Annotated in this window: 53 protein-coding genes (2 of these 53 running past the window's edge); 24 read left to right on the forward strand and 29 right to left on the reverse strand. The window is 61.7% G+C overall.

What is annotated here, in order from left to right; translation table 11 throughout:
* The 14 genes from asd to ABWV89_RS08400 form a co-directional block, all read right to left on the reverse strand.
* A protein-coding gene (gene asd / locus ABWV89_RS08335) for an aspartate-semialdehyde dehydrogenase (RefSeq protein ID WP_353395777.1) crosses the window boundary here: on the reverse strand, window positions 1–994 show its 5' portion. Its footprint begins 143 nt before the window's first position; the window shows 994 of its 1137 coding nt (coding positions 1–994); its start codon is at window positions 992–994; its stop codon lies off the left edge, out of view.
* A gap of 720 nt (window positions 995–1714) precedes the next feature.
* Window positions 1715–2791, reverse strand: coding sequence for a 3-isopropylmalate dehydrogenase (leuB, locus tag ABWV89_RS08340; protein ID WP_353395779.1), 1077 nt, complete (start codon window positions 2789–2791; stop codon window positions 1715–1717).
* A gap of 103 nt (window positions 2792–2894) precedes the next feature.
* Window positions 2895–3539: a 3-isopropylmalate dehydratase small subunit gene (gene leuD, locus ABWV89_RS08345; protein WP_353395780.1), complete on the reverse strand. Its 645-nt coding sequence runs from the start codon at window positions 3537–3539 to the stop codon at window positions 2895–2897.
* A 37-nt stretch (window positions 3540–3576) separates the two neighbouring features.
* Window positions 3577–4014, reverse strand: a complete 438-nt coding sequence (locus tag ABWV89_RS08350; protein ID WP_353395781.1) for a hypothetical protein — start codon at window positions 4012–4014, stop codon at window positions 3577–3579.
* The gene (locus ABWV89_RS08355; RefSeq protein WP_353395782.1) at window positions 4011–4418 is read right to left on the reverse strand and encodes a hypothetical protein; all 408 of its coding nucleotides are present in this window, start codon (window positions 4416–4418) and stop codon (window positions 4011–4013) included. The genes ABWV89_RS08350 and ABWV89_RS08355 overlap by 4 nt, the downstream gene beginning before the upstream one ends.
* 3 nt (window positions 4419–4421) lie before the next feature.
* Window positions 4422–5843, reverse strand: coding sequence for a 3-isopropylmalate dehydratase large subunit (gene leuC / locus ABWV89_RS08360; protein ID WP_353395784.1), 1422 nt, complete (start codon window positions 5841–5843; stop codon window positions 4422–4424).
* 26 nt (window positions 5844–5869) lie between these two features.
* Window positions 5870–6856, reverse strand: a complete 987-nt coding sequence (locus ABWV89_RS08365; protein ID WP_353395785.1) for a LysR family transcriptional regulator — start codon at window positions 6854–6856, stop codon at window positions 5870–5872.
* Between the two features lie 127 nt (window positions 6857–6983).
* On the reverse strand, window positions 6984–8297 hold the full coding sequence (locus ABWV89_RS08370) for a citrate synthase (RefSeq protein WP_353395786.1): 1314 nt from the start codon (window positions 8295–8297) through the stop codon (window positions 6984–6986).
* Between the two features lie 12 nt (window positions 8298–8309).
* Window positions 8310–8627 carry an FAD assembly factor SdhE gene (locus tag ABWV89_RS08375; protein WP_353395787.1) on the reverse strand — a complete coding sequence of 106 codons (318 nt, stop codon included), beginning with the start codon at window positions 8625–8627 and terminating at the stop codon, window positions 8310–8312.
* Between the two features lie 25 nt (window positions 8628–8652).
* Window positions 8653–9357 (reverse strand): succinate dehydrogenase iron-sulfur subunit, encoded by a 705-nt coding sequence (locus ABWV89_RS08380; RefSeq protein WP_353395788.1) that lies wholly within the window; start codon window positions 9355–9357, stop codon window positions 8653–8655.
* 40 nt (window positions 9358–9397) lie between these two features.
* On the reverse strand, window positions 9398–11200 hold the full coding sequence (gene sdhA / locus ABWV89_RS08385; protein WP_353395790.1) for a succinate dehydrogenase flavoprotein subunit: 1803 nt from the start codon (window positions 11198–11200) through the stop codon (window positions 9398–9400).
* Between the two features lie 3 nt (window positions 11201–11203).
* Window positions 11204–11569 carry a succinate dehydrogenase, hydrophobic membrane anchor protein gene (gene sdhD / locus ABWV89_RS08390; protein ID WP_353395792.1) on the reverse strand — a complete coding sequence of 122 codons (366 nt, stop codon included), beginning with the start codon at window positions 11567–11569 and terminating at the stop codon, window positions 11204–11206.
* A 28-nt stretch (window positions 11570–11597) separates the two neighbouring features.
* Window positions 11598–12029, reverse strand: a complete 432-nt coding sequence (gene sdhC, locus ABWV89_RS08395) for a succinate dehydrogenase, cytochrome b556 subunit (protein ID WP_353395793.1) — start codon at window positions 12027–12029, stop codon at window positions 11598–11600.
* Between the two features lie 172 nt (window positions 12030–12201).
* The gene (locus ABWV89_RS08400) at window positions 12202–13020 is read right to left on the reverse strand and encodes a GntR family transcriptional regulator (protein WP_353395794.1); all 819 of its coding nucleotides are present in this window, start codon (window positions 13018–13020) and stop codon (window positions 12202–12204) included.
* A 245-nt stretch (window positions 13021–13265) separates the two neighbouring features.
* Between ABWV89_RS08400 and ABWV89_RS08405 the strand changes: the two genes are divergently transcribed.
* From ABWV89_RS08405 to ABWV89_RS08420, 4 genes are all read left to right on the forward strand, one after another.
* Window positions 13266–14252 carry a malate dehydrogenase gene (locus ABWV89_RS08405; RefSeq protein ID WP_353395795.1) on the forward strand — a complete coding sequence of 329 codons (987 nt, stop codon included), beginning with the start codon at window positions 13266–13268 and terminating at the stop codon, window positions 14250–14252.
* Window positions 14253–14315: 63 nt separating this feature from the next.
* Window positions 14316–15320 carry an HpcH/HpaI aldolase/citrate lyase family protein gene (locus ABWV89_RS08410; protein ID WP_353395796.1) on the forward strand — a complete coding sequence of 335 codons (1005 nt, stop codon included), beginning with the start codon at window positions 14316–14318 and terminating at the stop codon, window positions 15318–15320.
* A 69-nt stretch (window positions 15321–15389) separates the two neighbouring features.
* Entirely contained in the window at window positions 15390–17990 is a 2601-nt protein-coding gene (gene acnB, locus ABWV89_RS08415; protein WP_353395797.1) for a bifunctional aconitate hydratase 2/2-methylisocitrate dehydratase, read from the forward strand.
* Between the two features lie 247 nt (window positions 17991–18237).
* A complete protein-coding gene (locus ABWV89_RS08420) occupies window positions 18238–20169 on the forward strand; it encodes a DUF3592 domain-containing protein (RefSeq protein WP_353395798.1) in 1932 nt (643 codons plus the stop codon).
* Window positions 20170–20204: 35 nt separating this feature from the next.
* On the opposite strand, the gene ABWV89_RS08425 is transcribed toward ABWV89_RS08420, so the two are convergent.
* Together ABWV89_RS08425 and ABWV89_RS08430 are read right to left on the reverse strand one after the other, a co-directional pair.
* A complete protein-coding gene (locus ABWV89_RS08425; protein WP_353395799.1) occupies window positions 20205–21086 on the reverse strand; it encodes a Rossmann-like domain-containing protein in 882 nt (293 codons plus the stop codon).
* A 78-nt stretch (window positions 21087–21164) separates the two neighbouring features.
* A complete protein-coding gene (locus ABWV89_RS08430; protein WP_353395800.1) occupies window positions 21165–22001 on the reverse strand; it encodes an MmyB family transcriptional regulator in 837 nt (278 codons plus the stop codon).
* A gap of 151 nt (window positions 22002–22152) precedes the next feature.
* Here ABWV89_RS08430 and ABWV89_RS08435 point away from each other — a divergent pair, with 151 nt between their 5' ends.
* Window positions 22153–22551 (forward strand): hypothetical protein, encoded by a 399-nt coding sequence (locus ABWV89_RS08435; RefSeq protein ID WP_353395801.1) that lies wholly within the window; start codon window positions 22153–22155, stop codon window positions 22549–22551.
* Window positions 22552–22569: 18 nt separating this feature from the next.
* Here the strand turns inward: ABWV89_RS08435 and trhP are convergent, their stop codons facing one another.
* Both trhP and ABWV89_RS08445 read right to left on the reverse strand, forming a co-directional pair.
* A complete protein-coding gene (trhP, locus tag ABWV89_RS08440) occupies window positions 22570–23946 on the reverse strand; it encodes a prephenate-dependent tRNA uridine(34) hydroxylase TrhP (RefSeq protein WP_502903175.1) in 1377 nt (458 codons plus the stop codon).
* Window positions 23947–23995: 49 nt separating this feature from the next.
* Entirely contained in the window at window positions 23996–24484 is a 489-nt protein-coding gene (locus ABWV89_RS08445; RefSeq protein WP_353395805.1) for a MarR family winged helix-turn-helix transcriptional regulator, read from the reverse strand.
* A gap of 199 nt (window positions 24485–24683) precedes the next feature.
* On the opposite strand from ABWV89_RS08445, the gene ABWV89_RS08450 reads away from it, so the two are divergent.
* The 10 genes from ABWV89_RS08450 to ABWV89_RS08495 all read left to right on the forward strand — a co-directional run bounded on the left by ABWV89_RS08450 (window position 24684) and on the right by ABWV89_RS08495 (window position 36946).
* Window positions 24684–25721 carry a TRAP transporter substrate-binding protein gene (locus tag ABWV89_RS08450; RefSeq protein WP_353395806.1) on the forward strand — a complete coding sequence of 346 codons (1038 nt, stop codon included), beginning with the start codon at window positions 24684–24686 and terminating at the stop codon, window positions 25719–25721.
* A gap of 298 nt (window positions 25722–26019) precedes the next feature.
* The gene (gene acnA, locus ABWV89_RS08455; protein ID WP_353395807.1) at window positions 26020–28749 is read left to right on the forward strand and encodes an aconitate hydratase AcnA; all 2730 of its coding nucleotides are present in this window, start codon (window positions 26020–26022) and stop codon (window positions 28747–28749) included.
* 158 nt (window positions 28750–28907) lie between these two features.
* Window positions 28908–29825, forward strand: a complete 918-nt coding sequence (locus tag ABWV89_RS08460) for a S1C family serine protease (RefSeq protein WP_353395808.1) — start codon at window positions 28908–28910, stop codon at window positions 29823–29825.
* 52 nt (window positions 29826–29877) lie between these two features.
* Window positions 29878–30882 carry an AAA family ATPase gene (locus ABWV89_RS08465; protein ID WP_353395809.1) on the forward strand — a complete coding sequence of 335 codons (1005 nt, stop codon included), beginning with the start codon at window positions 29878–29880 and terminating at the stop codon, window positions 30880–30882.
* A 23-nt stretch (window positions 30883–30905) separates the two neighbouring features.
* The gene (locus ABWV89_RS08470; protein ID WP_353395810.1) at window positions 30906–31949 is read left to right on the forward strand and encodes a DUF58 domain-containing protein; all 1044 of its coding nucleotides are present in this window, start codon (window positions 30906–30908) and stop codon (window positions 31947–31949) included.
* 17 nt (window positions 31950–31966) lie between these two features.
* Entirely contained in the window at window positions 31967–33025 is a 1059-nt protein-coding gene (locus ABWV89_RS08475; protein WP_353396074.1) for a VWA domain-containing protein, read from the forward strand.
* A 64-nt stretch (window positions 33026–33089) separates the two neighbouring features.
* On the forward strand, window positions 33090–34373 hold the full coding sequence (locus ABWV89_RS08480; protein WP_353395811.1) for an FAD-dependent monooxygenase: 1284 nt from the start codon (window positions 33090–33092) through the stop codon (window positions 34371–34373).
* Window positions 34374–34467: 94 nt separating this feature from the next.
* Window positions 34468–34827, forward strand: coding sequence for a FeoA family protein (locus ABWV89_RS08485; RefSeq protein ID WP_353395812.1), 360 nt, complete (start codon window positions 34468–34470; stop codon window positions 34825–34827).
* A gap of 17 nt (window positions 34828–34844) precedes the next feature.
* Window positions 34845–36725 carry a ferrous iron transporter B gene (feoB, locus tag ABWV89_RS08490; RefSeq protein WP_353395813.1) on the forward strand — a complete coding sequence of 627 codons (1881 nt, stop codon included), beginning with the start codon at window positions 34845–34847 and terminating at the stop codon, window positions 36723–36725.
* Window positions 36722–36946, forward strand: a complete 225-nt coding sequence (locus tag ABWV89_RS08495) for a hypothetical protein (protein WP_353395814.1) — start codon at window positions 36722–36724, stop codon at window positions 36944–36946. Before feoB ends, ABWV89_RS08495 begins: the two co-directional genes overlap by 4 nt.
* A 1-nt stretch (window position 36947) precedes the next feature.
* Here ABWV89_RS08495 and kynA read toward each other — a convergent pair whose 3' ends face one another.
* From kynA to ABWV89_RS08540, 9 genes are all read right to left on the reverse strand, one after another.
* A complete protein-coding gene (kynA, locus tag ABWV89_RS08500; RefSeq protein WP_353395815.1) occupies window positions 36948–37841 on the reverse strand; it encodes a tryptophan 2,3-dioxygenase in 894 nt (297 codons plus the stop codon).
* Window positions 37842–37912: 71 nt separating this feature from the next.
* Window positions 37913–39193, reverse strand: a complete 1281-nt coding sequence (kynU, locus tag ABWV89_RS08505; RefSeq protein ID WP_502903183.1) for a kynureninase — start codon at window positions 39191–39193, stop codon at window positions 37913–37915.
* 223 nt (window positions 39194–39416) lie between these two features.
* Entirely contained in the window at window positions 39417–40220 is an 804-nt protein-coding gene (locus ABWV89_RS08510; protein WP_353395817.1) for a cyclase family protein, read from the reverse strand.
* A gap of 96 nt (window positions 40221–40316) precedes the next feature.
* Window positions 40317–41252, reverse strand: a complete 936-nt coding sequence (locus ABWV89_RS08515) for a class I SAM-dependent methyltransferase (RefSeq protein ID WP_353395818.1) — start codon at window positions 41250–41252, stop codon at window positions 40317–40319.
* A 232-nt stretch (window positions 41253–41484) separates the two neighbouring features.
* On the reverse strand, window positions 41485–41823 hold the full coding sequence (locus ABWV89_RS08520; RefSeq protein ID WP_353395819.1) for a YkgJ family cysteine cluster protein: 339 nt from the start codon (window positions 41821–41823) through the stop codon (window positions 41485–41487).
* Window positions 41820–42137: a YkgJ family cysteine cluster protein gene (locus ABWV89_RS08525; protein ID WP_353395820.1), complete on the reverse strand. Its 318-nt coding sequence runs from the start codon at window positions 42135–42137 to the stop codon at window positions 41820–41822. Before ABWV89_RS08525 ends, ABWV89_RS08520 begins: the two co-directional genes overlap by 4 nt.
* 231 nt (window positions 42138–42368) lie before the next feature.
* Window positions 42369–42950: a DUF2867 domain-containing protein gene (locus ABWV89_RS08530; RefSeq protein ID WP_353395821.1), complete on the reverse strand. Its 582-nt coding sequence runs from the start codon at window positions 42948–42950 to the stop codon at window positions 42369–42371.
* 111 nt (window positions 42951–43061) lie between these two features.
* Entirely contained in the window at window positions 43062–44009 is a 948-nt protein-coding gene (gene argF / locus ABWV89_RS08535; protein ID WP_353395822.1) for an ornithine carbamoyltransferase, read from the reverse strand.
* 75 nt (window positions 44010–44084) lie between these two features.
* Window positions 44085–45290 carry an aspartate aminotransferase family protein gene (locus ABWV89_RS08540; protein ID WP_353395823.1) on the reverse strand — a complete coding sequence of 402 codons (1206 nt, stop codon included), beginning with the start codon at window positions 45288–45290 and terminating at the stop codon, window positions 44085–44087.
* 415 nt (window positions 45291–45705) lie between these two features.
* On the opposite strand from ABWV89_RS08540, the gene ABWV89_RS08545 reads away from it, so the two are divergent.
* The 7 genes from ABWV89_RS08545 to ABWV89_RS08575 all read left to right on the forward strand — a co-directional run bounded on the left by ABWV89_RS08545 (window position 45706) and on the right by ABWV89_RS08575 (window position 52104).
* Window positions 45706–46047 carry a DUF3579 domain-containing protein gene (locus ABWV89_RS08545; protein WP_353395824.1) on the forward strand — a complete coding sequence of 114 codons (342 nt, stop codon included), beginning with the start codon at window positions 45706–45708 and terminating at the stop codon, window positions 46045–46047.
* 369 nt (window positions 46048–46416) lie between these two features.
* Entirely contained in the window at window positions 46417–46938 is a 522-nt protein-coding gene (sodC, locus tag ABWV89_RS08550) for a superoxide dismutase [Cu-Zn] SodC (RefSeq protein ID WP_353395825.1), read from the forward strand.
* Window positions 46939–47086: 148 nt separating this feature from the next.
* Window positions 47087–47908 carry a TIGR00266 family protein gene (locus ABWV89_RS08555; RefSeq protein ID WP_353395826.1) on the forward strand — a complete coding sequence of 274 codons (822 nt, stop codon included), beginning with the start codon at window positions 47087–47089 and terminating at the stop codon, window positions 47906–47908.
* Window positions 47909–48391 carry a hypothetical protein gene (locus tag ABWV89_RS08560; protein WP_353395827.1) on the forward strand — a complete coding sequence of 161 codons (483 nt, stop codon included), beginning with the start codon at window positions 47909–47911 and terminating at the stop codon, window positions 48389–48391.
* A 76-nt stretch (window positions 48392–48467) separates the two neighbouring features.
* The gene (locus ABWV89_RS08565; RefSeq protein WP_353395828.1) at window positions 48468–50231 is read left to right on the forward strand and encodes a bifunctional alpha/beta hydrolase/class I SAM-dependent methyltransferase; all 1764 of its coding nucleotides are present in this window, start codon (window positions 48468–48470) and stop codon (window positions 50229–50231) included.
* Window positions 50186–51625: a phosphatase PAP2/dual specificity phosphatase family protein gene (locus ABWV89_RS08570; RefSeq protein WP_353395829.1), complete on the forward strand. Its 1440-nt coding sequence runs from the start codon at window positions 50186–50188 to the stop codon at window positions 51623–51625. The genes ABWV89_RS08565 and ABWV89_RS08570 overlap by 46 nt, the downstream gene beginning before the upstream one ends.
* Window positions 51626–51651: 26 nt before the next feature.
* Window positions 51652–52104: a hypothetical protein gene (locus tag ABWV89_RS08575; RefSeq protein ID WP_353395830.1), complete on the forward strand. Its 453-nt coding sequence runs from the start codon at window positions 51652–51654 to the stop codon at window positions 52102–52104.
* Between the two features lie 139 nt (window positions 52105–52243).
* On the opposite strand, the gene rpsT is transcribed toward ABWV89_RS08575, so the two are convergent.
* Window positions 52244–52537 (reverse strand): 30S ribosomal protein S20, encoded by a 294-nt coding sequence (gene rpsT, locus ABWV89_RS08580; RefSeq protein ID WP_353395831.1) that lies wholly within the window; start codon window positions 52535–52537, stop codon window positions 52244–52246.
* Between the two features lie 121 nt (window positions 52538–52658).
* Here rpsT and murJ point away from each other — a divergent pair, with 121 nt between their 5' ends.
* Window positions 52659–54224 carry a murein biosynthesis integral membrane protein MurJ gene (murJ, locus tag ABWV89_RS08585; protein WP_353396075.1) on the forward strand — a complete coding sequence of 522 codons (1566 nt, stop codon included), beginning with the start codon at window positions 52659–52661 and terminating at the stop codon, window positions 54222–54224.
* Between the two features lie 39 nt (window positions 54225–54263).
* Window positions 54264–55127: a SirB1 family protein gene (locus ABWV89_RS08590; RefSeq protein ID WP_353395832.1), complete on the forward strand. Its 864-nt coding sequence runs from the start codon at window positions 54264–54266 to the stop codon at window positions 55125–55127.
* A gap of 5 nt (window positions 55128–55132) precedes the next feature.
* Here the strand turns inward: ABWV89_RS08590 and ABWV89_RS08595 are convergent, their stop codons facing one another.
* Window positions 55133–55842 carry the 3' portion of a GlxA family transcriptional regulator gene (locus ABWV89_RS08595; protein WP_353395833.1) on the reverse strand. Its footprint extends 310 nt past the window's final position, so the window shows 710 of its 1020 coding nt (coding positions 311–1020); the start codon falls outside the window, past its right edge; its stop codon occupies window positions 55133–55135.

The raw sequence follows: 55842 nt of genomic DNA on the forward strand, positions 1-55842 counted from the left end.
CAGTGACTGCCACAGGCGTCAGATCCTGCAGGGTGGCTTCCTTGTTGTTGGGAACCACCTTGGCCCATGGGTTGTCAGCGGCGATCATCCCTTCGATTTCGTCGAGCGGCACATCCTTGGTCAGCTTGAAGGTGAGGGCCTGGCTGTGGCAGCGCATGGCACCCACTCGCACGCAGTAGCCGTCAACGGGAATGGCGCTGTTGCCGAAGTCGGGGCCCAGACCCAGAATCTTGTTGGTCTCGGCCATGCCCTTCCATTCTTCCTTGGACATGCCGTCGCCGAGGTCCTTGTCGATCCAGGGGATGAGTGAGCCGCCCAGCGGGACGCCAAAGTTGGCGGTTTCGGCAGCGCTCAGTGAGCGCTGCTTGGCGATGACCTGCCGATCGATCTCCAGGATCGCGCTTTTGGGGTCGTCGAGCAAAGGCTTGACTTCCGCGTAGAGCGTGCCGTATTGGGTCAGCAGTTCGCGCATGTGCTGAGCACCGCCGCCGGACGCGGCCTGATAGGTCTGAGTGTTCATCCACTCCACCAGTCCGGCCTTGTAGAGCGCGCCGACGCCCATGAGCATGCAGCTGACGGTGCAATTGCCACCGACCCAGTTCTTGCCACCCTTGGACATGGCGTCCTTGATGACCGGCATGTTGACCGGATCAAGCACGATCACGGCGTCTTTTTCCATGCGCAAGGCAGATGCAGCATCGATCCAGTGTCCCTGCCAGCCAGCGGCGCGGAGCTTGGGGAAGACTTCATTGGTATAGTCGCCCCCCTGGCAAGTCACGATGATGTCGCAGCGCTTGAGGGCGTCAATATCGTAGGCATCCTGGAGCTTGGTTTCATTCTTCGCCATTGCAGGGGCTGCACCGCCTGCATTGGATGTGGAGAAAAACAGTGGCTCGATCAGGTCGAAGTCCTTTTCTTCGCTCATACGGTCCATCAGGACCGAGCCGACCATGCCGCGCCAGCCGATCAGGCCGACCAACTTGCTGCTACTCATTGCAAACGCCCTTTCTGTTGAGATTCAACAAAGTTCAAAAACAGGTTCAGACCACTTGGAAAGGGCTGACTGTTTGCCCGGCTCGTCTGGCCGGGACAGGGGCGGCGCACGACGAACCAGGCTGAGTCAGCCTTTAATAATGGTGGTCGTGGTCTGGGGGAAGATGGAGTTGTTTGCGCGCGCAGCCACTCCTGTCATGGCGACAGAGGCTGAGGAGGTCAGAAAAGACGCATTGGCGGCAAACATCCTATTAGTATAGCTCACGCGACCTGCCCGAGGAGTGACGGGCTGGACCATTGGCTGGCAAGGCGGCCAATGGAGGATTCAGGATTCCGCTCTCGGTTATCCCGTCGATACACTCTATGTGGATTCTTCGACCAGTGGCTCGCATGCAGGTTTTGACCTGTCGGCGGCGGTGCAGCCCATGGCCAATTCGGCCAGCTTTCATTTGTTGATGGGTGCCATTCTGGTATGGGCCGATCGGCCATGTTGTGTGGGAAGCGCCATTCCGGGGTCCCCGTTTTCATTCCGTTGATCTGTTTCGACAACCGGCAGAAGGTCGTTGATGCCTTTCGTTCCGTTTGAAAAGGGAGTGTGCAGGTGGATTCGACGTTCGACGCTTCTGGCCAGGGTGAGCACGGTGTGTTCTGAGGAGGAAAAAAAGACGGCCTGTGAGGCCGCCCTTCTTTTCTTGTATGGGGGTCAGACTGCGCGAGGCTGTCAGCTCATTGCCTTGACTACCGCATCACCCATCTCGCGGGTTCCGACCTTTGTGGTGCCTTCTTCGCCGGCGAAGATGTCCGGCGTACGCAGTCCTTGTGCCAATACCGACTTGACGGCGTCCTCTATCCGGTCGGCCGCTGCAGCCTGATCCAGCGAGAACCGCAGCATCATGGCCGCACTCAGAATGGTGGCCAGTGGATTGGCAATGCCCTGGCCGGCGATGTCTGGTGCACTGCCATGGCTGGGTTCGTAGAGGCCCTGTTTCTGATCGTTCAGAGAAGCGGAAGGGAGCATGCCGATGGAACCCGTGAGCATGGATGCTTCGTCCGAAAGAATGTCGCCAAACATGTTGCCGGTGACAACCACATCAAACTTCTTGGGCGCTTTGACCAGCTGCATGGCAGCGTTGTCCACGTACATGTGCTCCAGCGTGACGTCCGGGTATTGCTTGTGCACTTCGGTGACCACGTCTTTCCAGAACTGGAAGGTCTCCAGCACGTTGGCTTTGTCCACGGAGGTCACCTTCTTGCCGCGTTTCTGTGCCGCCTGGAAAGCCACATGCGCGATGCGCTCGATCTCTGGTTTGCTGTAGCGCATGGTGTCAAAGGCTTCTTCCGCGCCGGGGAAGTGGCCATCAGAAGCCGTGCGCCGGCCGCGAGGCTGGCCGAAGTAGATGTCGCCGGTGAGTTCGCGGATGATCAGAATGTCCAGGCCGGCGATGAGCTCGGGCTTGAGGCTGGATGCACCGACGAGTTGTTCGTAGCAGATGGCTGGGCGGAAATTGGCGAACAAACCCATCTCCTTGCGCAGACCCAGAATGGCTTGCTCGGGGCGCAGTGGACGGTCAAGCGTGTCGTATTTCCAGTCGCCCACGGCACCGAACAGGATGGCATCGGAAGACTTGGCCAGCTTGAGGGTCGACTCCGGGAGTGGATGGCCGGCCGCCTCATAGGCAGCGCCGCCAACCGGCGCGGTTTCCATGTCAAAGGACAGGTCGAGGGTTTCGAGGACCTTGACGGCTTCGGCAACGATTTCGGGTCCGATGCCATCACCGGGAAGAACTGCGATTTTCATAAGCTAGCTTGATTGGAAATGTTATTGAATCTGGGCGATCTGGAAGCCATGCGTACTCGCAGCGATCCCGGCCAGGGACGCACTGCTGAGCTGAGAGGGCAACTTACATCGTATGGGCCAGCCAGGGCTTGGTGGCCAGACGCTCGGCTTCGTAGGCCTGGATCTTGTCTTTGTGGCGCAGTGTCAGGCCGATATCGTCCAAACCATTCATCAGGCAGTACTTGCGGAAGGCGTTGACTTCGAACGGAATTTCTTCGCCCTGGGGCTTGACGATGACCTGGCGATCCAGATCGATGGTGAGTTCGTAGCCCGGGAATGCGGCCACATCATTGAACAGTTCGTCGACCTGGCGCTCTGGCAACACGATGGGCAGGAGGCCGTTCTTGAAGCAGTTGTTGAAGAATATGTCTGCAAAGCTCGGCGCAATCAAGGCACGGAATCCGTACTGCTCGATGGCCCAGGGTGCATGCTCACGGCTGGAGCCGCAGCCAAAATTCTTGCGGGCAATGAGCACCGATGCTCCCTTGTAGCGCGGCTGATTCAGCACGAAGTCGGGGTTGATTTTGCGCTCTGACTCTGCAATGCCTGGTTGCCCGACATCGAGATAGCGCCACTCGTCGAAAAGGTTCGGACCAAATCCGGTCTTGCGGATGGACTTGAGGAATTGCTTCGGGATGATGGCGTCGGTGTCGACGTTCTCGCGATCCATGGGGGCCACGAGGCCTTTGTGTACGGTGAATTTTTCCATGATGTGCTGTGATTCGTTTTGAAGCGGACTGACCCGCTTACTGGGTTTTCTCTTCGATGGCGTTGCCCGTCTTTTTCAGCGCTTGGCCGGTGGCTTTGCCCGCGCGCTCAATGCCGTGGCCAGTGGCCTTGCCTGCTGTCTCGATGCCATTGGCTGTGGCGTTGCCCGCACGCTGGACGCCGCTGGCGGTTTTGTCAGCCGCTGTGTCAACGCCCCGCTCGACATGACCTGCAACCTTGTTCACGCCGCGAGTGGTGGCTTCGACAGCGCGGTCTGTCCCTCGCCTGGCCGCGGCACTCCCACGCTTGATGCTCTCGTCGATCTGCTGGCCAGCGGTGCCCAACGCGTTGTTGATGCGCTCGATCGTGTCCTGTGCCGCTGCGTGGGGCGTCAAGCCCAGCGACGCGAACAACGCGCCTGCTGTGGCGATTACCCGGGCATTCGCCCCCAGGCCTTGGGGTTGAGGAAGCTTCATTTCGCGTTCTCCCAGGTGCCGCCAGACGTGGAGCAGCTGCCTTGCTGCTTGGCCAGGTTCTTGGCGTTGAGCTTGTAGAAGTGGCGGTCGACGCTGCCAAATGCACCGCGGCAGATGCCCTGCACACCGGACGACTTGCATCTGGGCGCATAGCGCATCGTGGTGGTGCGATCGGTCGCCTGCAGGGACATGGCCTTGAAGCCTTCACAAGCATCACGCAGCTTCTTGGCGTCGACCCCTTTGGAGGCCTGAGCGCACTCCCGCCATTTCTCTGATGAGCCGTCCTTTGCTTCCTTGACGATGTCCATGACGCAGGCCATGTCTTCAGCTTGTGCTGGCGCAACGACAAGTGCAGCGCTGGCGGCGATCAGTCCGGACATGAAGGCAAGGCGCAAAGTAGGCATGGTTCAGGCAATGGTGCGAATGTCGACGAAATGGCCATGAATGGCAGCGGCTGCTGCCATGGCGGGCGAAACCAGGTGGGTGCGACCACCTGCGCCCTGACGACCTTCGAAGTTGCGGTTGCTGGTGGAGGCGCAGCGTTCGCCGGCTTCAAGCCGATCTGCATTCATGGCCAGGCACATGGAGCATCCGGGCTCGCGCCATTCAAAGCCGGCGGCCTTGAAGATCTCGTGCAGGCCTTCCTGTTCGGCCTGTGCCTTGACCAGGCCTGAGCCGGGAACCACCAGTGCCTGCTTCACATTGCGAGAGACCTTCTGGCCGAGCTTCTTGACCACAGCGGCGGCCTCGCGCATGTCTTCGATCCGGCTGTTGGTGCAGGACCCGATGAACACCTTGTCGATGGTGATGTCCTTCATCGGTTTGCCCGGTTCGAGAGCCATGTAGGTCAAGGCTCGCTCCATGGCACCACGCTTGTTGCTGTCCTTTTCCTTTTCAGGGTCGGGAACGCGCAGGTCAACGCCAGTGACCATCTCGGGCGAGGTACCCCAGGTGACTTGCGGCTGGATCTGCGCGGCGTCAAGTTCGATCACGGCGTCAAAAACCGCGTCGCTGTCAGAGTGCAGTGATTTCCAATAGGCCACAGCCTGTTCCCACTCGACCCCGGTGGGGGCGAGAGGTCTGCCCTTGACGTAGTCGATGGTCTTGTCGTCCACGGCCACCATGCCGGCGCGCGCACCGCCTTCGATGGCCATGTTGCAGACCGTCATGCGACCTTCCATTGAGAGGGCTCGGATGGCCGAACCAGCGAATTCAATGGTGTAGCCTGTGCCGCCGGCGGTGCCGATCTTGCCGATGATGGCCAGCACGATGTCCTTGGCTCCGCAACCTTTGGGCAGCTGACCTTCCACTTTGATCAGCATGTTCTTGGCCTTTTTGGCCAGCAAGGTCTGGGTGGCCAGCACGTGTTCCACTTCGGACGTGCCGATGCCATGCGCCAGTGCGCCGAAGGCACCATGGGTGGAAGTGTGGCTGTCGCCACAAACCACGGTCATGCCGGGCAGGGTGGCGCCGTTCTCAGGGCCGATCACGTGGACGATGCCTTGACGCTTGGACATGAAAGGGAAGAACGCGGCAGCACCGAATTCCTCGATGTTGCTGTCCAGCGTGGTGATCTGCTCTTTGCTGATGGGGTCGGCAATGCCGTCGTAGCCCTTTTCCCAGCCGGTGGTGGGTGTGTTGTGGTCTGCCGTGGCAACGACTGAGCTCACGCGCCAGACCTTGCGGTTTGCCTGGCGCAGGCCTTCAAATGCCTGCGGACTGGTGACCTCATGGACCAGGTGACGGTCGATGTAGAGCACGGCGGTGCCGTCTTCTTCGGTGTGGACGACGTGTTCGTCCCAGATCTTGTCGTAGAGAGTGCGTCCCATGGGGCTTTTCCTTTGAAAGGGGAATTTTAGGTCTTGGTCATGTCGCTGACCACTGGGCTCAGGTGTTCGACCAGGAGTTTTGCAGACACAGGCAGAGATTCGAAGTCGCGGGCCACCAGTTCGATACTGCGGGTAGCCCATTTGTCGGTGAGGGCAACCCCCGCCAGGTGGCCCACGCCGTGCATCAGCTCGAATGCCCGGCGCGGCATCAGGCCAATGCCCAGGCCGTTGTGGATCATCCGGCACATGGCGTCCAGACCGGTCACGCGGATGCGCAAGCGGATCGCTCGGTCGGCGGCCTGGGCGGCGCTGTGCATGGCTTGGTAGATCGAGCTCTTGGCATCCAGGCCAACGTGGTCCCAGTCGAGGGTGTCGACAAAAGCAATCGAGGTTTGTCGGGCCAGGAGATGCTGGCGCGGAACCACCAGAACCAGGTGGTCGATTTTGTAGTTCCGGGCTTGCAGGTTCTGGCTGGCTGCCCGCGCGCCGGTGTGGCAGATGCCAAGGTCGGCAGCGCCTTCTTGTACGGCACGCATGACCTCGGCCGAGAGATGCTCTTCCAGGTCGATCTTGATGGTGGGGTGTTGGTCAACGAAGCGCCCCAGGTCGTCCGGCAGGTACTGGACGATCGCTGAGATATTGGCGTGCACCCGCACATGCCCGCGAATCCCTTCTGCGTATTCGGAGAGCTCGCTCTGCATCTTCTCCAAACTGAAGAGCACAGCATGGGCGTGGTGCAAAAGACTTTCGCCAGCCGGGGTGGGACGCACGCCTCTGGCATGGCGCTCCAACAAGGGCGTGCCGATCGCGGCCTCAAGCTCGGAAAGCCGCTTGCTGACGGCCGAGGCAGCGACGTATTCCTGCGTCGCTGCGCGCGCAATGCTGCCTCTCTCACAAACGGCAATGAACAATTGCAGCGTGGTGAGGTCGATGCGGCGAGCAAAGCTTCGATCGAGTACCTGGACCATGTAGGAGCGAGGGATAGGGGTGACAGATGGGGTATGACATCGCATATTGCGATGGAAATTCCATTTTCTACTTAAATTATGGTCATAGCCATCGCGAAATGCGATGGGTGTGTGCAGAAACAGAAAAGCCCGCCGAAGCGGGCCATTCTGTCGTTGCTGTTGACGCAGCAGATCAGCGCTGGAAGCTGGCTGGCACGTCGCGGCGGGTGGCGCCGGTGAACAGCTGGCGTGGGCGGCCGATCTTGTACTCTGGGTCGGCCAGCATTTCGTTGAGCTGGGCAATCCAGCCAACGGTACGGGCCAGTGCAAAGATACCGGTGAACAGGCTGACCGGGATGCCGATCGCGCGCTGAACGATGCCAGAGTAGAAGTCGACGTTCGGGTAGAGCTTGCGCTGCACGAAGTAATCGTCTTCCAGTGCGATCTTCTCCAGCTCCTTGGCCAGGGCAAACAGAGGATCTTTCTCCAGCCCCAGCTCGGCCAGCACTTCGTTGCAGGTTTCCTGCATGAGCTTGGCGCGAGGGTCGTAGTTCTTGTACACGCGGTGACCAAAGCCCATCAGCTTCACGCCGGAGTTCTTGTCCTTGACCTGCTCCATGAACTCGCCGACCTTGGCCACGCCACCGCTGGCCTGGATCTGCTCGAGCATGTTCAGGCAGGCCTCGTTGGCGCCGCCGTGCGAAGGGCCCCACAGGCAGGCCACACCAGCGGAGATGGCTGCGAACGGGTTGGTGCCGGAGGAACCGCACAAACGGACCGTAGACGTGGACGCGTTCTGCTCGTGGTCAGCGTGCAGGATGAAGATGCGGTCCATGGCCTTTTCGATGACCGGGTTCACCTTGTACTCTTCGCAAGGCGTGCCGAACATCATGCGCAGGAAGTTGCCTGCGTAGCTCAGCTCGTTGCGCGGGTACATGTAAGGCTGGCCCAGACCGTACTTGTATGCCATCGACACCAGGGTGGGCAGCTTGGCAATCAGTCGGATGGCCGCGATTTCGCGGTGCTCGGGGTTCGCGATGTCGGTGCTGTCGTGGTAGAAGGCAGACATGCCGCCCACCAGGCCGGTCAGGACCGCCATGGGGTGGGCATTGCGGCGGAAGCCGCGCAGGAAGAACTGCATCTGCTCGTTGACCATGGTGTGGTTGATCACGAGCTTGTGAAAGTCCTCGCGCTCTTTCTCGTTGGGCAGTTCGCCCTTGAGCAGCAGGTAGCAGGTATCGAGGAAGTCACACTGGGTGGCCAGTTGCTCGATGGGGTAGCCACGGTAGAGCAGCTCGCCCTTGTCGCCGTCGATGTAGGTGATGGCCGACTGGCAAGCTGCGGTGGACAGGAAGCCGGGGTCGTAGGTGAACATTCCGGTCTGGCCGTACAGCTTGCGGATGTCGATCACGTCAGGGCCGATCGACCCGGCGTACACCGGCAGCTCGACGCTCGGGCTGCCGTTGGAGAACGACAGGGTAGCCTTGTTGTTGTCTACGAGTTTCATGCAGTTTCCTTTTTAGGGGCTAACGTTGGAGGGGGCCTCGCGCAGCAGACCCAGCACTTGTGTGACGGACTCGTCACGTGCCAGATCGCCTTCAGGTGCCTTGCGCCCAAGCAACAGATCCAGAAGGTCGTTGTCGGACAGATCCATGAGCACGCCGAGGGCCTCTGCCTGCCGGACGGTCAGGCTCGATTCATATCTGGCGAAGAAACGCTCGATGAACAAATCGTTCTCGAGCAGACCACGCCGGCAGCGCCACTTGAGCTTGCTCAGTGCGCGCTCGCCAATCAGCGCATCTGCGCTGTTGGGGTTTGTGGTGCTGGCTTCCGGCATGGCAGACGATGGTTCGTATGGAGCCTTAAACGGCGCGACGAACCATGAGTTCCTTGATCTTGCCGATCGCCTTGGTGGGGTTCAGACCCTTGGGGCAGACATCGACACAGTTCATGATGGTGTGGCAGCGGAAGAGCCGGTATGGGTCTTCCAGGTTGTCCAGGCGCTCAGATGTGGCCTCATCGCGGCTGTCGGCGATGAAGCGGTATGCCTGCAGCAGACCAGCGGGTCCGACGAACTTGTCGGGGTTCCACCAGAAGCTGGGGCAGCTGGTCGAGCAGCTGGCGCACAGAATGCACTCGTACAGGCCGTTGAGCTCTTCGCGCTCTTCAGGGCTTTGCAGGCGCTCTGTCTCGGGCGCTTGCTGTTCGTTGATCAGGTAAGGCTTGACGCTGTGGTACTGCTTGAAGAACAGCGTCATGTCGACGATCAGGTCGCGAACCACTGGCAGGCCTGGCAGCGGCTTGAGGACGATATCGCCCTTCAGCGTGTTCAGGTTGGTCAGGCAGGCCAGACCGTTCTTGCCGTTGATGTTCATGGCATCAGAGCCACAAACACCTTCGCGGCAAGAGCGGCGGAACGAGATGGTGGGGTCGACGGCCTTGAGCTTGATCAGGGCGTCAAGCAGCATGCGCTCGCTGCCGTCGAGTTCGACCTCGACGGACTGCATGTACGGCTTGGCATCCTTGTCCGGGTCGTAGCGATAGATCTTGAAAGTGCGTTTTGCCATTTTGTGGGGCTCCTGGGCTTTTTCTCGATGCGGACAGCGATCAGAAGGTGCGGACCTTGGGTGGCACGGTCTCGGCGGTCAGAGGCTTGGTGCGCACGGGCTTGTAGGCCAGGCGGTTGCCGTCCTTGTACCAGAGGGTGTGCTTCATCCAGTTGGCGTCATCGCGGCCAAGTGGAGCAGTCGGGTGATCTTCGTCATGCTCGTAGTCGCGAACAAGGTGAGCACCCCGGCACTCGGTACGTGCGGCCGCGCTCTCGATGGTGGCCTGGGCGGCTTCCATCAGGTTCTCGACTTCCAGCGCCTCGACACGCGCGGTGTTGAAGACCTTGGACTTGTCCTTGAGTCCGATGTTCTCCACTCGGGCGCGGATCTCGGCGATCTTCTTCACGCCTTCGTTCATGACTTCCTGGCTGCGGAACACGCCGGCGTGCGCCTGCATGATCTGCCGGATGTCGTTGGCAACGTCCTGGGCATATTCGCCCTTGTCGTTCGACTCCAGCTTGGCCAGGCGAGCCAGGGTGAAATCGGCGGCGTCAGCGGGCAGCGCCTTGTGTTCCTTGTTCTTGTCGTTGAATTCGACAATGTGATTGCCGGCGGCGCGGCCGAAGACCAGCAGGTCGAGCAGGGAGTTGGTGCCCAGGCGGTTGGCGCCGTGCACCGATACGCAAGAGCATTCGCCCACAGCGTAGAGGCCGTTGATTGGAACGTCCTGGCCGTCGCGCTGTTCCACCACCTGACCGTGGATGTTGGTGGGGATGCCACCCATCTGGTAGTGGATGGTCGGCACCACAGGGATCGGCTCCTTGGTGATGTCGACGTTGGCGAAGTTGTGGCCGATTTCTTCCACCGAAGGCAGGCGCTTGCGGATGGTCTCGGCGCCCAGGTGGTCGAGCTTGAGCAGGATGTAGTCCTTGTTAGGACCGCAACCACGGCCTTCCAGGATTTCCTGACCCATGCAACGGGAGACGAAGTCACGCGGCGCCAGATCCTTCAGCGTGGGTGCGTAGCGCTCCATGAAGCGCTCGCCTTCGCTGTTGAGGAGAATGGCACCCTCGCCACGGCAGCCTTCGGTCAGCAGCACGCCAGCACCGGCCACGCCGGTCGGGTGGAACTGCCAGAACTCCATGTCCTGCAAGGCAATGCCCGCACGGGACGCCATGCCCAGGCCGTCGCCGGTGTTGATGAAGGCGTTGGTGGAAGCCTGGTAGATGCGACCTGCGCCACCGGTGGCCAGCAGCACCGTCTTGGCTTGCAGCACGTAGGTTTCGCCGGTCTCCATCTCCAGCGCCGTCACGCCCACCACATCGCCGTCGGCGTCGCGGATCAGGTCCAGTGCCATCCACTCCACGAAGAAGGTGGTGCGTGCCGACACGTTGGCCTGGTAGAGGGTGTGCAGCATGGCGTGGCCGGTGCGGTCAGCGGCAGCGCAGGCGCGCTGAACAGGCTTTTCGCCGAAGTTGGCGGTGTGACCGCCGAACGGACGCTGGTAGATGGTGCCGTCAGGGTTGCGGTCAAATGGCATGCCCATGTGCTCCAGGTCGTAGACGACCTTCGGCGCCTCACGGCACATGAATTCGATCGCGTCCTGGTCTCCGAGCCAGTCGGAACCCTTGACGGTGTCGTAGAAGTGGTATTCCCAGTTGTCTTCGCTCATGTTGCCCAGCGATGCCGAGACGCCACCCTGGGCTGCCACGGTGTGGGAGCGGGTCGGGAAGACCTTGGAGAGCACGGCGACCTTGAGGCCGGCGCGCGCCAGTTGCAGCGATGCACGCATGCCGGAGCCGCCAGCTCCGACGATGACCACGTCAAACTTGCGCTTGGGGAGGGATGCAGTGGTGGTCATGGATCAGAGTCTCCAGAGAACTTGAATGGCCCAGCCCAGGCAGCCCACGAGCCAGACGATGGTGAATACATGCAGGGCCACGCGGATACCTGCGGGTTTGACGTAGTCCATCCAGATATCGCGCATGCCGATCCAGATGTGATAAGCGATGGCCAGGAAGGCGGCGAAGGTCAGGGCCTTCATCCACTGAGGGGCAAAGATGGATGCCCAGCCTTCATAGCCCAGTGGGCCTTTGTGGAAAAGCACGCTGGCCAGGACGATGATGGTCAGGATGGCGAAAAGGGCGCCAGTCACGCGCTGGGCCAGCCAGTCTCGCAAGCCATAGTGGGCGCCGGTGACGACGCGCTTTGAACCGTAGTTGACGGACATGGGGATTTACCTCTTGTGGGTCTTGGGGTCAGTACAGGCCAAACAGCTTGGCGCCCAGAACCAAGGTCAAGGCGATGCTCAGCACCAGGGTGACCATGGCAGAAGACTTGCCGAACTCCTTGGTCACAGAGTGCGTCATGTCCATGTACAGGTGACGCACACCTGCGATAAGGTGGTGCAGGTAGGCCCAGATAACTCCGAGCACGACAAGCTTGAGCAGCCAGCCGGGCACGAAGCCCAGTCCGGAAGCAAACGCTGCCTGGAATCGTTCGTGGGAAATTTCAGATGACACGGAGGTGTCGAACAGCCAGACGATCAGTGGCAGCAGCAGGAACATCAGGGCGCCGCTGACGCGATGCAGGATCGAGACCCAGCCGGCGGCGGGGAGCCGGTAGGTGGTCAAATCCTTAAGGGCGTTGATGTTGCGGAACTCTGGCCGCTTCTGGGTCACATCAGACATGGTGGGCTTTCTTCCTTAGGGGATCGAACGTGGGTGAAACCGCTTTGTAACTGACAGGTAACTCACCCTGAAAGACCGCAAATTCTATTGCAATGCACCATACCCGAGGCTGACACTCGGCTGTTGCAGACATAAAAAATGCGGTTCGTGGGTGGCATGGGGAATTGTCGGATCAGCTCAATTCGTTGTGGTAATGCCGGGCGTCGGTACGGTAGAGTCCGCGCCGCAGCTCCATGGGCACATCGTTATAAGTGAAGGCCAGGCGCTCGACACTCAGCAGGGGGTGGCCATTTTCGACCCCCAGCAATCCTGCTATTTCGTCATCAGCGCTGACCGCCTTGAGTTTTTCTGTGGCGCGCACCATGCGCACGCCGAACTGGGCTTCGAACAAGGCATACATGGGGCCCTTGTCCTCGGCCAGGGTTTCCTGGGTGAGCCCCTTGAACGCCACACCGGGCAGCCACAGGTCTTCCAGAATGGTGGGAATGCCGCCGAAAGCCAGCACCCGGCGAACCTGCAGCACCGGGTCACCCGTGCGAAGGCTGAGCTGACGGGCAACTTCGGCGGGCGCGCGCAGCCGCTTGCATTCAATGATATGCCGTTCAGCCGGTCCCTGGCTGTCCGGCTGACCTGTGTCCGGTAACAGGCGCAGGAAACGATACTGGATGTGCTGCTCGGAGTGAGTGGCCACAAACGTGCCCTTGCCCTGCCGGCGGACAAGCAGGTTGTCAGTGGCCAGCTCGTCGATGGCCTTTCGCACGGTGCCCTGGCTGACCTTGAAACGCGCAGCGAGGTCGAATTCGCTGGGAATCATGTCGCCCGGCTTCCACTCGCCGGCCTGCAGGCTTTGCAGGATCAGTGCCTTGATCTGCTGGTACAGCGGGCTGAATGCAGGCGCGCCCATCCCGCCAGCCGCGTCTGGCGGGGCAGTGGCCGGTTCGGGCCCGCGTGGGGCGTCCGAATCGTTGCTGGATGGGCTGTTGGTGGACATGTGGTGTCGCGTCAGGTCGTCGTCAGGGCCAGTCGTATGCTTCGCTGGCGAATGTCCAATCATATCTTATATAAGACATAAGACAAATTGACGTTTGCGTGCTTGCAAGAGTAAACTTGCAGGCTGACTTGTTCGCGTCATCAGGGTTTACCCCGTGTGAATAATGGCGCACTCTTGAGCTGGCGGACGCCCAAAAGGCCCGCCCACGCCTTTTTTCTAGAACCTCTCTATTGGAGTTTTCATTCATGAGCAAAAAGCCTGTTCGCGTTGCCGTTACTGGTGCCGCTGGCCAAATTGGTTACGCCCTGCTGTTCCGTATTGCTTCTGGCGAGATGCTGGGCAAGGATCAGCCCGTGATCCTGCAATTGCTGGAGATTCCGAATGAGAAAGCCCAGAGCGCCCTCAAAGGCGTGATGATGGAGTTGGAAGACTGCGCCTTCCCTCTGCTGGCTGGCATGGAAGCCCACAGCGATCCGATGACGGCGTTCAAGGACACCGACTACGCACTGCTCGTCGGCGCTCGCCCTCGTGGACCTGGCATGGAGCGCGCCGATCTGCTGGCCGCCAACGCCCAGATCTTCACGGCCCAGGGCAAGGCCCTGAACGCTGTGGCTTCCCGCGACGTCAAGGTGCTGGTGGTTGGCAACCCTGCCAACACCAATGCCTACATCGCCATGAAGTCTGCGCCGGACCTCAAGCCCGGTAACTTCACCGCCATGCTGCGCCTGGATCACAACCGCGCCGCTTCCCAACTCGCTGCCAAGACGGGCAAGCCAGTGGCAGCCATCAAGAAGCTGGCTGTCTGGGGCAACCACTCTCCTACCATGTATGCCGACTACCGCTTTGCCACCATTGAAGGTGCATCGGTCAAGGACATGATCAACGATCAGGAATGGAACAAGAACGTGTTCCTGCCAACCGTGGGCAAGCGTGGAGCCGCCATCATCGAGGCGCGTGGCCTGTCTTCCGCTGCCTCTGCTGCCAACGCGGCCATCGATCACATGCGTGACTGGGCCCTGGGCACCAAAGGCGAGTGGGTCACCATGGGCATTCCATCCAAGGGCTGGTACGGCATTCCTGAAGACGTGATGTTCGGTTTCCCTGTCACTTGCGAGAACGGCGAGTACAAGGTTGTGGAAGGTCTGGAAATCGATGCTTTCTCTCAAGAGTGCATCGACAAGACCCTGGCCGAACTGCAAGGCGAGCAAGACGGCGTCAAGCACCTGCTCTGATGCCGTCAAGAGCGGTTGCATGACACGAATTCGTCATGTAACCGCTTGGTAACCCAGCCAGCCATGCCACATCCAAACGACGTTTTACTGGGGTCTCAGGCCAGTGCTTTCGCGCTGCCGGTCTGCGATCACTACAGCGGCGTCGAGTCACGGATGGTCAAGAGCCTGAAGCTTCAGGCCGAGTTCACCGAAGAATTTGGCGCCTGCGTTTTTGATGTCACGCTCGATTGCGAGGACGGGGCACCTGTGGGTGGCGAGGCCGAGCATGCCGAGCTGGTCACCTCGCTGGCGCTGAGTGCGCCCCCAGGCAGCCGTGTGGCTGCCCGGGTCCATCCGGTGGATCACGGCAGCTTTGAGGCCGATGTGGCCACCATTGCTGGCAAGGCTGGTCATCGCCTGGTGCACCTGATGGTGCCCAAGGTGGAGACGCTGGCCGATGTCGAGCGGGCAGTCAGGTCGGTGGATGCCGCCGGCGCAACAGCGCTTCCCCTGCACGTGCTCGTTGAATCATCGGGCGCTGTGCATCGGGTCTTCGACATCGCGAGCCATCCACGTGTACAGAGCTTGAGCTTCGGTCTGATGGACTTCGTTTCATCCCACGGCGGCGCCATTTCGGCCGACGGCATGGGTGTGAAAGGACAGTTCAGTCATCCGCTTGTCGTGCGGGCCAAGGTGGAAATCGCCGCAGCCTGTCATGCGCATGGCAAAGTGCCTTCGCACAATGTCGTGACAGAGTTCAAGGATCAGGATGCCTTGGCGCATGCTGCGCACAAGGCGGCGGCCGAGCTGGGTTACACGCGCATGTGGAGCATTCACCCGGACCAGATCCGGACCATCATCGCTGCGTTCTCGCCATCACAGGCCGAGATCGATGTGGCGGTGGACATCATTGAGCGGGCTGCGGCGGCCGATTGGGCGCCAGTGCAGCACGATGGCCGTCTGCACGACAGGGCCAGCTACCGCTACTACTGGCAACTGATTGAGCGCGCCTGGCGCACGGGTCTGCAGTTGCCTGAATCAGTCAGGCAGTGGTTTGCCACTGCCGATGCGCCGTCGCATGGCGTCTGATTCGATCGACCCGAAAACGATTTAAAAATTTCAAGTTTCGATTCCCACGTTCAACTCTCGGAGAACACCATGTCCAACTTCCTCGCTGACTACCGCGCCCACGTTGCCGAACGTGAAGCGCTGGGCATCCCGGCCCTGCCGCTGGACGCCAAGCAAGTGTCTGACCTGATCGAGCTCATCAAGAACCCGCCCGCTGGCGAGGAAGCTTTCCTGATGGACCTGCTGACCAACCGCGTGCCACCTGGCGTGGATGACGCGGCCAAGGTCAAGGCCAGCTTCCTGGCTGCCGTGGCACATGGCGACGAAAAAGTCGGCCTGGTGTCCAAGGCCAAGGCTGCCGAGTTGCTCGGCACCATGGTCGGTGGCTACAACGTGCACACCCTGATCGAGTTGCTTGAAGACGCCGAGGTGGCCGATATCGCCGCTGAAGGTCTGAAGAAGACCCTGCTGATGTTCGACTTCTTCAATGACGTCGCTGAAAAAGCCAAGGCCGGCAACGCCAAGGCCAAGGAAGTCATGCAGTCGTGGGCCGACGCCGAGTGGTTCACCAGCCGCCCTGAAGTCGAGAAGAAGATCACTGTCACCGTGTTCAAGGTGCCCGGCGAGACCAACACCGACGATCTGTCGCCCGCACCTGATGCCTGGAGCCGTCCGGACATCCCGATGCACTACCTGGCGATGCTCAAGAACACCCGTCCTGACGCTGCTTTCAAGCCGGAAGAAGACGGGAAGCGCGGCCCGATGCAGTTCATCGAAGACCTCAAGGCCAAGGGCCATACCGTCGCCTATGTTGGCGACGTGGTGGGCACCGGTTCTTCGCGCAAGTCCGCCACGAACAGTGTGATCTGGGCCACCGGTCAGGACATCCCGTTCGTGCCGAACAAGCGTTTTGGTGGCGTGACCCTGGGCGGCAAGATCGCTCCGATCTTCTTCAACACCCAGGAAGATTCCGGCGCGCTGCCGATCGAAGTGGACGTCACCAGCCTGGAGATGGGCGACGTGATCGACATCTACCCCTACGAGGGCAAGATCGAGAAGAACGGTGCCAAGGTTGCCGACTTCGAACTCAAGAGCCAGGTGTTGCTGGACGAAGTCCGCGCCGGTGGCCGTATCAACCTGATCATCGGCCGCTCGCTCACCGCGAAGGCACGTGAGGCACTGGGTCTGCCTGCTTCGACCGAGTTCCGTCTGCCGGTTGCCCCTGTCGATACCGGCAAGGGCTTCACGCTGGCCCAGAAGATGGTTGGCCGCGCTTGTGGTTTGCCAGAAGGTCAGGGCATCCGCCCCGGCACTTACTGCGAGCCCAAGATGACCACCGTCGGTTCACAGGACACCACTGGCCCGATGACCCGCGACGAGCTGAAAGATCTGGCTTGCCTGGGCTTCTCTGCCGACCTCGTGATGCAGTCTTTCTGCCACACCGCAGCCTATCCCAAGCCGGTCGATGCCAAGATGCACCGCGAGCTGCCTGCCTTCATCTCCAACCGTGGTGGTGTTGCCCTGCGCCCAGGCGACGGTGTGATCCACAGCTGGCTCAACCGTCTGCTGCTGCCTGATACCGTGGGTACTGGTGGTGACTCGCATACCCGTTTCCCGATCGGCATTTCCTTCCCGGCCGGTTCCGGTCTGGTGGCCTTCGGCGCCGCCACCGGTGTGATGCCACTGGACATGCCTGAGTCTGTCCTGGTGCGCTTCAAGGGCAAGATGCAGCCAGGCGTGACCTTGCGTGATCTGGTGCATGCCATCCCGCTGTACGCGATCAAGGCCGGTCTGCTGACCGTGGCCAAGGCTGGCAAGAAGAACATCTTCTCCGGTCGCGTGCTGGAAATCGAAGGTCTGCCAGACCTGAAGGTCGAGCAGGCGTTCGAGCTGTCCGACGCATCTGCTGAGCGCTCTGCGGCCGGCTGCACGATCAAGCTCAACAAGGAGCCGATCGTCGAGTACCTGAAGTCGAACATTGTTCTGATGAAGAACATGATCGCCGACGGCTACGAAGACGCCAAGACCCTGGCTCGCCGTATCGAGAAAGTGGAAGAGTGGCTGGCCAAGCCAGATCTGCTGGAAGCCGACGCCGACGCCGAGTATGCCGCTGTGATCGAGATCGATCTGGCCGACATCAAAGAGCCAATCGTCTGCTGCCCGAACGACCCCGACGATGCCAAGACCCTGTCCGACGTGGCCGGCACCAAGATAGACGAAGCCTTCATCGGTTCTTGCATGACCAACATCGGTCACTTCCGTGCGGCAGCGACGGTGCTGGGTGGCGCGCGTGACATCCCGGTCAAGCTGTGGGTGGCACCCCCGACCAAGATGGACGAGAGCGAGCTGATGAAGGAAGGCCACTACGCCGCCTTCGGCACGGCCGGTGCCCGCACCGAAATGCCAGGCTGCTCGCTGTGCATGGGTAACCAGGCGCAGGTGAGGGAGGGCGCTACTGTCATCTCGACTTCCACTCGCAACTTCCCGAACCGCCTCGGCAAGAACACGCAAGTGTTCCTGGGTTCGGCCGAACTGGCTGCAGTGGCTTCCAAATTGGGTAAGCTGCCTTCCAAGGAAGAGTACCTGGCAGCCACCGGCGTCATCACTGAGAAGGCCGACCAGATCTACAAGTACATGAACTTCGACCAGATCGAAGAGTACGTGGAAACGGCCAAGGACGTGACGGCCTGAGCCTTGCGCGAGCCTCATGGCAAATGAGAAACGGCCCCTGACGGGGCCGTTTTTTTTGCACCCCTGAGATGTGTCGCGTGCCTGCACGCCAGGCACGGGCGGTGGCCACGACATCCGACACCTCTTGGACTTCAAGCTTGGCGCGTTTGGCCGGTGACCGGGCTGTGAGGCCCGTTGATCGGTATCTGGGTGGTGCTGCGGTCCGGGGTGCTTGGCGGAGCAGTGTGCCTTCGCTATGCTCGCTGCGGTGAGACGCAATTCCAGAAACCTGAAATCGATCAAGCTGGGGGCTGGCGGCCGTTTGGGTGCCATGCTGTTTGCCGCTGTGTTTGCGCTGGGGTTTGGCGCGGGAGGCATATGGGGCGGCCTGCTTCCTCTCTACGATACCTTTCGTGCCAAAGTGGCTGTACAGGGGTGGCATCAGGTGCCGGCGCAAATCCTGGAGAGTCAGCTGTCGTCTCGCCGAAGCGACGACAGCACCGTGTACCGGGCCGATATCCGCTACCAGTACACCTTCAACGGGCAGAGCTATGAAAGCCGGCGCGTCGGTCTGGCGACGGTCATGGGCTCGGACAATATTGGCGACTGGCATCAGCAGTGGGTTAGCCGTGCCGAGCGGGCCAGGTCGCAAGGGCAGAGCCTCACCGCTTGGGTCGATCCGCAGTCGCCGGGTCAGGCACTGCTGGATCCGGACATCCGGTGGCCCAAGATGGCATTGCACTTGCCATTTGCAATTGTGTTCACGGGTGTCGGTCTGGGTGCAGGCTGGGTCTTCTTCTCGCTGGCGGCCAGGCGGGATGAAAAGCTCGTGGCAGCGGCAGGTGCACGCTCGGTGCAACCATCGGCAAAGAAGAGCTCGGCGAGCAAGCAGCTTGCCGGCGCGTGGATCATGGCCGTGTTCTGGTGCGGTTTGAGCTTTCCTGTCGCTGCGGTTTTCTGGATGACCGGTGCGCCCTGGCTGGTGCGATTGATGTTGCTGGGTTTTGTGGCCATTGGCATCGGCCTGCTGGTTTTTGCCTTCCGGCAAACACGTAAAGCCAGGCGCTATTCGGCGGCCAATTTCCTGCTCGATCCCGCCAGTCCAAAGGCAGGGCAGCGGTTTGAAGTGTCGTTGAGCACGCCGGTTGAAGAGGAGGGGGCCGCATTGACCACCGGGCTGAAGCCGATGAAGATGCGACTGTCACACTGGCGAGTCAATGATGCGGGATCGGGCACCAGTCAGCGGCGTGTGGAGACCATGGAAGCTGAGGCCGCTGGCATTCCCGACATGCAAGGCAGCATTCGGTGGATGGCCCACTTCGAGCTGCCAGAAGACGCGCCGACGTTCGGAGCGCGTCGCTCTGGAGAGCGGGTGGAGTGGCGGCTGGAGTTGTTGAAGCAGGATGGTTCGCTGGATGTGAGTTTTGATGTGCCGGTAGAAGGCAGTGCATCCGTTGCCCATCAGCCAGACCGGTTTGCGGAGAACCTTGACTTTCGAACGGAGCACGCCCTGGACGCCAGTGAGTCCGGGTTTGCAACAGAGGCTAGCAGGCCCTCCATGCCACCTCAGGTCAGCGTAGCGGAGATGCCGGACGAATGGGTGCTGAAGTTCAGGCAGAAGCCGTGGCGAATTGCTGCTCTGGTGAGTCTGGTCCCATTGGCGACCTTGCTCGTCATCTGGTGGAACCAGGTGCCTGCACAAGCTGATGCCTGGGATTTCTACCTGCGGTGGCCCGCGTTCTGGGCGGCTGTCGTTTGGCTGTTTACTTTGCATGCAGCCACGCGCAGCTGGGCACTGGGTGTTACCGACCAGTCATTGGTGGTGAGAAGAGGTTCGTGGGTCTGGCGTCGCAAGGATGTACTGCCCGCCGAGGCGGCGGAACGCATGTTCTTCAAGCTGCTGTTCTCCTCGGGTGGCAATGCGTCGCATCCGCGGAAGAACTATTTCGGGCTTTATGCCCGGCCGAAAGAGGGAGCAAAGCCCGTCTTGTTGACGACGGGCCTGCCTGAAAAGGCCGGTGCAGAAGCCGTAGGCGAAGCCATTCGGCGAGCGAAGGCCCACCGGGAAGGGCGTTTCTCGCCTGGGGCAGAGCCGGACAATGCGGCGTCTGCGCGAGGTGCTGGCTGGGGCCTCATTCTGTGGGCCGCATTTCTGGCCGCGCTGTATCTCGCACGATCTCAATGGACGGGGCTTTTCTGAGGCCGGCGAGCTCGGCTCAGATTTCAAAAACTGGTTCAGTGGGTACCTGCCAGCAAGCCTCGCCAACCTGGCCAGCTTTCTCTGGCGACTGCAAACTTGCGGGTGGCATGGCTCCAGGACTCGCCGTTGGCCATGGCATTGCGGAAACCGTTGGCGTCGACAATCCTGGTGCCGCCCATCAAAGTGACGCCGCGCTCGAACAGTTCGTCTGGCCATAAGCCGGCAGATGGACCGATCAGAGCGAACCGCCCGGCTTTGGGCGCTGCACCGAGCATTTCGTCCAGTGTGTCGTTGAGCAGCATGGTGGAGGTGCCGACGACCACATTGCAGTCGCGCAAGACGTCTCTGTCGGTGGTGATGGTGACGTTGGGGAAACGCTCTTGTTGCAGGTGGACAATCTCTTCGCTCATCTCCACCACCGACAGGCGACCACCCACAGCATCGATGCGCCTGACCAGCGGAGGGAAGAAACCGATCATGCCGAGGTGATCGTCCGGTCCGAGAACAATGTCGCCCAGCGAATTGCCGGCGGATGGCGGCTCATAGCCACAGCGCCGCCAAACCGAGTCCGTCAGTGCATTGGCCGCAGCCAGGGCCACTGCCCGTTTCACCGGGTCGCTGCTGGTGAGTTGACAGGCGAGCCCCATGGCATCGGCACCAGCCAGCGGTGTTTTTCCACCATGGGTACGGAGGATGTTCTCCAGTGTGTCGCCCAGCAGAATGTACGACAGGCCGAATGCGCCGTCTTCGAGCTCGATGGCACAGAACTCGGCATCGTGCTCACCTGCTGCCTCCACCCTCCTGGGCACATGGAGGCATCGGACAGCTGGTGACGGAAAGCGGTTGGCGATGGTCTGCAGCTGCTCCAGTATGGCGGTCGCCACTGGCTGGCGCGCTGGTGGTTGGACATGGCTCATGGCTTCATGTTAGTGCCAAACCATCGAGATGCGAACGCCAGAGTGCTTCAGGCAGAGACTTCCGTGCGCTGCGGGCCGTCAAGGCATGGCTGGCAATGAAGCCGCCATGGCTTGCAACATGGTGGAACTCGCATCGTCGCCGGGGAAGAATGTCTCCAGTGCGAGTTCCTGCAAGGTGATGTCCGTGGGCGAACCAAATACGGTGGTGGTGCTGATGAGGTGGAGCAGACCTGCCTCGGTTCGCAGCAGGAAAGGCATGAGCACACCCGGGTGTTCACCCTCCAGCGCAGGTGGCGCAGGCTCAGGAGAGCCTGGGTAGGCTTGCAGCTCGGAGAGCAGAGCAGCCAGCCCGTCGTCGCCGGTGGCCTGAATCTGCAGTCTCAGGCGTTCGAACAAATGCTCGCGCCATTGGTCCAGATTCAGGATGCGCGGGGCCAACCCTTTGGGGTGCAAGCTGATGCGCAACAGGTTGAGTGGGCCGTCGAGCAGCGAAGGGTCGATGCCGGTGAGGAAGGCCTGTGCCATCCGGTTGGACAACACCATGTTCCAGTGTCGGTCAAACGCCACTGCTGGCCAGGGCTCGTGTCGGTCGAGCAAGTGCTGAACGGCTTTTCGGGCCGCTTGCATGCTGGGGTCGTCGAGGCTGAGTGACTTGTACATCGGCGCGTAGCCGGCCGAGGTGAGCCAGCGGTTGCGCTCACGAAGCGGAACGTTGAGCCGGTCACACAGGCGAATCACCAGTTCGCGGCTGGCATTGGCCCGACCGGTCTCAACGCAACTGAGGTGGCGCGTGGACATGTCTGCTTCGCTGGCCAGCTCGAGTTGGCTCAGGCGCCGCAACCGCCGCCAATGGCGCAGATGATCGCCCAGGCTGGCCAGGCGGGCTGATGAGCGAATCTTGTTTGGGGTGTCCATGTCGCCATGCTAGCGCGGTCTGGCGCGAGCTTCATGACCTCCGAGGTCATGGACCTGATGTTCGCTGGGCTGGACGATGAATGGAAGGTCATCGACTGGCCTGGCTTCCCATTCCAAGCTCCCTTTTCACATTTGTCCAGGAGAACTCATCATGAACGTGTCTACCCAAACCCTTCGCACAGTGTTGCTGATCGACAGCGTGGCCGGCCTGGCCATGGCGACCTCGCATGGTCTCGCAGCGGATCCCCTGTCTGTCTGGACGGGTATTCCGTCTGAGTGGCTGGTGGCGGCCGCCGTCGTTGTGTTCGCAGCGGCGAGCGTGGCGGGCTTGCTGGGGTTGCGCTCCGTACCGCCCGGCGGGATGGTGCGGATGCTGGCCGCAGGCAACTTTGCCTGGGTGGTGGCCAGTCTGTGGCTGGCTTTTGTGGCACCCATCGAGATCACGGCCATTGGCGTGATCTGGGTGATTGCTCAGGCCGTGTTCGTGTTTGTTCTGGCCGAAATGGAATGGATGGGCGCCAGCAACAGCGCCCGCCTTTCCATGGCTTGATTCAATCGCAACAGAACTTTAGAGCAAGCGGGCGAGCAGGGCGCCTTCGCTGGGTGTCTCAAGCGGCACCCAGACGTGGACAGGGCTGCCCTGAGCCACGTCGATGGGCTGGCCGTCGAGGTTCTGCATGGCACCCAACTCCACCACGCGGTTGCCCGAGGGGTGGATCACTTCCAGACGGTCGCCAACGGAGAAGCGGTTTTTCGTTTCCACTTCCGCCCAGCCGTCGGCACGGATGCGCAAGACTTCGCCGACAAATTGCGAACGCTGGCCCTGTGAACTGCCGGTGATGTAGTTCTGATAGTCCTGGCTGGGGCGGCGCTCCAGCAAACCACCGGTGTAGCCGCGGTTGGAGAGGCCCTCAAGCTCAAGCAGCAGCTCAGGGTTGAAGGGTTTGCCAGCCACGGCGTCGTCGATGGCGCGGCGGTAGACCTGAGCGGTGCGGGCCACGTAGTAGTGGCTCTTGGTCCGGCCTTCGATCTTGAGCGAGTCAATGCCGATCTGGGCCAGCTTGGCCACGTGCTCGACAGCGCGCAAGTCTTTGCTGTTCATGATGTAGGTGCCGTGCTCATCTTCCATGATGGGCATCAACTCGCCGGGACGGCCCTTTTCTTCGATCAACCACACCTTGTTCGCTTCAGGGTGACGCTGGCCGCCGCCGCAGGTGGAGAACTCGCCGGCAGCGTTTTCTTCTTCCTGGGCGAAATTGAACCCATCCAGCGTTTGCGTGGGCACCGCTTCACCGGTGTCGGTGTCGGTGGTGGCGTCGTGGGTTTTGTATTCCCAGCGGCAAGCGTTGGTGCAGGTGCCCTGGTTCGGGTCGCGGCGGTTGAAGTAGCCTGAGAGCAGGCAGCGGCCGGAGTAGGCAATGCACAGCGCGCCGTGCACGAAGACTTCCAGCTCGATGTCGGGGCAATCGTTTCGGATAGCTTCGATCTCGGCCAGGCTAAGCTCGCGCGAGAGGATGATGCGGCTGACACCCTGCTTGTGCCAGAACTTCACTGCGGCGCTGTTGGTGGTGTTGGCCTGCACCGACAGGTGAATCGGGACCTCGGGCCACAAGCCTTTTTCCATCTGCTCTCGCACCATCATGATCAGGCCTGCGTCGGCCATGATGAGCGCGTCCGGCTTGAGCTCCACCACGGGCTGCAGGTCGCGCAAGTAGGTGCGCAGCTTGTCGTTGTGGGCGATCAGGTTGCTGGTGACGAAGAACTTCTTGCCGCGCTGATGTGCCTCGTTGATGCCTTCGGCAATCTGCTCCAGCCGGAACTCGTTGTTGCGGGCGCGCAGCGAGTAGCGTGGCTGGCCGGCATAGACGGCATCGGCGCCAAAGTTGTAGGCAGCGCGCATGCGGTGCAGCGAGCCGGCGGGCAGGAGCAGTTCGGGTGATTTCATGACCCGCCAATTGTCCCGCAACTGTGCAGGCTTGTGCAGCCGGGAGCCTTCAGCCCCTGGGCTTTCGTGGGCTCTTGGCCTCCGGGCTGACAGACGGTTGCTTTCTGGACACTTCTTCGTCGGTCCAGGCCATGTCGAGCACTTCTTTGACCAGGGCCAGGCGCTTCGCGCCAATCCGCCCCGCGATTCTGGCCTCCAGCTCAGTCATGGTATCGGTGGCCGAAGCCGCCATGGCGCGCCCTTTGTCGGTGAAGCGCAAGAGCTTGACCCGGGCGTCTTCCTCGCTCTCCACCAGCTCAACGTAGCCCTGCCGTATGCCTTCCTGGGCCATTTTGTGGACGGCCTGGCGCGAAATGGCCAGCCGGCGTCCGAGATCGGAAAGCGATCGGGCGCCCGAGCCCAAGTTGGCGTAGAGCCGGCTCATTCCGGCCGTGATGTCGCCATAGCCGTTTTGCGCAGCTTTTTCGAACACGCGTTCTTCCATCCATTGCGAACGGGAGAGCAGGAGGTGGCGCAGGTAGCGAGGGCTGGTGGGCATGGCAACTCGGGGCGTGGGTGGCAGGTCGCTGGGGCAGATCACCAGAGTGACAGGTCAGTTCAAATTGTAGGGTTCTCCCCATTATGTCAACCAAGGTTGACAAATATATTGATGGTGCATAACCAATTCCGCCAGCGCAAACCCTTGCCTTTGCAGCTCGGTATCCCGGTGGCAAGAGACAAGAGACAGGAGACATGTCATGAAGTTGTTGAAATCCGGCCTGCTGGCCGTGGCCATTTCGTCTATCACGGCGGGTAACGCCTGGGCAGAAGAAGTGACGCTGCGCTTGCACCACTTCCTGCCCGCCCAGGCGGCCATTCCCTCCAAAGTGATCGAGCCGTGGGCTCGAAAGCTGGAAGCGGACTCGAACGGCCGAATCAAGGTCCAGATCTTTCCTGCCATGCAGATGGGCGGATCTCCAGTGCAGCTATTCGATCAGGCGCGCGATGGGGTGGTGGACATCAGTTGGGCGATTCTGGGCTACATGCCCGGCCGATTTGTGAAGTCCGATGTGTTTGAGCTTCCCTTTCTGGCAGGTCGATCAGCAGAACAGTCGTCCAAGGCGCTGTGGGAATTCTCGAACCTTCAGGCAGCAGACGAATTCAAGGAAGTGAAATTGCTGGCCACCTTCACTCAGGGACCGGGTGTGTTTCACTCACGCCAACCCATCCATGCCATGGCTGACATCAAGGGTATGAAGGTGCGCGGTGGTACCCGCATCATCAACCAGATGCTCAGCCGCGTGGGCGCAACACCTGTGCCAGTGCCCGTACCGCAAACTGCTGAAGCCCTGTCCAAAGGGGTGGTGGAAGCCACCACTTTGTCGTGGGAGGTGGCGCCACCACTGAAGGTGATCGAAATGGTCAAGCACCACACCGACTTCTCGGGGGACAAGGGTTTGTACACAGCCGGCATGGTCATCGTCATGAACAAGGAAAGCTATGCCAAATTGCCCGAGGATCTGAAAAAGGTGGTCGACAGCAACTCGGGCGCGGCATTCTCTGCGCGTTTTGGTCAGGTGATGGACGAGGGTGACCGGGCTGCCAAGGCGCTGGCAGTGAAGAAAGGCAACGAGGTGGTGATGCTCGACGCCGCCGAAACCCAGCGTTGGCGCGAGGCTGCACAACCCGTGCGCGCGGAATGGATCAAGGAGCTCAAGGGCAAAGGCATCGATGGACAGAAGCTCATCGATGACGTTGAAGCTCTTCTGGTCAAGCACGCGCCCAAGGGCCAGTAAGCGGGATACAGGTCGTTGCAGACCACTTCCTGAAGGTTCCCGGCACGGTCGCAACAGCAGCTCCGTGGCGTTCTGGTCAGTCAGCAATGGCTGACCTTTTTTGTTGCCTTTTTCGGGCCTGGGTGCAGGCTGGGGTCGTTCGGTCGACAGTGTGACTCGCTTTTGACGTCGATTCGGAAACCACGCTGTCAGCGCGGAATCTGACGCCTGCCCATAATGAACTGGAATATCTGCCCAAACCGCCGGCCACCGTGCGCTGGCGCCTTTGGGCGGCGGGATTCCTCAAGGAGAGCTCCACATGCCCAAGTCTCGCGACTTCAAGCATTCCTATTGCGACATCGTCAAGACCTTCACTACGCGGGCTGGCAAATCTGGCCGCCTCTATTCACTGCCGGCCCTGGCTAGGCGGTTTCCCAACGTGTCACGTCTTCCGGTGTCTTTGCGTGTGGTGCTGGAGAGCGTGCTGCGCCATTGCGATGGGGAGAAGGTAACAACTGCCCATGTGGAAGCGCTGGCCAACTGGAAACCCAGGGCGGTGCGCAAGAGCGAAATTCCGTTCACCGTCGCGCGCGTGGTGTTGCAGGACTTTACCGGCGTACCATTGTTGGCCGATCTGGCGGCCATGCGCAGCGCAGCGGTGCGTGTCGGGGCTGATCCGGCCAAGGTGGAGCCACTCGTGCCGGTGGACCTGGTGGTGGATCACTCGGTCATGGTGGACTACTACGGCCGCAAGGATGCGCTGGACCTGAACATGAAGCTGGAGTTCAAGCGCAACCTGGAGCGCTACCAGTTTGTCAAATGGGGTATGCAGGCCTTTGACACCTTTGGCGTGGTGCCGCCGGGTTTCGGTATCGTCCATCAGGTCAACCTGGAATACCTGGCGCGCGGCGTGCACATGAAAGGTGGCATGTACTACCCGGACACCCTGGTGGGAACGGACAGCCACACCACCATGATCAATGGCATTGGCGTTGTTGGCTGGGGTGTCGGTGGCATTGAGGCGGAAGCCGCCATGCTGGGCCAGCCCGTGTATTTCCTGACGCCGGATGTGGTGGGGTTTGAGCTCACGGGGCAATTGCGCGAAGGCGTGACAGCGACCGACCTGGTGCTCACGGTCACCGAGATTCTGCGCAAGCACAAGGTGGTGGGCAAGTTCGTCGAGTTCTTCGGCGAAGGGACCGAGTCGCTTTCCCTGCCTGACCGGGCCACGATTGCCAACATGGCACCCGAGTATGGTGCGACCATGGGCTTCTTTCCGGTGGATGACAAGACGCTGGAGTACTTCCGCGGCACGGGCAGAACGCCGGCAGAGATCGACGCTTTTGAAGCCTACTACCGCGCCCAGGACATGTTCGGCATTCCCAAGGCGGGCGACATCGATTACACCAGTGTCGTCAAGCTTGATCTGGGCAAGGTGGCACCCAGCCTGGCCGGGCCGAAGCGTCCCCAGGACCGGATTGAAATTGGCAAGGTGGCGGACACGTTTGCCGACCTGTTCTCCAGGCCAATGGCCGACAGCGGATTCAACGAAGCGCCCGAAAATTTGGGCAAGACGTTCAAAACAGTCAATGGCATCGAAGTGCGCAATGGCGATGTGCTGATTGCAGCCATCACCAGTTGCACCAATACATCCAACCCCAGTGTCCTGCTGGCGGCAGGATTGCTGGCCAAGAAGGCGGTCAAAGCGGGCTTGTCGGTCAAGCCGCATGTGAAAACCTCGTTGGCGCCGGGCTCGCGCATCGTGACCGAGTACCTGACCTCCACCGGCCTGCTGCCTTATCTGGAGAAGCTGGGATTTGCGCTGGCCGGATACGGGTGCACGACCTGCATTGGGAACGCGGGTGACCTGACGCCCGAGCTCAACAAGGTGATCACCGACAACGACATGGTGTGCGCTGCTGTGCTCTCGGGCAACCGGAACTTTGAAGCCCGCATTCATCCCAACCTTCGCGCGAATTTCCTGGCAAGCCCCCCGCTGGTGGTGGCTTATGCTCTCGCGGGCAACATCACGGTTGACCTGATGACGCAGCCCGTAGGCACTGGCAAGAACGGAAAGCCGGTTTACCTGGGCGATATCTGGCCGAGCAGTGACGAAATCCATGCGCTGATCAAGAAGGCCATGAATGGCAAGGCCTATCGCAACAACTACGCCCAGGTCAAGACAGACCCGGGCGAGCTCTGGGAGCAGATCGAAGGCGTGACAGGCACAACCTACAACTGGCCGGAGAGCACCTATATCGCAGAGCCGCCCTTCTTTGACGGGTTCACGGTCGAGGGAGGTGGTGACGGGGGCAATGCATCGGTGCGAGGTGCGAAGGTCATGGCCCTGTTTGGCGACTCCATCACGACAGACCACATTTCTCCGGCAGGCAGTATCAAGGAGAGCTCACCGGCAGGGGAGTGGCTGAAGGCGCACAAAGTGCTCAAGCCCGACTTCAACAGCTATGGTGCCCGACGAGGCAATCATGATGTGATGATGCGCGGCACGTTTGCTAACGTGCGCATCAAGAACCTGATGCTGCCGCCGCTGGCAGATGGCTCGCGTGAAGAAGGTGGCTATACCCTGTATCAGCCCACAGGTGAGAAGCTCCCGATTTTCGACGCCGCCACGCGCTACATGGCGCAAGGCCTTCCGTCGGTCATCTTTGCCGGCGAGGAATATGGCACCGGCTCAAGCCGTGACTGGGCGGCCAAGGGAACGCAGCTGCTGGGCATCAAGGCCGTGATTGCCAAGAGCTTTGAGCGAATCCACCGCTCCAATCTGGTGGGCATGGGTGTCTTGCCGCTTCAATTCGATGCCCGGGACTCATGGCAGTCGCTGGGGCTGAGGGGTGATGAAACCGTTGACATTGAGCTGCCCGACCACCTGGTGCCACAGGGCAAGGCCAGGCTCGTTGTCGTCAGGGCCAATGGTGAACGCATCGAGCGGCCGCTGACTCTTCGTATTGATACGCCGGTAGAGGTGGCCTACTACCATGCCGGCGGCATTTTGCCTTACGTCTTGCGACAGCTCGTTGGCACTGCGTGACGGAAACTATGTGCCCGGGTTGAGGCCTTTGGGTTGACACTTGAGCTCAAGCGAACAACGGGGCATCATGTATTGACGCGTCGACCGGTCGAACCTGACATCTGAGCAGGTGCGTCTGGCCGATTTTGCAGCCATGCTGAGGCAGGAGGCTTTTCGCCATGCGTCCACCCGCCCCGTTGGTCAGCCGCTCACCTCGTGGACAGCCGAGGTTGCGAGCCGCTGCGCCTGCTCCGGCCGATGGTGGGGCGCCAGCCCGGAAGTCGCGCCCCGACCATCCAACGCCTGCACCTCGCTCCATTCGCCGGTGGTGGCCACTGTTGTTCTTGCCTTTGCTGCTGGGCGCCCTGGCCTGGTGGCAGTGGAGCGCTGTCAATCAATGGATGGCGCCACGCCTGACGACGGCTGAGGTCAACAAGGCGATAGCCAAGGCACTGGAGGAGCGGGACAAGGTCGCCCCCACTGCGCGCGCCATCAACAGGCTGGCTCCGTCCGTGGTGAGGGTGGAGTCCTATGAGCGCAAGAGTGACGAGCGTCTGGTAGACAGTGGCGTTGGAACTGGGGTCGTTATCAACCGTCAGGGCATGATTCTGACCAGCCTCCATGTGGTCGCCGGTGTCGACAAGATTGAAGTGTCATTCGCAGATGGTTCGCGAAGCGAGGCCACGATCATGTCGGTCCGACCAGAACAGGATCTGGCGGTGTTGCGCGCCGAAGTGATGCCCGAAGCCATCCCGCCAGCGGTGCTGAAGGCCTCCAGTGCCTTGCATGCTGGCCAGCCGGTGGTGGCCATAGGGTTCCCGTTTGGGGTGGGGCCGTCAGCGTCTGCTGGTGTGGTATCGGGGCTGGAGCGCTCTTTCTATTCTCCGGAAGGGAAGTACGAAATCAAGAACCTGATCCAGTTCGATGCGGCCGCCAATCCCGGAAATTCGGGCGGGCCGCTGGCGACGCTGGACGGAGAAGTGGTGGGTATCGTGGCGGGCATCCTCAACCCGACGCGACACCGTACCTTTGTGGGCATCGGCTTTGCGGTGCCCATCGAAACGGCAGCCACGGCGGCAGGGCTGCCGCCCTTCTGACCCGCCGGGACATGCCGGCAGGAAAAGTGTCAACCGAGACAGGAGACGATGCATGAGCGATACAGGACATCATCAATCGGGACAACTGGTCGAGCAAATCTTGTATGAAGTCAAGCGCGTGGTGGTGGGTCAGGACCGGTTCCTGGAACGGGTGATGGTCGCGCTTGTTGCGCAGGGCCATTTGCTGGTTGAAGGGGTCCCCGGTCTGGCCAAGACCCTGACGGTCAAGACACTGGCACAAGTGGTGCAGGGGCGGTTTCGCCGCATCCAGTTCACGCCAGACCTGGTGCCGGCTGATCTGGTGGGTACGCGCCTTTACAACCAGAAGAGCGGGGACTTCAGTACCTCGCTCGGGCCGGTGTTTGCCAACCTGGTGCTGGCTGACGAAATCAACCGCGCGCCGGCCAAGGTTCAGAGCGCCCTGCTGGAAGTGATGCAGGAGCGGCAGGTCACCATTGCTGGAGAGACGCACAAAGTGCCTGACCCTTTTCTGGTCATGGCCACGCAGAACCCGATCGAGACCGAAGGCACATACCCACTGCCCGAGGCCCAGGTGGACCGTTTCATGATGAAGGTGGTGATGGGGTACCCCACGGACGAGGAGGAGTACGCCATTGTCGAGCGGGTGACAGGGCCTGCTTCGGCACCACGGGAAGCGGCCACGACCGAAGAGCTTGCCGCCTTGCAGGCGCTTTGCAAAGGTGTCTACGTTGACCCTTCGCTGGTTCACTACGCGGTGGGGCTGGTGTCTGCCACGCGCGATCCGCAACGTCACGGTCTGGCGGACCTTGCCTCGCAACTCGCCTATGGCGTCAGCCCGCGGGCGACCATTTCACTGGTGGAAGCTTCAAGGGCGATGGCGCTCATTCGTGGCCGGGGTTATGTGCTCCCGGAGGACATGGTGGATCTGGTGCCTGATGTGTTTCGTCATCGGCTGATTCTGTCGTACGAAGCGCTGGCTGAAGGCGTGGATACCGATGCCGTCGTGGAGCGGATCATGGGTGCCGTGCTGCCTCCTGCCAAGGTACTTTCGCCAGAGCAGCAAAAGGCTGCCTGAGCTGAAAGGAATTGGTGGCGCGAATGAAGTCCGGTATCTGGCAATGGTTTTCAGCACGCAGGCAACCGGCCAACGATGATGCTTCGTCGATGGCGGCAGGCCGGGCTGGCGATGTCGAGTCTCCGGACGCGTGGCTGCGGCGACTCGAATGGCAGGCGCTTCGACCATTGCAGGGCTGGTGGCAAGGTGAGCACCGCAGTCTTCAGCGTGGCCGGGGACTGGATCTGGTGGATCTGCGTGCCTACCAGCCGCACGATGATGTGCGCCACATTGACTGGAACGTGACTGCACGCATGCAGCAACCGCATGTGAGGGTGTTTGCCGAAGAGCGGGATGTGGCGGTCTGGTTTTTGATCGACGCAACGGCATCGCTGGCTTTTGGATCGGGACACAAAGGCAAACATCGGGTCGCAGCGGATCTGGTCGGTGTCCTGGCGCGATTGTTCAACCTTCGTGGGCACCGCGTGGGTGCGGTGGTGTATCGAGGGGAGAGCGCCGCTGCCGGGCAGCCCAACCTGGAATATCTGCCACCCGCGGGTGGCAGAAAGCAAGTGTTGCGTTTGCTGCAAGCCATGTCCGTTGCCAATCAGAAGTCACCTGCACAAACCCGGCTCGATAGCCTGCTGCGGTCGGCAGAGAAGCTCATCCGCCAGCGCAGCGCTGTCATTGTGGTCTCTGATTTTTTCAGCGAAGAGGGGTGGTCATCGCCTTTGCTCCGCCTGGCCATGCGTCACGATGCGCTGGCTGTTCGAGTCATGGACCCGTTGGAGCAATCCTTGCCGGTACTGGGACTGATCAGCCTGCAGGATGCGGAGACAGGCGAATGCGTCGATGTCGATACCCATGATCCGGTGTTCCGGCAGCGCTATGCCGTTTTGGCCGAGCAGCGTGAATCGCGTCTGCGGGCCGAGATGGCCAGGGCAGGTGTGGACAGTCTGGAATTGAGCACGGACGATGACTTGCAGGCGTCCGTGCTGCGCTACCTGCGCCTGAGGCAGCAGCGCCAACGCGTGGGTGCGCGGCAAATGCCGAACAGGCAAGCGATGATGAAAGGAGCGCAGGCATGACAATGGCAGATTGGCCGGTGCAGTTCATCTGGCCGGAACTGTTGTGGAGTCTCCTGCTGTTGCCGGTGGTGATGTTGTCATACGTCTGGATACTGCGCCGTCGCCGCAAGATGGCGGTTCAGTTCGCCAGCCTCAGCCTGGTTCGGCAGGCCATGGCAGGGCGGGTGCAATGGCGACGCCACGTGCCGCCTGTTCTGATGCTGCTCGCCTTGGTGTCCTTGCTGCTGGCGGCTGCTCGTCCGGTGGCCATGCTCACTTTGCCCACGCGCGACCAGACCATCATCCTGGCCATGGATGTGTCGGGCAGCATGCGGGCGACAGACGTCAAGCCCAGCCGGCTCGAGGCCTCGCAAGAGGCTGCCAAGTCCTTCATCAAAGGGCTGCCGCCTTATGTCAAGGTTGGCATTGTGGCTTTTGCCGGTACGGCGCAGGTGGTACAGCCGGCCACACTGCGAAGGCAGGACCTGTACGCTGCAATTGACAAGTTCCAGTTGCAACGCGCCACCGCCACTGGCAGTGCACTGGTGGTGGCGCTGGCCGAACTGTTCCCTGATCACGGCATTGATCTGGGGCAGCTCAGCTTTCAGGCCGCCGGCATCGAGGACCCTTTGCAGAGCTCGCGTGATGCGGATCGTGAAGCAGAAACCCTGGCCAAGCCGCACACGCCTGTGGAGCCAGGGTCGTACGGTTCAGCAGCGATTATCTTGCTCACGGATGGTCAGCGCACCACCGGCTTCGACACGGAGGCAGCGGCAGAGATGGCTGCGGAGAGGGGTGTCCGGGTCTACACAGTAGGCGTGGGGACGGTGGAGGGCGAAGTCATCGGGTTTGACGGCTGGACCATGCGTGTGCGGCTGGATGAAGACAGCCTCAAACAGATGTCTGATGCGACCCGCGGCGAGTACTTCCATGCAGGGACGGCCGACAACCTGCGGCAGGTCTACGAGTCGCTCGGCACCCGGCTGACAGTGGAGACCAAGGAAACCGAGGTGTCGGCCGTGCTGGCACTGCTCGGTGCCATGCTCATGCTCATGGCCGCGGCGCTGTCCATGTGGTGGCATAACCGCCTGGCCTGAGCTGCGCCGGCCTGGCATGACCTGGGTCAAGCCCTTGCCGGCTTGAAAGGGCACAATCAGCGGCATGACTGTTCAGACCGCTGCCAAGCCTTTCGCCCCTGTTGCCGCTTCTGCAGAGGCACCTGTCCTCATTGCAGGCGGTGGTATCGGTGGCATGGCCGCCGCTTTGTCGCTGGCACGTCAGGGCGTCGAAGTACACCTGTTTGAACAAGCCCCCGAGTTGTCGGAGGTGGGCGCGGGTATCCAGTTGGGGCCCAATGCGGTTCGGGTGCTGGAAGACTGGGGCCTGGGCGATGCCTTGCGGGCGGTGGCAGCTTTTCCTGAAGCGCTTCAGGTTCGCGACTCGGCAGGTGGCGGCATGCTGGGGGTTTTGCCGCTCGGCGAGCGCACGCGACGCCTGTACCGGCAACCCTATGCCTGCATTCACAGGGTCGATCTGCTGGCGCTCCTGACCGAAGCTGTCGCAGGCTGGCGTGAGGCGACCCTTCATCTGGGCCAGCGCATCACCGGTTATGAACTCACCGGGTCGGGCGGCGTCTGCGTGCACACCCAACACGAGGAGCGTTGCCGCGAGGGCGCAGCGCTGGTGGGCGCTGACGGCTTGTGGAGTGCCGTGCGTGGGCAGATGCTGGGCAAGGCGCCTCCCCGTTTCTCCGGCCACCTCGCGTATCGGGGAACCGTGCCGGCTGCTGCACTACCGGAGCGTTTGCGTGCGCCTCGTGTGACCGCCTGGTTTGGCGAGCGGCTGCATGTTGTGCATTACCCGGTGCGCAGTGGCAATGTGTTCAACGTGGTGGCCGTGATTGAAGGCGAGTTGGGCAAAGGTCACGGCCTCGAGCCAGACGGTGACCCGCGGAACTGGTCGCACGAAGCCAGAGCGGTGGATTTGCTGCGAGCGCTCAAGCCAGCCCACAAGGACCTGCTTGATGTGATTGACGCTGTCCAGCACTGGCAGTTGTGGGCTTTGCACGACCGTGCGCCGGTGGCGAGTGCTGCAGAGCACGCCGAAGGGCCAGTGGCCTTGTTGGGCGACGCTGCCCACCCCTTGCGCCCCTACCTGGCGCAAGGCGCAGCCATGGCGCTGGAAGATGCCTGGACGCTCGGTCGTATGGTGCATACGGGCGCGAAGACGCCGGACTGGCCGGTTTTGATGAAAGCATATGCCCAGACACGGTGGGCACGGAATGCGCGTGTCCAGGCGCGCTCTGCCCGAAACGGCACTATCTTTCATGCAGGCGGATTACTGCGCTGGGGACGGAACCTGGCCATGAGTGCGCTGGGTGAGAAGCTGATGGACGTGCCGTGGCTCTACCAAGGGCCGCCCGAGCCTCGACGAATTGCTCATTGAGCAGCTTTTTTTGATGTCCGTCAAATGCGAATTAGTCGCAATCGTGGTAGATTTCCGCATCATTTTCTACAGGACGAGTTGACTGAGCACGACCATGGACGCTCACATTGCCCAAACGGTGGCTGGCTTCACGGTCTGCACCATGCCTGCTGAAAAAGACAGTGCCATACCTGAGACAGCGCGAGTTTCTGCTGGCGCAAGTGTTGCGCTCAACAACATTGATGTGCACACGGAATCTGTGATTCTGGGTTATGCGGCCCCGAGCAATGCTGAAGATGTTCGCCGTCAGCGACGTCTGGCCGAGTTGGGCTTCCTGCCAGGAGAGCGTGTTCGCGTGGTGTCTCGCGGCTGGTTCAAGCGCAGTCCAGTGGCTGTGCGCGTGGCTGACTCCACCTTTGCATTGCGCGACGACGAAGCAGCGCTGGTGCTGGTGCAGGTTCTCTCCCAATCCTGACCCGGTTCTGATCCATCATGAGCGCAGACATCGCCATGCCGCGACTGGCATTGCTCGGCAATCCCAATTGCGGCAAGACGGCACTGTTCAATTTGCTGACTGGCACGCGTCAGAAGGTGGCGAACTATGCTGGCGTGACGGTTGAGCGCAAAGAAGGGTGGTTGACAACCCCCAATGGCGTCAAGGCGCAGATTCTCGATTTGCCCGGCACGTACAGCCTGGAGCCCATGTCGGAGGACGAGTCCATCACGCGTGATGTGATTGCAGGTCACAGGTCGACTGAATCCAGGCCGGATTTGCTCGTGTGTGTGGTGGATGCCACCCATTTGCACCTGAACCTGCGCCTGGTGCTCGAAGCCAAGACGCAGGGCCTGCCCATGGTCCTGGTGCTCAACATGTTCGATGTGGCCGAAGAGCAGGGGATTCGCATCGAAGTGGGTTCTCTGGCCTCCATGCTGGGCATGCCCGTCACATCGGCGGTCGGCATCCACCGCGATGGTGCGAATGCAGTGCTCCAGACGCTGGACAACGTGCTGGCCCAAGGCCTGCCGCCCGCCGCCAAAGCCAGCCCGATTCAAGCCGTCATCGATCCGGTTCGATTGAACGAGCAAGTGCATTCCATTCTGGATGCCACTGTATCTGGTCGCGGTCAGCGCTGGACCATGAGCGACCGGCTGGACCGCTGGGTGCTGCATCCCGTGTGGGGCTATGTGTTGCTCTCCGCGGTGTTGATGCTGGTGTTTCAGGCCGTGTTTGCGTGGGCCGCCTGGCCCATGGATCTCATTGACGAGAGTGTGGCGTCGCTGGGCGAGTGGCTGGGCACCCACATGAGCGATGGCCCCTTGCGCAGCCTGCTGGTCGACGGTGTGATTGCCGGCGTCGGTGGTGTGCTGGTTTTCTTGCCGCAGATCCTGATTCTGTTTCTCTTCATCTTCCTGCTGGAAGATTCCGGCTACCTGCCGCGTGCCGCGTTCTTGATGGACAAGCTCATGAGCAGCGTGGGCTTGTCAGGGCGCTCCTTCATTCCCTTGCTCTCCAGCTTTGCCTGCGCGGTACCCGGCATCATGGCCACGCGCACCATCAGCCATTGGCGCGACCGCTGGCTCACCATCATGGTGGCGCCATTGATGACTTGCTCGGCTCGTCTGCCGGTATACGCCTTGCTCATTGCAGCCTTCATTTCGCAGCGCACAGTGGGCGGCATCTTCAATCTGCAAGGCCTGGTGCTGTTTGCGCTCTTTGCCGCGGGCATTGTCAGCGCCATGCTCGTCGCGTGGGTGGCGTCGCGGCGCGATGGCAAGGCGTCGGCCACGCCACTCATCATGGAGCTTCCCACCTACCGGCTGCCCAGCGTCTGGAACGTGGCGCGGGGACTGTGGGAGCGGGCGGCCATCTTCATGCGCCGTGTGGGCTCCATCATTCTCTCGCTCATGATCGTGTTGTGGTTCCTCTCCAGCTACCCAGCACCGCCGGACGGGGCCACCGGCGCGGCCATCGAGTATTCGTTCGCAGGCATGCTGGGTCATGTGTTGCAGCCGCTGTTCCAGCCTCTGGGGTTTGACTGGCGCATTGTCGTCGCCCTGATTCCCGCCATGGCCGCTCGTGAGGTAGTGGTGGCGGCCCTGGGCACGGTGTATGCCCTTTCGGCTCAGGGTGATGAAGTTGCCACTGCGCTCGAGCCCGTCATCGGCAAGGAATGGTCGCTGGCGACGGCGCTGGCTTTGATGGTGTGGTTTGTGTACGCGCCGCAGTGCGTGGCCACCCTGGCGGCCGTCAAGCGCGAGACGGGGCAATGGCGCTACGCTGGCATCATGGCAGCCTACTTGTTTGCACTGGCCTACCTGGCTGCGTGGGCGACTTATCGAATCACGTTGGCATTGACGGGAAGTGTTGCATGAACTGGCAGGAAGTCATCGTTTTGGTGGTGGTGCTGTTGGCACTGGCCTATGTGGTTCGGGCCGCCATGGTTAGCGTGAAGTCATTCAAAGCTTCCGCGCGTTCAGGTGGCAGCACGAGTGGCAGCGCCTGCGGCAGTTGCAATGGTTGCAGTGCGGCCGCTGCGAGACGCCCGTCGGCCCAGTCAGCCGGTGGTACGTCTGCAGGCAGCTCTTGCCACTGACTCACAACTGGGTGCGCAGGCTCCAGATTTCCGGGAACAGCACCACGTCGAGCATCTTGCGCAGATAGCTCACGCCGCCGGTGCCGCCGGTACCACGCTTGAAGCCGATGACGCGTTCCACGGTGGTCAGGTGCCGGAAGCGCCAGAGGCGGAAGGCGTCCTCCAGATCGGTCAACTCTTCGCCCAGCTGATACAGATCCCAATGAGCGGAAGGGTTGCGGTAGACCTGCAGCCACGCCTGCTCCACGCCTTCGCTGGCTTCATAGGGCTTGGTCCAGTCTCGCTCCAAATGGGTTTGTGGCACCTCAATGCCACGTCGCGCCATCAGCCTCAAGGCCTCGTCATACAACGATGGTGCTTCGTGAGCGGCCTTGACCATCGCCAGCAAATCGGCGCGGTGTTCGTGGGGCTTGAGCATCGCTGCGTTCTTGTTGCCCATGGCGAACTCGATGCAGCGGTACTGGTAGCTCTGGAATCCACTCGAGTGCCCCAGGTAGGGGCGAATGGCGCTGTACTCGGGTGGCGTCATGGTGGCCAGCACGTCCCACGCATGTACAAGCTGCTCCATGATCTTGCTCACACGCGCCAGCATCTTGAATGCCTCAGGCAATGCATCGTTGGCAATGTTCTGCTTGGCCGCCAGCAATTCCTGCAATGCCAGCTTCATCCACAACTCGCTCGTCTGGTGCTGCACGATGAACAGCATCTCATTGTGGTCGGGCGAAAGAGGCTTTTGGGCGCTCAGGATGGTGTCGAGCTGCAGGTAGTCGCCGTAGCTCATGTCGCCGCTGAAATCGAGCTGCGCCTTTTCGTCGTGGACGATGGCTTCTGTGGCGGATGGTGTGGTGGTCGACGATGGTGTTGACGAAGCGTCGTCATGGTAGGGGCAGGTCATGAGGCGTCCTTCCGCGAAATCATGGGGTGGTGTTGTCTGTCAGTCCGGGTACGGCTTGAGGCAAGACGTGCTCAAGTGACTGCTTGCGTCTTGTTGAAGTCAGGCCGCTTCCACTCTTTGCCATCCAGCACTTGTTTGAGATGCTCCACCGCATCCCAAACGTCGGCATATCCCAGGTACAGCGGTGTGAACCCGAAGCGAAGGATGTCTGGGTGGCGGCTGCCATCACCAGCGCGGAAGTCGCCAATCACGCCTCGGGCGATCAGGGCCTGCACGATGGCATAAGCGCCGGTCACGCCCTCGCTCGCTCCACGCGACAGACACACTTGCGAGCCGCGCCGGGCATGTTCGCGCGGTGTCACCAGTGCGAGCCCGTGACCTCCACAGCGCTCTTCTACCAAGCTGATGAACAGGTCGGTCAGGGACAGTGACTTGCTGCGCAAGGCCTCCATGCCGCCCAGTGGTTCCGCCGCCAGGACGGTGTCGATGCCGCATTCCAGAGCAGACAGGCTGATGATGGGCTGGGTACCGCACTGATAGCGGGTGATGCCGGCGGCGGGCTGGTAGTCGGGCGTGAAAGCAAAGGGCGCAGCATGGCCCCACCACCCCGAGAGGGGTTGCCAGAAGCGGTCGACGTGCTGCGGATGCACCCACACGAAGGCCGGCGCTCCCGGGCCGCCATTGAGGTACTTGTAGCCACAACCGACCGCGAAGTCGGCTTCCGCTGCATGGAGGTCCACCGGCACTGCCCCTGCGCTGTGCGCCAGGTCCCACACCACCAGAATGCCTTTGGCATGGGCTGCTGCTGTGGTGGCCGCCATGTCGTGCATGGCGCCGGTGCGGTAGTTCACGTGGGTGAGCATGAGCACGGCAACGTCGTCGGTCAGCGCGTCGTTGAGTTCTTCAGGCTCTATCAACACCAGCTCGAAGCCATGCTGGCGGCAAAGGCCCTCGGCAATGTAGAGGTCCGTCGGGAAGTTGCTGCGCTCACTGACGATGCGGGTGCGAGGAGAAGTCGCATCCGGCGTGGAGGTATCTGAACGCACCAGGGTCAGTGCCGCACTCAACACCTTGAACAGGTTGACGGAAGTGCTGTCGGTGGCCACCACTTCTCCGGGCTGTGCGCCGATCACTTTGGCGATCTTGTCGCCAACACGGCCCGGCAGGTCAAACCAGCTGGCGGTGTTCCAGCTCTTGATCAAATCGGTTCCCCATTCCTGCGTTACCACTTCGGCCACGCGGGCGGGAGCGGACGCAGGCATCACACCCAGCGAGTTGCCATCCAGATAGATGACGCCGGGCGGCAGGATGAACAAGTCGCGCAGCGAGCGCAAAGGGTCTTTGGCGTCCATGGCCTCGCAGGCCTGGCGGGACAAAGGCGTTGGCGACGTGGCGTTGGAGGGGGCGGCGGAGAAGGTGCTCATGACTTTGTTATCGGACCGACCGATGGAGTGAAGAGTGAGATGGCCAAAACGGCTGTGTGAAGAAGCAAAGTGCGGTCGAGCAGCACCCATGTGTCGTGCATGAGCGTTCGGCATTCGCCGGCGGTGTTGCCGGCGACGTTGGGGCCGTGGCCTAAAACGGCCGGAGAATGGCGCGAACGGGGCTGGCGTCGGCCTGCATCAGCTTGAGCGGCAAGGCAATGAGCTCGAAGTCGCCCTCAGGCACGTCGTCGAGCACCAGGTTCTCGAGCACGCGCATGCCACGTTGGCGAATCACCTGATGGCTGTCCAGCGTCTTGCTGTTCGCCGGGTCGATGCTGGCGGTGTCGATGCCAATGAGGATCACACCCTGATCGGCCAGCCATGTGACCGTTTCCGGGGCGAACGCGGGGAGCGCTTCGTCAAACCGGTCTTGCGGCATGCGCTCGTAGACGCGCACCAGAATTCGGGGTGGAAGTGGCCCCCACGCTCCGCCGCTGCGCGGGTCGCTGCCCCCCGAGGGGGCTGATTCGCCTCGGGAGCGGCCCTGCGGCAAGTCTGTAGGCCCCCGCGCTCCGCCGCTGTGCGGGTCGCTGCCCCCCGAGGGGGCTGATTCGCCTCGGGAGCGGCCCTGCGGCGAATCGGTTGTCATGGCATGCGACAGGTGTTCCACCCGGATCAGGGGCCCACAGCCAATCGCATGGATCACGCGGCAGTGCCCGATGAACGGTTCCAGAGGCACCTGACCAATGGCTTGTCCTTCGGGGTCGTAGTGCAAAGGCGCGTCGGCATGCGCGCCCACATGCGGCGACAGTGTCACGGCGCTCACGTTGACGGGGCAGCCCGGGCCGAGGCTCGCCACCCATTCCTGCGAATAGGGCGTGTCGCCGGGAAACACGGGGGAGCCGTGCTGCACCGGTGGCGAAATGTCAAAGATCTGACGCGACGACTGGTCCATGGGCGGCAAAGTTATCACCGCGTTTGCGGGTGTGGTGTCGGTTATTTCCAACGCCTGCCCACTTTTTGCGCCTGATGCCAGCCAGGCGCCAGTACGTCACGCGGGCAGCGTCGCGACGATCACTTTCAGCGCCCGGTCGTTCGACACGTCGGCGAAGGCTGGCGGGTTGGATAAGCGTTCTTCAACCACCATCGTGGGCGCCTCTGTGCGCAGCAAGTCGTGCAGAAATGACTCCGGAATCTCCGGTGCGTTCAGGCACAGCAGTGCTTTGCCGCCCGGCAACAGCAGCTCGGGCAGGCGGCGCACCAGACGCGCGTAGTCTTTGTTCGCAACGAAGCTGCCCTTCTGGTAGCTCGGCGGGTCCATGATGATCAAGTCGTAAGGGCCCATGCGCTTGAGCTTGCCCCAGGACTTGAACAGGTCGTGCACCAGAAACTTGGCTCTGCGCTCCAGCGGTGTCCCAGCAAAGTTCAGCCGGTGGTTGTCCCGGCCCGTGGCCATGGGGCCAGAAGCCATGTCCAGGTTGATCACCTCGGCCGCGTCGCCTTGAAGGGCCGCCACAGAAAACGCGCAGGTGTAGGCAAACAGATTGAGCACCTGACCATGCCTGGCGTTCTCGCGTACCCAACGCCGCCCTTCGGCCATGTCCAGAAACAGCCCCCGGTTCTGGCCCGCCAGCACGTTCACGCGGTATTGCGCGCCGTTCTCCGTCACCACGTGTGGCTCGGGCACGCTGCCGGCCATCAACTCGGTCACCGGCCGGCTCACCGGGCCATCCGGTTTGCGGCGCTGGAACACCCAGTTCAAAGGCTGACCGTTGCCAATGCTGGCCCAACGCAAGGCCAGCGCATCACCGATCGCCTGAACTTCTTCCTCGGTCGACTCGCCGAACTTGGTCACCACCCACACAGGGCTGTACCAATCCAGCGTCCAGTCTTCACAACCAGGATAAAGGCCTCCACGGCCATGAAAAATGCGGCTGGCGTCAGAACCAGGCGTGGCGAGATGAGTGGCTTCAATCAATGCGTTCATAAGGTCGAACGAGTCTAACCAAATCCATCACGAGAACAGGTCACTCCAACCCCCAGGCTCCCGAAGATCCGGCTCCGCCGGTCCAAGGGAGCGTCCCCCTCCCGCCGATGGCGAGAGATAGGGGCTGAGGGCCGCGGCTCCAGACATGCCTGCGCATGTCTGGACGTGCCCGAAGAGCCCCCGCCTCTGGCGGGGGTGCGGAGGCGCAAAGCGCCGCAGGGGGTGACTCCAACTAAACCCCCAGCCATTCCCCCAACGGCATCAGCCCATGTCGCACCCGCGCCTTGTTGCAACCGTAGGTGCCTTCTTGCAACTCCGCGCACGGGCGTGATCGGTTTTCGTAAATCGTGCAGGTCACCAGTTCGCCCACATTGCCTGCCAGGGCCTCGCAGCGTATCGGCACCTCTCCCGTGCCCTTCATGCGGCAGGTGCTGCCATTGACCACTTCGGTCATGGCCTCGGGCACCGTGCCGCCCATCACATCCAGTTCGTAAACCGAGAACTCCACCCGATAACTCTGGCAGCAAGCGCCGCAGGTCAGGCAGGCGGGCAGGGTAGGCGCTTGCGTCATACCGGCACCACGTCCACTGGCAGCAGACCATGGCGTCGCCGTGCTTGCGCGCAAGCGTCACTGCCCTCCGCAAACTCTTGACAAGGGTTCGGGCGCCATTCGTAAATGCCGCAGCTCACCTTGTCGCCGATGGCGCCGTACAAGGCGGTGCAGCGGGGCGGGTTGTGGTCGGTTCCGCGCAAGCGGCAGAGGGTATCTGTCAGTTCGGTGGCCAGCCCGGCAGGCACGCGCCCCCCATGGTCTTGCGACTCATGGATGGAGAAATCCACCCGAAAGCTGGCGCAGCACGCACCACAGGCTTGACATTGGCTCACGGCAAGTCCGAATAAAAGGCAACAAAGAAGACGACGAAGACCGGAAGGGAAGAAAATCCGATACGCGAGTGGTGTGTGCACCCGGCTGAAGCCGAGTGAAACCGAAGTGCTCACGTCCTCACATCGGTTGGCGCTGCGGGCTGCGTGTGCTGTTCATGTATACGAGAGCAGGAACGGCGGCAGTGCTGGCGCTGGGTGGCGAGATTATGCCGGGATCTCAGGCTGGCTGGATCAACTTGTTTGTGCCAGTCTCGCGGCCGCCACAATCTTGCCCAACATGCGGCGTCGAATCCCGCCACTGACTGGCCGAATGAGATACCAGTAGGGGGTGAACTGGCGCTTGGACTCAGGCGTGGGGCAATGGATTCGGGTGCGGGTTTCCAGCCGCGTCCCTCCCTGCCGGTCAGGAATGGCTCGCACGTCCAGAGCGAGCTTGGGTTGATCGGTAATGGCCATGTAGGCGTCGAGGTTGGCCACATCGAGCAGGCCATAGTCGAGCCTCCAGAATTTGCCTGCCAGTCCATACAGCCGCTCAGGCAAGGCGTCCTGATCGGGCGTCAAACGCGTGAAGCTGTGCAGGCCGAAGGGCTCATTCGGAAGGGCAACAGACGCATGGCCCAGACGTCGGGCGATGCGCCCCGGCAGCTCCCTCAAGCCGATGGCCAACGCAAACCAGCGGTCCGGCGCACGCAAAGCCGGGTCGATGTGCGGTGCAATGGTTTCAGGTGACAAGTCTGGCACCTGCAGCGAGTGGGTTTCGGCGAAATCCCATTGCGGCAGCACTTGTTCGAGCGTTGGACTGTTCGGGGTCATGTTGACGCGGCATCTTCAATGTTGGCGACGGCCGCTGCGCTTAACTTTGCTGCGCAAAGTGAGCCTGCGCCGAAACAGCCTGCGCCGCTTCGCAGCCGGCCACTTGGCGCTTTACGCCAAGCGTCCGAGCAAAAGGAGCTCCATGAGCGCCTTTTGCACATGCATTCTGTTTTCTGCTTCGTCCCAGACGACGGATTGGGGGCCGTCGATGACTTCGGAGGTGACTTCTTCGCCGCGGTGGGCGGGCAGGCAGTGCATGAACAGCGCGTCAGGCTTGGCCACGGCCATCATGTCTTCATCAACGCACCAGTCGGCGAAGGCCTTGCGGCGGGCTTCGTTTTCGGCCTCGTAGCCCATGCTGGTCCACACGTCGGTGGTGACCAGGTCGGCGCCTTTGCAGGCTTCCTTCGGGTCTTTGAAGACCTTGAAGCAGCTCTTGTCGCCAATGCCGGCGAGCTTGGCATCGACTTCGTAGCCACTGGGCGTGCTCACGTGCACGGTGAAGTCGAGCATTTCGGCTGCCTGCAGCCAGGTGTTGGCCATGTTGTTGCCGTCGCCCACCCAGGTCACGACCTTGCCTTTGATCGCGTCGAGCGGGTTGCCCGAGGCGGCGGGGCGGTGCTCCACCATGGTGAACAGGTCGGCCAGGATCTGGCAGGGGTGGAATTCGTTGGTCAGACCGTTGATGACGGGCACGCGAGAAAACTCGGCGAAGCGCTCGATCTTGGTCTGCTCGTAGGTTCGGATCATCACCAGGTCGACCATGCGGCTGATCACGCGTGCGCTGTCTTCGATGGGCTCGGCGCGGCCGAGCTGGCTGTCGCCTGTGGTCAGGTGCACGACAGAGCCGCCCATCTGGTACATGCCGGCCTCGAAGCTCACGCGGGTGCGGGTGCTGGCCTTCTCGAAGATCAGGGCCAGTGTCCGGTCAGGGTCGGCGAAAGGCTGGTACTTCTCGACGGCCTTGAACTTTTGCTTGATGAAAGCCGCACGCTGGAAGAGGTAGCCGGTCTCGTCGGCTGTGAGGTCCTTGAATTGCAGATAGTGACGGATGCTCATGGGAACGGACAGAGTGATGTCTGACGGAAATGGGGTGGACAACTGACTGGGTGGGTCAGGGCGCGCTGGCCTTGTTTACTCAGCCAGGAAAGCTTCGATCAGCGGCACCAGAATGCCAATGATCTCGTCGGCTTCCGCGCCGCTGATGACCAGCGGAGGCACGAGACGAATCACGGAATCTGCCGTAACGGAGAGCAGCAAACCGGCTTGCGCAGCGCGTTGCGCAAGCACGCCACAGGGGCGGTCCAGTTCAATGCCGATCATCAAGCCCTGGCCGCGCACCTCTTTCACGCCCTTGGTGTTCATCAGTCGGGTGTTCAGCTGCGTGAGCAGCAGCTCGCCCATCTTGGCGGCGTTCTCCAGCAGGCCTTCTTCCTCCATGATCTTGATGGTGGCCACGCCGGCGCGCATGGCCAGCGGGTTGCCGCCAAACGTGGTGCCGTGGTTGCCCGGCTGGAAGATGTTGGCTGCCTTGGGGCCTGCCACGACGGCGCCGATCGGCACGCCGGAGCCCAGGCCTTTGGCCAGCGGCATCACGTCTGGCGTGATGCCGGCCCACTGGTGGGCAAACCATTTGCCGGTGCGGCCCATACCGCACTGCACTTCGTCGATCATGAGCAACCAGTCCTTGGCGTCGCACATGGCGCGAACCTGCTGCAGATATTCGACACGCATCGGGTTGATGCCACCTTCGCCCTGGATGGTCTCGAAAAACACGGCCACCACGTCCGGGTCGTTCTCGGTTGCGGTGCGCAAGGCTTCGATGTCGTTCACCGGCACGCGGATGAAGCCCTCCACCAATGGGCCGAAACCTGCCTGGATCTTGGGGTTGCCGGTGGCGCTCAGCGTGGCGATGGATCGGCCATGGAAAGCCTTTTCGTAGACCACGATCTTGGGCTTGGCAATGCCTTTGTCATGGCCGTACTTGCGTGCCATTTTCAAAGCTGCCTCATTGGCCTCCAGGCCAGTGCTGCAGAAGAACACGTTGGTCATGCCAGAGCGCTCCACCAGCATCTGTGCCAAGGCTTCCTGGCCAGGCACGTGGTAGTAGTTGCAGCAGTGGATCAACTGGCCCACTTGCTCCTGCAATGCCTTGACCAGCTTCGGATGAGCGTGTCCCAGGGTGTTGACCGCGATGCCCGCCAGACCGTCCAGGTATTCCTTTCCGTCCACGTCCCACATGCGGCAGCCTTTGCCATGGCTCATGGCAATCGGCAGTCGACCGTACGTGTTCATCACGTGCGGGGACGTCGGGATGGTAGGGGCAGCATTGGCACTCATGTTCAGAAACTCCGTGCAGTCGTCAGGCAAGACCGGTCTGGTCCGGGTGGAACGGCAAAAAACAAAGCGGCTCAACGAAAGTTGAGCCGTTGAATGCCGATTCTAGAGGCATGCGAGGCATTGTGTTGTTGCCAATTGATCATCACAGCCATGCGCCGGGTGCTGCCCGTCCAGAGCCTGCCGGCAAGGATCGGGGCCTTTTGCCTCTCAAGTCTTATATAAGATATAATTCTCATTGTCCGGATGCATGTTTCACAAAATGAAATTCAAGCGATCCTTGAGCTGTTGTGTGGAGCGCTGGACAATGAGTGAGTGGCTTGTTCGTCAGCACCCCGACAGAACAGGCGTTTCCAATCTCACAGGCGCGTCAAACGCGCGTCTGTGAGTTATCTTCAGGATCCAACCTCCCACCAACATGGCCACCAGCCCCACCAGCAAGCAAGTCTTCATCCAGGGTGTCACCCTGGACGGTCGACGTTTTCGTCCCAGCGACTGGGCCGAGCGCTTGGCGGGGGTGATGAGCCAGTTTCGCCCGGGCGGCAGCCTTGCCCGCCATGGTCACCACCACATCCAGTACTCGCCCTGGTGCATTCCCACCGTCATGAATGGTGTGAAAGTGGTCATCGTCCACACTGATCTGCGCGAAGAAGAACCCATGGCCTGGGAGTTCGTCATGAACTTTGCCAAGGACAATCAGCTGCAGGTCGCCGAGGGCTGTGTGCTGCCGGACGAGCCGCCGGCAAAGAAAACCGACTGACGCCTCCCGTAGGGTGGTGCACCGCTTTCACCTGCGAGTTGATGCTGCCGTTTGATGCAGCAGCTGGCTCCTGTGGAGTTTCAGTCATTGCATCAAGGGTTGCTTCAGCCCCTGATTCGTGGCCAGAGCCTGGCAACATCGTGTAAAGCCGGCTTACAGAGCCAGAAGGGCCAATGGCCCTGTAAGGCATTGCTGGCGGCGCTTCGCGCCAAGGCGCTCAACCTTCATTTGTTTCAGCACAGATCTGTCATCTCCCAAACAGAGGGAAATCCGCGAATCCGGGCGCACCGCAACCGCTAAGGTGGCGTCCCTTGCACAGCCCCGGTGGCTGCGTGAATTTCCTCTTCCCCCTATCAGGAGTTGCCTATCATGAACTGCAAGCCATTGATTGCCACCTTCGCCCTGTCCGTTCTGTGCACTGCCGCCATGGCACAGGTCAGCGTGCCCATGAAGCTGCTGGACGCAAAAGGCGCCACCAAGGACGCAGGAGCCGTCACCGCAGAGGAGACCGAATACGGCGTGGTGTTCACCCCTCAACTCACAGGGCTCACGCCGGGCCTGCACGGCTTCCATGTGCACCAGAACCCCGATTGCGGCCCAGCCGAAAAGGAAGGAAAAACCGTGCCAGGCGGGGCGGCAGGCGGCCATTTCGACCCGGACAATGCCAAGGCGCATGGGACACCTTGGGGCAAGGGGCACCTTGGCGATCTGCCACCGCTGTTTGTGACTGCCGACGGGTCTGCCACGCAGCCTGTTCTGGCGCCTCGCCTGAAGCTGGCTGACCTCAAAGGTCGATCCTTGATGATTCACGCCGGTGGCGACAACCATTCGGATCATCCCGCGGCCCTGGGTGGCGGTGGCGCACGCATGGCCTGTGGCGTCACACCCTGAGCCTGACGCTCACTCGCCTTGATCGAGCAAACGGGCGCCCTCCAAGGCGCCCGTTTTTTTGCCTCGCGACGGCGCCTTGTGAGCATGGGATATGCTGTCTGGCTTGAGATCCCCCCATTGAACAACCAACAGCTGGAGTCAGGACATCATGGCCATGGACGAAGTGGACTTCTATTTGCACGGCGACGACATGCAGTTCGTCGAAATCGAACTCGACCCGGGAGAGGCCGCCGTGGGCGAAGCTGGTTCCATGATGTACATGGAAGACGGCATCCAGATGGAGACGGTCTTTGGTGACGGATCTGCGCAGCAAGGGGGCGTCTTTGGCAAGCTGCTGGGGGCCGGCAAGCGGCTGATCACAGGTGAGTCGCTGTTCACCACGGTTTACACCAATGAAGGCCAGGGCAAGAAAAAGGTTGCGTTTGCCGCGCCCTACACCGGCAAGATCATTCCGTTCGATCTGTCGAAGTACGGCGGCACCATGATTTGCCAGCGAGATGCGTTTCTTTGCGCTGCCAAAGGTGTGGCCCTGGGCATCGCGTTTCAGAAGAAGATCGGCACCGGCTTCTTTGGCGGCGAAGGCTTCATCATGCAAAAGCTCGAAGGCAATGGTCTGGCTTTTGCCCACTCAGGCGGCACCGTCATCCAGCGGCAGTTGCAGCCAGGTGAGGTTTTGCGAGTGGACACGGGCTGCGTGGTGGCCTACACGCCCGATGTCGATTTCGACATCCAGTTTGTCGGTGGCGTGAAAACGGCGCTGTTTGGCGGCGAAGGCCTGTTCTTCGCCGTGCTGCGCGGCCCGGGTACCGTCTGGCTGCAATCCTTGCCCTTCTCGCGACTTGCCTCGCGCATCTTTGCTGCGGCACCCCGCATGCAAGGTGGCGGAGGTCGTGGCGGCGAGCAGGGTGGCCTGGTCGGCGGCATTCTCGGTGGCACCATGCTCGGCGGTGTGCTGGGTGGAGATGACTGAATGACAGTGGGTTTGGCAAGCAGTGCAAGAGCGTCCCATGCGCTGGTTCTGACGGCGGTGACCGCTACCCTCACGCTCGGTGGGTGCGCAGCCTACAAGGTTGAAGCGGTCGGGCCACAGGCCAGTGCACCGGTGAAGTCTTCAGCGCCTGCAGGCAAGCCGGGAAAGGCTCTGAAAACCGGAGTGGCACCCGCACTCAAGGTGGTCCCGGACCGGGCGTCCCACATTGAAGGTCGTGGCTTTCAATGTCACGAGCCCTTGCTGTACGTGCTGTCGCTGGGTCTCATCCCTGCGGTGTGCGTCAAAGGCTATGAGTTGCGTTCCAACGAAGAAGTGCTGGGGCGCTACGAGGTCAGCATGATGATGGGCTGGGCCGCCATGTTTGCCGCCATGTCACCGGGCTGGTCGCTCGGATCAGGTGACGAGCGCGCTGAGACTCAGATCCGCCGACAATCGGGCGCATTGCGTTCAGGCGCCCGGTAACTGGAACTCGGGCGCGGCTGGCCTCCAGGGGCAGGCAACAGGCAACAGGCAACACAAGACGATCAGGGAGAAGATCATGGGCCATACCGAACAGCGAGCCGCTCAATCGCTGAGCTTCCGTACGCATGACGACGTAGAGCTGCGCTACCGCCGCTGGCCTGCTGCCGCCAGCCGCCGCGGCGCCGTCGTGATGTTTCACCGCGGCCATGAGCATGGTGGGCGCATGGCCCACCTGGTTGATGAGCTGGGGCTGGACGCGTTTGATTTTTATGCGTGGGATGCGCGCGGGCATGGAGAAAGCCCGGGTGAGCGTGGCTATTCACCCAGCTTTGGAACCTCGGTCCGCGATGTGCAGACGTTTGTCGATCACATTGAGCAGACGCATGGTGTCAAGGTGGGCGACATGCTCATCCTCGCGCAAAGTGTGGGTGCGGTGCTGGTGTCCACCTGGGTGCACGATTACGCACCTCGTGTCCGGGCCATGGTCCTGGCCTCGCCAGCATTCAAGGTCAAGCTCTATGTGCCGTTTGCGCGCCCCGGTCTTGCATTGCTGCAAAAGATTCGCGGCAATTTCTTCGTCAACAGCTACGTCAAGTCCAAATTCCTGACCCATGACGTCAGCAGGCAGCAGAGTTACGACTCGGACCCACTGATCTCCCGACCCATCTCTGTCAACATTCTTCTGGGCCTGTACGACGCGGCCGACCGCGTGGTCGCCGATGCCGCCGCCATCACGGTACCGACCCAACTGCTCATCTCCGGCGCGGACTGGGTGGTGCATCACCAGCCGCAGCACCGGTTTTTTGACCGGCTGGGCTCTGCGGTCAAGGAAAAGCATGTGCTCGACGGCTTCTACCACGACACCCTGGGAGAAGCTGATCGCGCCAAGGCTGTTTCGCTGATCCGGACCTTCGTGCTGCGCATGTTCGATTCACCGCCAGCGCCGGTAAACCTGGCTGATGCCCACCTCAAAGGATTCACGCATGAGGAGGCGCAGACCTTGTCAGCGCCGCTGCCTGCGATGTCGCCCAAAGGCTTGTACTGGTCGACCTACAGGGCGGGACTCAAGCTGGCGGGAAGCCTCTCGGAAGGGGTGGCTTTGGGGCACCGGACCGGCTTCGACTCCGGCAGTACGCTGGACTACGTCTACCGGAATGAAGCCAGGGGGACTGGCCCCATCGGCCGTCTGGTGGACCGCAACTACCTCGATGCCATCGGGTGGCGCGGCATCCGTCAGCGAAAAACTCACCTCGAAGCGCTGATACGCCGTGCCGTTCAAGACGTGCAGTCCAGTGGCCAGCCGGTGCGCATCCTCGACATTGCGGCAGGGCATGGCCGTTATGTGCTCGATGCCATCGCCTCCTGTGGAGTTGAGCCGGAGCAGGTTTTGCTGCGCGACTACTCCGACATCAATGTGGAAGACGGCCGTCGCCTGATCGGGCAAAAGAACATGGCCCACTTTGCCCGGTTTGAAAAAGGGGATGCCTTCGACACCGCCTCTGTGGCCAACGCGCTTCCCGGCGTGACGGTCGGCATTGTCTCCGGCCTGTATGAACTGTTCCCGGACAACGACTTGGTGCGGGCCTCTCTGGCCGGCATGGCCAAGGCGCTGGATAGTGGTGGCTATCTGCTCTACACAGGGCAGCCGTGGCACCCGCAGCTCGAAATGATTGCCAGGGCGCTGACCAGCCATCGGCAAGGACAGGCGTGGGTGATGCGTCGGCGGACGCAGGCCGAGATGGACCAGCTGGTGCGCGATGCAGGTTTCGAGAAGATGGCTCAGCTGGTCGATGAATGGGGCATCTTTACCGTGTCGCTGGCCAGGCGCGTGGCCGAGTGATGAGCGAGGCCGGTGTGGTTGCGCTGCCTGCTGGCGGGCTCAGGGTCAAGCACGGCCTTGCATGGCTTTTTCTGCTGGCACCGCTTTTCTTTCTCAGCTATGGGTGGACCAATCAGCTGGCGGCGGACAAAGGCGTCACCGACCATGTGGTGTTCGGGTGGGAGACAGCCATTCCGTTCTGGCCCTGGACGATTGTTCCGTACTGGTCGATCGACCTTTTTTACGGCCTGTCCTTCCTCACCTGTCGAACGCCGCGTGAGGTCAACCACCATGGCTTGCGCCTGCTCACGGCACAGCTGATCTCCATCACTTGCTTTGTGCTGTTTCCACTGCGCTTCACGTTCGAGAAGCCCCAGACCGATGGCATCTTTGGTGCACTGTTCGAATCGCTGGCGGCCTTTGACCTGCCCTACAACCAGGCGCCGTCACTTCACATCAGCCTCTTGATCATCATCTGGTGGGCGCTCGTCAAACGGTCCAGCCCCGCCTGGCGCTGGGCATGGCATGCCTGGGCGTTGCTGGTGGCCGTGTCCGTGCTCACCACCTGGCAGCACCATTTCTTTGATCTGCCCACGGGTGCCGCCGTTGGCCTGATGTGTCTCTGGCTGTGGCCTGATGGGACCGGGACGCCGCTGCTTGGCGCAGGCGCAGGCGCAGGCGCAGGCGCGGGCGCGGGCAATGGGCATGCATTGCAGCGTGTGCGCCGTCTTCGGCTCGCGGCGGCTTATGCCGCAGGGAGTCTTCTGTGCCTGTGGCTCGCATGGCCAGGGGGGCGTTTTGGCTGGGGCTGGTCACTGCTCCTGGGCTGGCCGGCCATCGCATTGGCGCTGGTGGCGACAAACTACGCCTGGTCAGGGGTAGCGGGTTTTCAGAAACGAGGAGGGCGGCAAAGCCTCGCCGTTCGCTGGTTGCTGGCGCCATACCGCCTGGGTGCCTGGGCCAACAGTCGGGCATGGACCTGGCGAAACCCTGAACCCAGTGCGATCACGCCGCGTGTCTGGATGGGGCGCATTCCCTCTGGCACGGAGTGCAGCCGCCTGGGCCTTGATGCGGTGCTCGACCTGACCGCAGAGTTCAACACACCACCCGTCGCCGGGCAAGCGCTGTCCGTGCCCATGCTGGATCTGGTGCTCCCACCGCTCAATGCGCTCGACGAAGCGGTGGAGGCACTGGAGCAAGCCGTGCAATCGGATGCCCGCAAGGTACTGGTCTGTTGTGCGCTCGGTTACGGACGCAGCGCACTCGTGGTGGCCGCATGGTTGCTCAAGAGCGGTCGCGTCGAATCAGTGGACGAGGCGGCTGAGTGCATCCGGTCGGCGCGCCCGTCGGTGGTACTGGGCGCAGCGCAGCGCGAGCACTTGCAGGCCTGGACCGCTTGCCGGCGGGGCATTTGAACGAGGGCATGGACCAGGATGCAGCCATGACAGCTGAGCCCGCTGCGATGGCGGCAGCCGCAGCGCGAAGACTGCTGTGGGGCGCGATGCTGGCGTTGGCCATCTGGATCGTTGTGGCCTGGCTGCTGCTCTCACCAGCATCAGGCCCGCTGGCGTCTTTGCCAGTCGGGTGGAACGCCTGGATCGGCGGTTTGGCCCTGCTGCTGGCAGGCGCGCACCTGTACTGGACAGCACGCGTGTGTTTTGACTGGTGGGTATTTGCCGGCTGGGCTCGCCGCTGGCGCACATCCGGGTCTCTGGCGGCGGGCGACATGGCAGCCTTTGACCGGCGGTTGGGACGATCCGCTCCACTGGAGACACTCACGCCCGTGCTGGATCTGGCCCGGCGAACAAAAGGGGCCATGGGTCTGGTCAGGCGCCAGACGGCAACAGGTCTTGGATTGCTCTTCTGCGCTGCCTTCATCGCAACGGGGCTCTGAGCGCAGGCATGAAAAAACCGCCCGGTCTTGCGACGCGGGCGGTTTTCGTTTTGCTTTGCTGGCAGCGCACCGTTTCAAACGGCGGGGCGGTTGTTCCGTGAGGAAGGTGCCGCGCCCGTGCAGTGCGCCTGAAGGGTGATCAGGCGGCGGTGGCCAGGGCCTTGACCTTGGCAGACAGACGGCTCTTGTCGCGAGCAGCCTTGTTCTTGTGGAAGATGCCCTTGTCGGCGACGTTGTCGACCACGGACTGCATCTTGGCGAACAGTTCGACGGCCTTGTCCTTGTCACCGGCCAGAACAGCTTTCTCGACGTTCTTGACAGCGGTACGGTACTTGGAACGCAGGGAAGTGTGGGCTGCGTTCAGCTTGACGTTCTGGCGTGCGCGCTTGCGGCCAGACGCCAGGCGGGGGTTCTTTTTGGCTTTGGTTGCCATGGTTCGTATTCCTTTAGTGGTTTGTGGATGTTGCCAGCAAAGCCGACCATTCTATCAGTTTCTCAGCGATTTGCCCATGGCCGGCGAGCGGCGAGCCCTGGCCGTGGTTACACTGGCGGGCGTGTCGCTGCTCAAATCCGCCTCTGTCGTCTCAGCCCTGACCCTGCTGTCCCGCATCACGGGATTGGTCCGGGAGGTTTTGATCGCCTCGACCTTTGGTGCCGGTGCCCTGACCGACGCCTTCAACGTGGCATTTCGCATCCCGAACCTGCTTCGGCGGCTTTTTGCAGAAGGGGCGTTCAGCCAGGCATTTGTGCCGGTGCTGGCCAGTACCAGAGAGACCGATGGCGACGAGGCCACCGCCCGCCTGATCAACCACATCGCCACCATCTTGTTGCTGGCGCTGCTGCTCACCTGTGTGGTGGGCGTGGTGGCCGCGCCTGGACTGGTGTGGCTGATGGCCAGTGGCCTGCAAGACAGTGGCGGCCGGTTCGACGCCGCCGTGTTCATGACCCGCTGGATGTTCCCCTACATCGCTTTCATGTCTCTGGTGGCTTTGTCCGCGGGCATTCTCAACACCTGGCGGCGCTTTGTGGTGCCGGCGGCCACGCCGGTGCTGCTCAACGTGGCCATGATTGTGGCCGCCTGGCTGGGGGCACCCTGGTTCGAGTCGATGGGTATCGAGCCGGTGTACTCGCTGGCCGCAGGTGTCATGGCCGGCGGTCTCTTGCAGCTGTTGATCCAGGTGCCGGCCCTGGCACGCATCGGCATGATGCCGCGGTTTCGCCTCGGGCCGTCGCAGATCAGGGCGGCCTGGTCCTACCCCGGCACGCGCCGGGTGCTCAGCCTGATGGCTCCGGCATTGCTGGGCGTGAGCGTGGCGCAGATTTCCCTGCTGATCAACACACAGATCGCCTCCCATCTGGGTGCCGGCAGTGTCAGCTGGCTGACCTATGCCGATCGTCTGATGGAGTTCCCCACGGCCATGCTCGGTGTGGCGTTGGGCGTGGTCCTGTTGCCGCAACTGGCCGCTGCCCAGGCTGCCAAGGATGATGAGCGATACAGCCGCCTGCTCGACAATGGTCTGCGCCTGGTGGTGTTGCTGGCGGTCCCCTGTGCGGTCGCCCTGTTGCTGTTTGCGCAGCCACTGGTGTCCGTGCTCTACCACTATGGCGCCTTCACGCATCACGACGTGGGTCAGACGGCCACTGCCCTCATGGGCTATGGCGTCGGGCTGGTGGGGCTGGTGGCCATCAAGGTCCTGGCGCCTGGTTTCTATGCGCGCCAGGACATTCGAACCCCGGTCAAGATTGCCATTGTGGTGCTGGTGCTCACACAGGTCATGAACCTGATCTTTGTCCCCTACCTGGCACATGCCGGCCTGGCGCTGGCCATTGGCCTGGCGGCCATGGTCAACGCGTCATGGCTGCTGGTTGGCCTCATTCGCCGCGGTGCGTATCAGCCAAGACCGGGCTGGTTGCGCTTCATCGTGCAGGTCGTCGTGGCCAGCGTGGTGCTTGGCGTATTGCTGTACTGGGTCAATGACCGGCTTGACTGGGTGGGTTTGCGCGTCTCGCCAGTGATGCGGGTGGCCTATCTGGCCAGTACGGTGGTCGGGTCTGCAGCGCTATATTTTTTAAGTTTGGCAGGTCTGGGCTTGAATCTTCGCCAGTTCGTCCGACAATAAATGGAGCCGAGGCGAATTCATCGCCGGTTTGAGCACGCCATGTCCCTGCCTTTCTTCGAGCAATTCAACGCCGTCACTCCGCTGGCCTATTTCGGCTCGCTGGTGCAGGAGGACGACGGCTTTCCGCTGCTGGAAGCGGCGATTGCCTGTGGTCAGGACGAATACCCGGATCTGGATGTCCAGGTGGTGCTGGGCGAGGTGGATCAGCTGGTTGCGCGGCTGCGCCGCCGCTGCACGTCCGAATCTGACCCGCTGCAACGTTTGCGCACACTCAACCAGTTTTTCTTCCTGGACCTGGGTTTCGGCGGCAACGTCAACAATTACTACGACCCGGACAACAGCTTCCTCAATGTGGTCATCCGCACGCGCAGGGGCATTCCGATTTCGCTGGCCATTCTCTGGCTGGAGCTCGCAGGCAGCGTTGGTCTGAAGGCCAAGGGCGTGAACTTCCCCGGGCACTTCATGGTCAAGGTGAACCTGCCCAATGGTCAGGTGGTGATCGATCCGTTCACCGGGCAGTCCCTCAGCCGCGAAGACCTGTCCGAACGGCTGGAGCCCTACAAACGGCGCACCGGTCTGGTCGACGATTTCGATATCCCTGTCGGGCTGTATCTGCAGGCGGCGCAGCCGCGCGAGGTATTGGCGCGCCTGCTGCGCAACCTCAAGGAAATCCACAAGGCGCAGGAAGACTGGCAGCGCCTGATACCTGTGCAGGACCGGCTGGTCATGTTGCACCCTGATGCCTGGAGCGAGTACCGCGATCGTGGCCTCGCCTGGGCCGAAATGGGTGATGCCGCGCAGGCCGTCATCGATCTGCAGATCTACATGGATCAGGCCACCGATGCGCTCGACCGCGATGCCATCGGGCAGCGCCTGCTCGAGTTGCGCCGCACGCCCAGCTGACGGTTTCAGCCTTTCTGAATGGCCGCACGTGGAGTGCCGGGCCGCCCCCACTGCCGCCATGCGCGGCGCAATTGCGTGTCGCTGCCGAATCCGGCCACATCGGCCGCCTGGCTCACATTGAGGCCTGCGTCCAGCGCGGCTTCGGCGGCCGCCAGCCGGATGCTGCGCAAATAAGCCAGCGGTGACATGCCCGCATGGTCGGCAAACAGACGCCCCAGGTGGCGTGCCGACGTGTGGGCCAGCGCTGCCATCTGGTCCACACCCCAATCGTCAGCGGGCCGCTGGCTCACGGCGTCCTGCACACGGTGCACACCTGCATGCAAGTGGTTGCGCCCTTGCAGGAAGGGCGACAGCTCTGGGTCTGTCGGGCCGCGCCGCAGCGCCACCACCATCGCCTGGGCCACCTCGGCGGCGATCACCGGGCCACACACGTCGCCGATGCGATGCAGGAACAGATCGATGCCCGTGGTCACCCCTGCGCTGCTGTAGACCGGTGGGTCCATCACGAAGACCCGGTTGGTCTGCACCTGGCAGTGGCCGGCGGCCTGGCGCAAGTCGTCCAGGTGATGGTGATGCGTCGTGGCTTGGCGGTGGTTGAGCAGGCCAGCCCTGGCGGCAATGACCGAGCCGGCACACACGCACAGCAGTTCCTGCTGTTGCGCCTGCAGGTGCAGACCAGCCAGCCAGTTCAGCACCTCGGTGGCCTCTGCTCCGG

This window comes from Hydrogenophaga sp. 5NK40-0174 (assembly GCF_040372165.1).
In the GTDB taxonomy this organism is placed as follows: domain Bacteria; phylum Pseudomonadota; class Gammaproteobacteria; order Burkholderiales; family Burkholderiaceae_C; genus Hydrogenophaga.

What these genes read in the sequence shown, in the direction of transcription:
- ABWV89_RS08435 (WP_353395801.1), top strand. Translation starts at nt 22,153, where the DNA reads ATGAACGTGTCTACCCAAACCCTTCGCACAGTGTTGCTGATCGACAGC.
- acnA (WP_353395807.1), top strand. Translation starts at nt 26,020, where the DNA reads ATGCCCAAGTCTCGCGACTTCAAGCATTCCTATTGCGACATCGTCAAG.
- ABWV89_RS08400 (WP_353395794.1), bottom strand. Translation starts at nt 13,020, where the DNA reads ATGTCCACCAACAGCCCATCCAGCAACGATTCGGACGCCCCACGCGGG.
- ABWV89_RS08515 (WP_353395818.1), bottom strand. Translation starts at nt 41,252, where the DNA reads ATGAACGCATTGATTGAAGCCACTCATCTCGCCACGCCTGGTTCTGAC.
- leuC (WP_353395784.1), bottom strand. Translation starts at nt 5,843, where the DNA reads ATGGGACGCACTCTCTACGACAAGATCTGGGACGAACACGTCGTCCAC.
- ABWV89_RS08370 (WP_353395786.1), bottom strand. Translation starts at nt 8,297, where the DNA reads ATGAAACTCGTAGACAACAACAAGGCTACCCTGTCGTTCTCCAACGGC.
- leuD (WP_353395780.1), bottom strand. Translation starts at nt 3,539, where the DNA reads ATGGAAAAATTCACCGTACACAAAGGCCTCGTGGCCCCCATGGATCGC.
- ABWV89_RS08485 (WP_353395812.1), top strand. Translation starts at nt 34,468, where the DNA reads ATGGACGCTCACATTGCCCAAACGGTGGCTGGCTTCACGGTCTGCACC.
- ABWV89_RS08350 (WP_353395781.1), bottom strand. Translation starts at nt 4,014, where the DNA reads ATGAAGCTTCCTCAACCCCAAGGCCTGGGGGCGAATGCCCGGGTAATC.
- feoB (WP_353395813.1), top strand. Translation starts at nt 34,845, where the DNA reads ATGAGCGCAGACATCGCCATGCCGCGACTGGCATTGCTCGGCAATCCC.
- ABWV89_RS08465 (WP_353395809.1), top strand. Translation starts at nt 29,878, where the DNA reads ATGAGCGATACAGGACATCATCAATCGGGACAACTGGTCGAGCAAATC.
- sodC (WP_353395825.1), top strand. Translation starts at nt 46,417, where the DNA reads ATGAACTGCAAGCCATTGATTGCCACCTTCGCCCTGTCCGTTCTGTGC.
- ABWV89_RS08470 (WP_353395810.1), top strand. Translation starts at nt 30,906, where the DNA reads ATGAAGTCCGGTATCTGGCAATGGTTTTCAGCACGCAGGCAACCGGCC.
- ABWV89_RS08355 (WP_353395782.1), bottom strand. Translation starts at nt 4,418, where the DNA reads ATGCCTACTTTGCGCCTTGCCTTCATGTCCGGACTGATCGCCGCCAGC.
- ABWV89_RS08565 (WP_353395828.1), top strand. Translation starts at nt 48,468, where the DNA reads ATGGGCCATACCGAACAGCGAGCCGCTCAATCGCTGAGCTTCCGTACG.
- kynA (WP_353395815.1), bottom strand. Translation starts at nt 37,841, where the DNA reads ATGACCTGCCCCTACCATGACGACGCTTCGTCAACACCATCGTCGACC.
- ABWV89_RS08540 (WP_353395823.1), bottom strand. Translation starts at nt 45,290, where the DNA reads ATGAGTGCCAATGCTGCCCCTACCATCCCGACGTCCCCGCACGTGATG.
- kynU (WP_502903183.1), bottom strand. Translation starts at nt 39,193, where the DNA reads ATGGACGCCAAAGACCCTTTGCGCTCGCTGCGCGACTTGTTCATCCTG.
- ABWV89_RS08365 (WP_353395785.1), bottom strand. Translation starts at nt 6,856, where the DNA reads ATGCGATGTCATACCCCATCTGTCACCCCTATCCCTCGCTCCTACATG.
- ABWV89_RS08560 (WP_353395827.1), top strand. Translation starts at nt 47,909, where the DNA reads ATGACAGTGGGTTTGGCAAGCAGTGCAAGAGCGTCCCATGCGCTGGTT.
- acnB (WP_353395797.1), top strand. Translation starts at nt 15,390, where the DNA reads ATGTCCAACTTCCTCGCTGACTACCGCGCCCACGTTGCCGAACGTGAA.
- ABWV89_RS08445 (WP_353395805.1), bottom strand. Translation starts at nt 24,484, where the DNA reads ATGCCCACCAGCCCTCGCTACCTGCGCCACCTCCTGCTCTCCCGTTCG.
- trhP (WP_502903175.1), bottom strand. Translation starts at nt 23,946, where the DNA reads ATGAAATCACCCGAACTGCTCCTGCCCGCCGGCTCGCTGCACCGCATG.
- ABWV89_RS08495 (WP_353395814.1), top strand. Translation starts at nt 36,722, where the DNA reads ATGAACTGGCAGGAAGTCATCGTTTTGGTGGTGGTGCTGTTGGCACTG.
- ABWV89_RS08380 (WP_353395788.1), bottom strand. Translation starts at nt 9,357, where the DNA reads ATGGCAAAACGCACTTTCAAGATCTATCGCTACGACCCGGACAAGGAT.
- argF (WP_353395822.1), bottom strand. Translation starts at nt 44,009, where the DNA reads ATGAGCATCCGTCACTATCTGCAATTCAAGGACCTCACAGCCGACGAG.
- sdhA (WP_353395790.1), bottom strand. Translation starts at nt 11,200, where the DNA reads ATGACCACCACTGCATCCCTCCCCAAGCGCAAGTTTGACGTGGTCATC.
- ABWV89_RS08520 (WP_353395819.1), bottom strand. Translation starts at nt 41,823, where the DNA reads ATGACGCAAGCGCCTACCCTGCCCGCCTGCCTGACCTGCGGCGCTTGC.
- ABWV89_RS08460 (WP_353395808.1), top strand. Translation starts at nt 28,908, where the DNA reads ATGCGTCCACCCGCCCCGTTGGTCAGCCGCTCACCTCGTGGACAGCCG.
- ABWV89_RS08480 (WP_353395811.1), top strand. Translation starts at nt 33,090, where the DNA reads ATGACTGTTCAGACCGCTGCCAAGCCTTTCGCCCCTGTTGCCGCTTCT.
- ABWV89_RS08555 (WP_353395826.1), top strand. Translation starts at nt 47,087, where the DNA reads ATGGCCATGGACGAAGTGGACTTCTATTTGCACGGCGACGACATGCAG.
- rpsT (WP_353395831.1), bottom strand. Translation starts at nt 52,537, where the DNA reads ATGGCAACCAAAGCCAAAAAGAACCCCCGCCTGGCGTCTGGCCGCAAG.
- ABWV89_RS08430 (WP_353395800.1), bottom strand. Translation starts at nt 22,001, where the DNA reads ATGGACACCCCAAACAAGATTCGCTCATCAGCCCGCCTGGCCAGCCTG.
- ABWV89_RS08425 (WP_353395799.1), bottom strand. Translation starts at nt 21,086, where the DNA reads ATGAGCCATGTCCAACCACCAGCGCGCCAGCCAGTGGCGACCGCCATA.
- ABWV89_RS08375 (WP_353395787.1), bottom strand. Translation starts at nt 8,627, where the DNA reads ATGCCGGAAGCCAGCACCACAAACCCCAACAGCGCAGATGCGCTGATT.
- ABWV89_RS08530 (WP_353395821.1), bottom strand. Translation starts at nt 42,950, where the DNA reads ATGACCCCGAACAGTCCAACGCTCGAACAAGTGCTGCCGCAATGGGAT.
- ABWV89_RS08570 (WP_353395829.1), top strand. Translation starts at nt 50,186, where the DNA reads ATGGGGCATCTTTACCGTGTCGCTGGCCAGGCGCGTGGCCGAGTGATG.
- ABWV89_RS08575 (WP_353395830.1), top strand. Translation starts at nt 51,652, where the DNA reads ATGACAGCTGAGCCCGCTGCGATGGCGGCAGCCGCAGCGCGAAGACTG.
- ABWV89_RS08545 (WP_353395824.1), top strand. Translation starts at nt 45,706, where the DNA reads ATGGCCACCAGCCCCACCAGCAAGCAAGTCTTCATCCAGGGTGTCACC.
- sdhC (WP_353395793.1), bottom strand. Translation starts at nt 12,029, where the DNA reads ATGTCTGATGTGACCCAGAAGCGGCCAGAGTTCCGCAACATCAACGCC.
- ABWV89_RS08590 (WP_353395832.1), top strand. Translation starts at nt 54,264, where the DNA reads ATGTCCCTGCCTTTCTTCGAGCAATTCAACGCCGTCACTCCGCTGGCC.
- ABWV89_RS08450 (WP_353395806.1), top strand. Translation starts at nt 24,684, where the DNA reads ATGAAGTTGTTGAAATCCGGCCTGCTGGCCGTGGCCATTTCGTCTATC.
- leuB (WP_353395779.1), bottom strand. Translation starts at nt 2,791, where the DNA reads ATGAAAATCGCAGTTCTTCCCGGTGATGGCATCGGACCCGAAATCGTT.
- ABWV89_RS08510 (WP_353395817.1), bottom strand. Translation starts at nt 40,220, where the DNA reads ATGGACCAGTCGTCGCGTCAGATCTTTGACATTTCGCCACCGGTGCAG.
- ABWV89_RS08410 (WP_353395796.1), top strand. Translation starts at nt 14,316, where the DNA reads ATGCCACATCCAAACGACGTTTTACTGGGGTCTCAGGCCAGTGCTTTC.
- ABWV89_RS08405 (WP_353395795.1), top strand. Translation starts at nt 13,266, where the DNA reads ATGAGCAAAAAGCCTGTTCGCGTTGCCGTTACTGGTGCCGCTGGCCAA.
- sdhD (WP_353395792.1), bottom strand. Translation starts at nt 11,569, where the DNA reads ATGTCCGTCAACTACGGTTCAAAGCGCGTCGTCACCGGCGCCCACTAT.